Raw genomic sequence first — 52,649 nt, 5'->3', positions numbered from 1 at the left:
CGGAGGCGGTCGCGGCGCGCGACGCGCTCGCCGCAGCGGAGGCCGCCAACGCGGCGGAGCGCGCGCAGCTCGACGCGGACATGCGCGCCCACGAGATGGCGCGGACGGCGTACAACGCCGACGCCGACCACTACAACGCCATCCCCGAATCGGAGCGGGGGCAGTGGACGGGCACCTGGACCCAGGCCGACGGCACGACGTTCAGCGGCCTGCTGGGCGAGGTCCTCGCGCAGCGTCTGGCCGCGCTCGACGCAGCCCGGGCGTCGCACGCCACCCGCCGATCCGCGCTGGAGACAGCGGAGGCGGAGGCGCAGACCCGGCGCGCGGAGGTCGAGGCGCAGCTGGCGGATCTCACGGTGCTGCTGGAAGCGATGAACCCCCAGTGATCGGCCCGTCGCGTGACGCGCTTCACCGCATTCGGCCGGACGCCGCTCCGCAGGCGCCGACTAGGCTTGCAGGGTGATCGATCCCGTGCTTCTCCGCGACCATCCCGAGCTGGTCAAGCGCTCGCAGGCGGCGCGGGGCGAGTCGCCCGACACCGTCGACGCCGCCCTCGAGGCCGACCGCGCGCGGCGGGCCGCGATCACGGAGTTCGAAGAGCTCCGCGCCACGCAGAACGCGCACGGCAAGCGTGTCGCGCAGGCGCCCAAAGAAGAGAAGGCGGCGCTCGTCGCCGAGGCCAAGGAGCTCAGCGAGCGGGTCAAGCAGGCTCAGCACGCGGTGACCGCGGCGGAAGAGGCATCCGACGCCGCCTTCGCCAGGATCGAGAACATCGTCATCGACGGGGTTCCCGCGGGTGGCGAAGACGACTTCGTGACCCTGCGCACCCACGGTGAGAAGCCGGCGTTCTCGTTCGAGCCGCGTGACCACCTCGAGCTCGGCGAGCTTCTCGGCGCGATCGACACGGAGCGCGGCACGAAGGTGTCGGGCAGCCGCTTCTACTTCCTCACCGGCATCGGCGCGCGCCTCGAGATCGCGCTCATGAACCTCGCGCTCGATCGCGCGCTGCAGGCCGGATTCACCCCGCTCATCCCGCCCACGCTGGTGCGGCCCGAGGTCATGCGGGGCACCGGCTTCCTCGGCCAGCACTCCGACGAGGTCTACCACCTCGAAGAAGACGACCTCTATCTTGTGGGCACGAGCGAGGTGCCGCTGGCCGGGTATCACATGGGCGAGATCCTCGACCTGTCGCGCGGCCCGAAGCGCTACGCCGGGTGGTCGACCTGCTACCGCCGCGAGGCGGGCTCGTACGGCAAAGACACGCGCGGCATCATCCGCGTGCACCAGTTCAACAAGCTCGAGATGTTCGTGTACACGACTCCGGAGGATGCCGAGGCCGAGCACCTGCGACTCGTCGCGCTGCAGGAGCGCATGCTGCAGGACCTCGGCCTCAGCTACCGCGTGATCGACGTGGCCGCCGGCGACCTCGGGTCGAGCGCGGCCCGCAAGTACGACGTCGAGGCCTGGGTGCCGACGCAGAACGCCTACCGGGAGCTGACGTCGACGTCGAACTGCACGACCTACCAGGCGCGTCGGCTCGACATCCGCCACCGTCCCGACGGGGGCAGGACACAGCCCGTCGCGACCCTCAACGGGACCCTCGCGACCACGCGGTGGATCGTCGCGATGCTCGAGACGCACCAGCGCGCGGACGGATCCGTCGCCGTGCCGGAGGTGCTGCGGCCCTTCCTCGGCGGCCTCGAGGTCATGGAGCCGACCGCGTGACGCCGGCTGCCGCGGACTCGTCCGCCGAGGCGCGCCTGCCTGACACCGGCGAGATCGATCTCGTCGAACGCGACGATGCGGCCGATGTCGTCGAGGAGCTCGCTCGCGACACCTCCGCGGCCCCGACGGTCGTCGCGCGGCTGCTGATCGCGCTCGACATCGACGGCACCGTCATCCTCGAGGACGAGTCCCTGAGCCCCGGGGTCGTGGAGGCCGTCGAGCACGCGCACCGCACCGGTCACGAGGTCATGTTCGCGACCGGGCGCAGCTGGGAGGGCACGCACGGCATCCTGCTCGCGCTCAACATCGCACCCGAGTTCGTGGTGTGCTCCAACGGGGCGGTCGTGCTCAAGCGCATCGGCGCCGCGAACCCCGGCGGCGAGCCGCAGTACGAGCGCTGGCACGTTGAGACGTTCGACCCGCACGAGGTGCTCACGCTGCTGCGCGAGCACCTGCCCGACGCGCGGTACCTCGTCGAGCTCCCCGACGGCGCGCGCCTGTACACCGAGCACCTCGACGACTGGAACCTCAGCTCCGCACGACTGGTGCCGTTCGAAGAGCTCGGCGCGCAGCGCGTGTGCCGCGTGGTCGTCGTCGCGCCCGAGCAGGAGGAGCAGGACTTCGTCGACCTCGTCGCGCGCATCGGGCTGCACCAGGTGTCGTACGCCGTCGGCTGGACGGCGTGGCTCGACATCGCCCCGCAGGGCGTCGACAAGAGCACCGGCCTCGAGCGCGTGCGCACCGAGCTCGGCATCGACCCGGCGCACGTCCTCGTGATCGGCGACGGCCGCAACGACCTCGGCATGTTCCGCTGGGCCCTCGACAACGGCGGGCGCGCGATCGCGATGGAGCAGGGCCCGCAGGAGGTGCGGGACGCCGCGGGCGAGACCACCGCGTCGGTGCAGGCCGGCGGAGTCGCAGCCGTGCTCCGCGCCCTCTGACCCGTCCGGTCGTCGAGCGAGCGCCCTTCGTCTCGCTCGCTCAAGACCGAGGTTCCGTCGCTGAGCCTGTCGACGCGCGCGTTCAGCGGCATCCGGTGCGCCTTTCAGAGCTTGCACAGCCGTGGTTGGAAGAATGGGCCGACAGTGCTGTCGGCTAGACTCGACGCCTGTTCGACGGATGCCGCCCTCTGGGTGGGATCGGTCGGGAGGGTTGTCCGAGCGGCCGATGGAGCTGGTCTTGAAAACCAGTGGGCAGTGATGTCCCGTGGGTTCGAATCCCACACCCTCCGCTGAAGACGAGTCCGGAGGGGTGGACCACGCGAGAGCATCCCGAGAGGAACCGAGTGAGCGAGACGAGCAGGCACCCCAGGCGCAGCCGCCGCACGGTGGCACGCCACGGTGAGCTCTCGTCTCCGCATCCGTTCGGAACGATCCTCAAGATCTTCGGCGTCGTGATCGCCGTCGCGCTCGTGTCGGGTCTCGGCGTCGCCGCGTACGCCGCGTACGACCTCGCCGCGAGCTTCGCCGACGGCGGCGTCGAGCTCGAGGGCCAGGGCGCCGTCCCGCCCGACATCGGCGCGATCGAGGGCGGCGTCGACCTGCTGCTCGTCGGCACCGACGAGTGCGAACCGGAGTACGCATCGATCTTCGGCGACCGCTGCAAGGGCCCTGACGCCGAGGGCCAGCTCAACGACGTCAACATGCTCGTGCACATCGCCGACAACCCGCGGCGTGTCACGGTGGTGTCGTTCCCGCGCGACCTCATGATCCCGCTGCCGTCGTGCACGCGCGAGGACGGGTCGGTGAGCCCCGAGACGTCGAAATCGCAGATCAACGAGGCGTGGAGTCGCGGCGGCCTGTCATGCGCCGCGAAGACGATCTCCGACCTCAGCGGCGAGAACATCCCGTTCGCCGCCAAGGTCAGCTTCGGCAACGTCATCAACATCACCGAGGCGATCGGCGGCGTCGACGTCTGCATCGGCAACGGGGGCATCCGGGATCCCCACACCGCGATCGACTGGCCCGCCGGACCGAGGACCATCTCGGGCGTCGAGGCGCTGCAGTTCCTCCGCACGCGCCACGGTCTCGAGAACGGCAGCGACCTCGCGCGCATCTCGAACCAGCAGCAGTACATGTCGAGCCTCGCCCGCAAGCTCGTGAGCGAAGAGGTCCTTTCCGACCCCGCCGCGCTGTATCGGCTCGCGACGACTGCCGTCGACAACATCACCCCGAGCCAGTCGCTCGCCAACGCGTCGACACTCGTGCAGATCGCGATGGCAGTGCGGGGTGTGCCGTTCGAAGACATCAACTTCGTGCAGTATCCCGTGGTCGATGACCCTGCCGACCCCAACCGAGTGGTGCCCCACTACGAGCTCGCCGACAAGCTGTGGGCGGCGCTCGCCGCGAACGAGCCCATCGAGCTCACGAACGACCAGAACAACACGGGCGGTGTCGTGACGGTCGACCCGCAGCCGACCGAGCAGCCCGTCGAGACCGCGCCGGATCCGTCCGCGACCGGCACCCCGGCGCCGACCGAGACGGCCGTGCCGCTCGACGACATCCCCGGCCAGTCCGCCGCCGACCAGACGTGCTCGGCCGGAAACCTCAGGGCCGACGGCTGATGGCGGAGCAGAACCGGTCCTCGAGCGAGGACCGCGCACCGCTCGCGCGTCACGGCGTACTGCCGACGCGGCATCCGTTCGTCACGATGCTGGCCATGCTGGGTGTCGTGCTCGGCGTGGTGGGCCTCAGCGCGTCGGGCATCGCGGCGTACAGCGTCTGGAACGCCGCAGAGACAGTCACCGCGAACGCCGTGGTGCTCGACGAAGACAAGCCGCTCCCGCCGTCGCTCGGCGCGATCGAAGGCGGCGTCAACATCTTGGTGGTCGGCTCCGACTCGTGCGAGGGGCAGGACGTCGCCCTCTTCCCGCGGTGCGCCGACGACGACTCGCCGGGCGAGCGCAGCGACGTGACGATGCTCGTGCACATCTCGGACGAGCCGCGGCGCGTGACCGTCGTCTCGTTCCCGCGCGACATGCTCGTGCCGATCCCGTCGTGCCCCCGGGAGGATGGCGGCGGCAACCACTCGGCGATGTCGTCGCAGATGATCAACGCGTCATACATGTACGGCGGGCTCGCGTGCACCGTGCTCACCGTCGAGGAGCTGACCGGCGAGAAGATCCACTTCGCCGCGGCGATCCGCTGGACCGGCGTCATCAACATGTCGGACGCCATCGGCGGCGTCGACGTCTGCGTCGCGGGTGACATCAGCGACCGGCACACAGGCCTCAACCTCACCGCCGGTACGCATACGCTCCAGGGCGTCGAGGCGTTGCAGTTCCTGCGCATCCGGCACGGCATCGGCGACGGCTCCGACCTCGGCCGCATCTCGAACCAGCAGCAGTTCATGTCGTCGATGGTGCGCAAGCTGCAGTCCGACTCGGTGCTCGCCGACCCGGGCCGGCTGCTCAATCTTGCGACCACCGCGATCAGCCAGGTGCAGCAGGGCCAGCTCGTGCTGAGCTCAGGCCTGACGAACCCCACGCTCATGGTGCAGATCGCGATGGCCGTCAAGGACGTGCCGTTCGAAGACATCGTGTTCGTGCAGTACCCGACGCGGTACGCCTCCGATGACGGCGGCACCCGGGTGATGCCGGTTCGGGATGCCGCGGACTCTCTCTTCGCCGCGCTCGCCGCCAACCAGCCGCTGACGCTGACCGGAGATGCGAGCCAGGGCTTCGGCGTCGAGGTGACAGGGGAGGTCGCGCAGGAGACCGCACCCGTCGCGACGCCGGCGCCCGAGGCGACCGGTGCTGCCGAGGGCTCGGCGGATGCCGCCGCTCCGACAGACCCGGCCGCTCCCGCTCCCGAGCAGCGCGTCGAACTGCCGTCCGAGATCGCCGGCCAGACGGCGAAGCAGACCACCTGCACCCTGCCCGAGAACTGATCCCGTCGGTTCTGCGCTCGCGCGCGCAGCGGCTATGATTGCCAGGTGTGTTCGTCGGCCACGGCCGTTCGGACGCCTGGAGACGTCGCATAGTCAGGCCTAGTGCACCACCCTGCTAAGGTGGAGTCCCCGTAAGGGGACCGAGGGTTCAAATCCCTCCGTCTCCGCCACAAGTTCTCCCCCTCGATCCCTTGGAAACACTGGGATCGCGGCCGTGGCATTCTCCCAGAACTCGCGGTTTGCGTAAGGAACGCGTAAACGTGCGCGCGCTTCGCGTCACAGCACCGCGCCTGGGGTGAGCGCCTTGGGGGCGGCTCCGGAGGGTCACCGCAGCGGTCAGGCCGAGATGGTTCCCGGTCGGCCTCCGAACGCGGCGGCCACCAACTCGAGGGCGACCTTCTCCGCGACGGTCTGGAGTGCCTCGCGGATCCCCGCTCGCTCGATCATGCCGATCAGGGCTTGCCGACCTGTCGGCGACTCCGCGATCGCCGCCAGACCGAGGGCGCCGCCGGCGCCAAGAAACGCGACCGCAAGCTTTCCCGTGTTCGACATGTCTGCTCCTTGATCTTGAGATTTGAATCATCAATCTTGTCGATGTGACAAATATATACACCAATGAGTCAGATTCGCAATAAAGGAGTACCATAGCGCCCGTGGCGAAGTTGCGAGTGACCCTCTTGCCCGTCGCCCTGCGACCAGAAGGAGACGCTGCGCTGTCGCCAATGGCGGTCTCGGTCCTCTGTTCTGAGCGGGGGCTGTTGTCCGAGGAAGTCGAAGACGCTGAGCACGTCATCCCGCAAGTGCGTCGGATGCTCGCCGGGGTCTTGCCGCGAGAGATCGATCAGGATCCGGTTCTGAGGCGTCGCGTCCAGCGACTCGAGAACGTCGGCGTCGAGTACTCGGCAGGTGCGCCGAATCTACTATTCAGCGCTGTTCTTCCGATCGCCGCCTCTGAGTTGGACGGAAGAGCCAATCGGTGGACGCGCCTGGTACAAGGTCGTGCCGACGCGAGGACCCACCCACCGGAAGCTGAGGTGTCTGCGTTGCTGGGGTATTGGCGCCAGCAGCTCGTGCGGACTACTGCCGCCTTCGACTTTCTTCCCGAGTTCTTCCCGATATCGCAAGTGCGCGCGGTGTACTCGTCGGTCTGGGGCGAAGATCAGCAGGACGCGAACTTTCAGCGATGGCTGTTGTCGGCGCGGGACGTCGATGCAGAACCTGTCGTCGCAGAGCAGGACAGCGCGGATGTCCAACGCTCAACGCAGGCGGCCTTCATCGATAGGGTTGCGGGCGTGCTTGGGGCAGAGCCCTCGGGCATTGCGAACAACTGGGACCCGAAGTATGTCGGGGTGAGCGCAGGGATTGCGGCCCTCGGCGGGGGGATGAGGGCGTTCCCCGTAGCAGTGGCTGCCGGAGCGATAGTGGGGTCGCTCGTCGGTTGGCAACGAGCTAGAAGTGCAGGGCGTCCGCCGAGCTGGTTCCGGAGGACGCAACCGCAGCGTGTTGAGTTGCAGACGTGGTATCCAGTGCGTCCGAGCCTCGGACTGCCAGAAGCCCTTGCATCGGGAGGTGATAACGCGAGCAACAGCTAACGCCGACAAGTTTGCCTGATTCGGGCCGTCTCTCGATCACTCCTCATGCGAAGCCTTGAACCATCCGCCGACATTTACTCGAGCGTCGCTTTCGCGTCAGGCCGTCGGCGCCTTGCTGTCAAACAGTGCCCGCACGCCGGCCTTCGCGGCTGCACGATCTAGCGCCGCCGACACGGCATCCAGGTCGTCTTCAAACAGGTCCGAGTAGACGTCGAGCGTCATCGCGGCCGACGTATGCCCGAGCATCCGCTGAATGGTCTTCACGTTCGCGCCGGACTGCACTGCCAGCGACGCTGCTGTATGGCGCAGATCGTGCACCGTCATCGGCTGCAGCTCAGCTTTCGTCAGCGCGGTCTTGAACCAGGACTTCGATCCATCGCTGGCGCGGGTCCGGCGCATGTAACCGCCATCGGGCGCGGAGAACACGAGAGCATCACGAGAACGACCCGCAGTGGCCGCGAGCAACTCCTCAACGAGGAAGGCCGGCACAGGCACGAGCCGTCCTTTGTGCGACTTCGTCGTGCCGACATGGATCTTTCCTTGCACCTCCACCGCGTTCGCGTGGATGTGGAGACGTCCCTTCGCCGCATCGATGTCGCCGACGCGAAGCGCGGTCGCCTCTCCCCACCGAATGCCCGTGTAGGAGAGCAGGAGAACGAGCAACGCGCGATCGCCCGAGTGCTGGGCGAGTCGCAGGACCTCATCGTGGGTCAGGTACCCGTGACGGCCTCTAGTCTTCTTAGGCAGACCGATCCGTCCGACGCGCGCAGGGTTCGAGGAGATGCGCCCATCAAAGACCGCATCGTCGAGGACGCTGGCCAGCACCCCGAAAGTCCGGATCGTGACGGTGGCTCCGATCTCGCTAGACAACTTCGCCACCCACGCGCGAACGTCCGTGTGCCTGATGGCCGCGACTTCCCACCGGCCCCATGTCGGCTCCACTCGCAGCCGCCAGGCCGTCTCGATTGGTGCGAACGACGAGGGTTTCATCATTGCGCGCTTGGCCTCGAGCCACGCTGGCCCCAGGCTTCCGACCGTGACTTTCGCGGCTTGAGGGTCGATGTACGCACCCTTGGCACGGGATGACTCGATCTCGGCAAGCCACAGCTCGGCATCCCGCTTGCGCTGGAAGCCGCGCTTGCCGCCATGCGACCCGTCGGGCTTCTTGTAGCGGACCTCGTACCGCTTGCCCTTTACGGTTGTGTACGGGCGAACGCTACCCACCGGCCGGTCGACCGGCGTTGTAGTTCATACCCGCGAGGCGCCCCGCTGCGCGAGCCGCGATGATCCACGACGACGCCGTCCGGTGCGGGACGCCGAGCTCCGCCTGGATCAGCTTCGCCGGCGGCAGGCCAGCAAGCGCCGCGGATCCGTACAGCAGTTCGATGACCTGCATCCGCGCTTCGCTCGACCCGCGACGCACGACCTCCGCCGCGAGCTGGGGTGGCAGCATCCGTCCTTTCGACGTTGTCAGTTCGTCGACTGAGATCCATCGGGCGAGCGGATCGGACTCGTCGTCGAGGGTCAGGAAGATGCAGCGCGGCGCCGCCGACTGCACGATCGCCTGCATACCGACTTTCGCCACCGTTGGATAGTTCAGCTCCACGTCCTCACGGATGGCTGTGTTTGTGACGCCCTTGATGACGTAGCGGCCCTCGCTCTCCACGTAGCGGGCCGTCACGGCTGTCGATACGCCGAGATCGGCATCGACCGTCGTCGCGATGAATCCCGGGGCAATGCGCAGCGCGGACCCGATGGGCTGCGTCGCATCCTGTGCCGCGACGGGTGCGCCTTCGAGAGTTGTCACGTCGACCTTCACCCCCTCAGTCTGTCTAACCGCGCGGCACTTTCGCACCAACCTCTTGCCAAGAGTAGCATATAGTGCTTCACTCATGTTCAACAACGTGGACCATGCGCAGCTGGAGGTGGACGATGGTCACAATCATGCAGGTGCACTCGGACGATCCCGAGCACACCTTCCTTACGCCGCAGGAACTCGCCGATGCGCTGCCTGGCATCCCACTCAGCCGACTTGGCTCGTGGCGGCGCACCGGCGACGGCCCGAAGTATCTGAAGTTCGGTCGCACCGTCGTCTACAAGCTCTCCGACGTCAACGCATGGATGGAAGCGCAGACGCACCGGAGCACCGGGGACACCCTTCCGCGAGGGTTCCGCCGATGATCACGGTCTACACGACAGGATCCGCGTGTGTGCAGTGCACGATGACGAAGCGGGTTCTTGATGCCGCCGGCATCCCTCATTCGGATGTCGATCTCGCCGACCCTGCCAACTCCGCCGCCCGCGAGTACGTCACCGACGATCTCGGCTATTCGCGGGCGCCGGTGGTGGTCATCGACGATCACCACCACTGGTCGGGATTCCAGCCGCTCAAGATAAAGGAACTCGCCGAACGGATCGCGAGCGCGCGATGAGCGGCACTCCATCGGACGACCCCGCCGACCGCCTTGCGCAGGAGGCAGAGGAGGTGCGCCTCCAGATCGCGCGCGCCCAGGCGCGGCTCTACAACCGCGAGAAGCAGCACCGAGAGGCGCGGCGCCAGTACCAGCGCGACTACTACGCGCAGCACCGTGAGGAGCTGCTCGAGTACCAGCGGCAATATCGAGCGGCACAGCGCGAGAGGGATCCCGACGCCTACCGCGAGGGAAAGCGTGCCCGCACCAAGCGATGGCGAGACAAGCATCGGGACGAGGTGAATGCCCGCCTCCGCGAGAAGTACCGAGCCGATGCAGAGGAGCGTCGTCAACGGCGACGAGAGGCATACGCTCGGAACCCCGAGGAGCAACGGTCCCGCCGACGGGCCTACTACGCGGCGAACAAGGAGAAGCAGCTCGCCGCGCAGCAACGGTGGAGGGACCGCGAGAAACGCCGCGTCGAAGCCGGTCTTCCTGTGCGACGGCTGCATCGCGTCGACGATGACGAGCGCTTCGCCAACAGCGCGGCCGCCGACGCGTTCTTCGGTCGGGAGTGGACGGATGCCGAGCTGAAGGCTGCCCTCGGGTCAATCGAGACGCCTCCCGAGCTGCTGGCGGCTTGGAAGCGGGACTGCCTGAGGGCCCGCGCCGCACATCACCTCTCCGTGCAGAAGTACGAACTCGGGCGCCTCGAGAAGGAACTCGCTCGAGTCCGGCCAGGCCCGAAACCCAAGCCCCCCATGACGCCCGAAGAGATCGAGGAAGCACGACTCGATGCGATTGGCCGCCAGATCAACGAGCGGCTTCGGCACCGTGAACCACCGCGGCGCACTCACCACCTCGACCCCGCCGCGCCGCACCCGCAATTACTCCGGCAAGACCAGATGGGAATGAACCGATGAACACCGTCAGCGAAACCAGCACGCCGCTCATCGATCGGTCACAGACCGAGGCCGTGCTCTACCGGGTTGCGATCTGCGCCCTCACCTGGCATCCCGGCAAGACGGATGCCGATCCCGGTTACCGCGTCGAGGACGACCACCGGTGGTGCCTAGCGCCGCTAGACGGAGTAGACCCTGGGCTGCCGGTCCGTGTGCTTGTCGCTGCGACGATCCTCGACCCCTCGCGGCACCGGGCTGAGCTCGTGCGGTCCCTCAGTGCGCTCGCCGATGAGTAGTGCAATAGCTGGGCGCGCATCGCACAGCGGCGCGAATACCGCGACACGATCGGCCAACCCTCCGAAGGCCGTGAGTGTAGCGGTCGCGATCGGCTCCGTTCCGGGCTTTCGCGGCGTATGCTCACTCGCTGCGCTCCCTCCGCTACTCCACGTCCCGGCACTGCGCCGACCCCGACCGCTCTGTGCGCCGCTGTCGGAGGGATGGTGAAGAGCGGGCTTACAAGCGGGGTCTGTGCCGGCGAGGCGGGGTCGGAGTTGCGCTGCGGTTCGCGCGGGAGGACGAACCGCGCGGTACCGCCGCTGTCCCTTCGCAGCCCGTCCCAATCAGCGGCGGAGTGGGCGATGTCGGCGCCCCGGATCACACTGAAGCCAGGTTCGCGAAGGGAGGTGCGGATATGACCGGGCAGATCGCTCTGACCGTCGCGCTCGTCGTCGTCGCGGTCTGCAGCGTCATCGTCGTCGTAACTCTGCCGGCGACGGCGCTGGCAGCCGCGCGCGCCAATCTTCGTGGTGCCCTTCGGCTCGGGGTCGTGACTACAATCGCCGCCGCGGTCGCGATCGCCGTCGCGGCTGTCGTCGGAAATGCGTCGGCCTACGTCTCGACGTTGTTCTAGCTACGGGTCGATCCGCAGTTGACGAGACATAACGCTCGAGGACCAATCACCGAATCTCGAGGGCCGGGCCGGGCGTCGGCGGCGTGACGTTCGGCGTGGCGACGTCGATCGGCGTGCGCTCCGCCAGCGCCGCGGCGCGGAGCGCATCCAACCGGCGCTTCAGAGTCTCCTCCGCCCCCGAGCGGGCCACCGACTCCTCGGGCAGGGGAAGGCGAGGGAGCACGTCTGCAATCGCAATCTCGTGCAGCGTGGCCAGCATCTCCGCGACCTTTGCCGGAAATCGTCGGGCCTCGAGCGCATAATCCGTCGACGCGCGCAACTCCGACAGCCACTGCATCCCTTCAGATCCCGTCAGCGGAGTGACGTGCTCACGCGCGAGAGCACGACTCGCGCCCGCGAACCCGTCGACCTGGCGCGAGTCGAAGACCCACTCGCCCGAGCGCCCGACAATGGTAAGACGGTCGACGGATGCCTCGTCCTCGAGGTCGGCGACTAGCGCGCGGTTCGCTTCGAGGGCCGCATCGTGCGCTGCCCGGTCGGTGAAGCGGGCGGCCCTCCCGGCAAGGTCAGCGAGCAGAAAGCGGGAGGTCTCGGACAGCAGACTCACCGCGCGCGGCACGCCGGCCACCGCGAGATGCGTGCGATACCCCTCCCGCTGGAATAGCTCCACAGTGGCAGATGCGACCTGGGCCGACTGGAACGAGCCCTCGAGCAGCAGCGACCGGCGACCTGCCCGCGCGCAGGCCAGACCGGCCCGCAGCCATGCCGCAGTCGCCTCCGCCAGGATCTGCGTCGCCTCGTCTGACCGCGACCGCGACAGCTCGATGTAGTAAGGATGAAACGCCCGCAGACCGTCTGCACTCAAGATCGCGGTGGCTGGAGGCTCGGCAAGCAATCCGCGGGCGGTGCGCCCCGGACCGGATCCGGGCTGCCCCAAGACGAGCGTCAACGTCGGCCGATCCTCGGGAGAGGTGTCCCCGAATATGCTCGGGGCAACCGTTCTCTCGAACAGCATCTCTAATGCGGCGTCGTCCGGCCTGGGCTCTGTCACAATGGCAACCCCGAGTGCTCCGCCGCGCGGCTACTGAACCGCACGAGCAGCGCGTCGAGCGCCGTTCGGTCATAGGCATCGACTTCGAGAAGCTCACGGCGGATTGCGGATGCCTCGGCGATCGCGTTCTCGTGCAGGATCGCGCCATCGTCTGCCAGGCGGAGAACCGCGGCGATCGCCGCGTTCGCGGCCTCGCGGACAGCGTCGTACGTGACGATGTCGTTCGCCCGCCATGCCGATCGCTCGTCCGTCACTGCACCTCCGGTCGCGAGTCTACTTCTGCTCCCTCGGACGGCCGCTACGAGTCTGGTCGACAGGTGGAACGCTTCTCGCGCCCAGAACGTGGTCCACCGATGTGCGCTACCGCTCGGAGGAGTACCATGCTTGCAGGACGGAGCTGCTCGGGCCCTGGGGCGAACCCGGGGCCCGCCACCGTTCTCAGGAGGACTCATGCGCTACAAAGTTGTAGTGACGAAGGTGGAGGTGGCTGAACTCTGGGTGCGGGCCACCGACGAGGAAGCCGCCGCGCAGAAAGTCAAGGATGAGCTGATCACGCCCTGGTCCTACGCCGGCCGGTGGGATACGAAGGCGACGGAGGTGCAGGTAGTCGACGCCCAGCCGGAATCTGGCGGGTCGAATCCGAACCAGACGTCCACATCGGGGCCCATGCTGCTCAAGCTGAAAGACGCCGCGATGGAACTGGGTATCTCCTACGGCACGCTGCACGCCCTAATGAAGGACGGCGGCATCGAGTACACCAAGGTTGGCTCAGGCAAGTACATCTCGAGAGCGTCGCTGGCGGCCTTCATCGAGTCAAACACTCAGCGGTAAGATCGAAGGACTGGCCTCCGTAGCTCAGTGGAAGAGCCACTCCGTCCTAAGGAGCGGGTCGGGGGTTCGAATCCCTCCGGGGGCACCATATCGAGTTTCGATCACGAGCATCGAAGCGCCGCAACCCCAGTGGGATATAGCCGCTCCGACCGACGACATCCGGAGGACTCAAAGGCGAGCGCTCACTGCTGACACGCACCGAGGCGCGACGGGCTAAGCAGTGTTCAAGCTGATGGGGGGGTAAGCGGCAACTTGCCATCCTTGGCGAGGTACCCGAGCACCACAGCCCGACAACGGCTCCGGCAGCGACGCCGACGATTTTGGTGAAGGTGTGCTCGTTCGACTCACGCACGTCCTTCTCGCCGTCAAGGGCCCACACGTACTCTGGCGACCCGAATGCCAACTCACGCACCACCGCGAGGACGGATGTCCATCCGGTTGTATAGGCTCGCGTCGGGGAAGCGCTTGCGCTTATAGCACGATGATGGAGAGAGTCCAGCGTTGGGTGCGGCACAAGTACGCGAGGGAGCGTGGAGTCGGCGGGTCGTCTGCCGCATTGCAGGTTGGGGAGATGCTGAGTGAGGGTTGGAAGCTTCGTCACCTTCGCAGGTGCACCGGGCATCGGCCGGGTTGGCCAGACTGAGGACTCGCAAGTCAGGGTTGACTTCTTCGAGTCGGCCGCCGAACCTCGCGCAGAATCTGTGTGGAAGCCGATATCTCTCGTTCGGAGGGTCCAACTTGAGGAGGAGACCCGCGTTTTCTTTCGGGATGGGGATGAACGCTGGCGCGCCGGCCGAGTGATCGGGGCGAGGGATGGGTTCTACTACGTCAAGGTCCCGAACGTCGATGGGCGGGTGGAGATCGACGAACGACACCTGTACACGCGATGGGACAAGACGCCCCGTGATCCGCTGCAGGTTCTGCTGAGCGGAGCCAATGAGACACCCCGTTACCGGGACGCCCGCGAGCCCGTGCGACGTCTACTGCTGGAGGAGCGGGCTGCGACGGCCTCTGCTACGGGGATCATGTCGGCCGGTGTACGGATTCACGCTCACCAGGTCAGCGCCGCACTTCGCATTATTCGTGACCCCGTCCAGCGCTACCTGCTTGCTGACGAGGTAGGCATGGGTAAGACCATTCAAGCCGGCCTTGTCATGCGGCAGTTGCTCATCGACCAACCCGGGCGACGCATCGGACTGATCGTGCCGGACGCGCTGATGGCCCAGTGGCGCTCGGAACTCCGGGGCAAGTTCCATCTCGATGATTTCCCAACTGGGCGCGGTGGGTCGCCGTACGAGATTTTGGGGCACTCCGAAGTCTCACGTTGGCACGACCTTCAGGACGTCGAACTTCTGGTGGTCGACGAGGCGCACCTCCTGGCGAACACAAACTCGCCGGACACGCGGCCATACGCCGAACTCGCAAGGCTCGCACATGCCGCACCTCGAGTGCTTATGCTCTCTGCGACCCCGTTCGCTCGTAGCGCCACCACGCACCTCGCACTGCTGCACCTGCTGGATCCGCAGTTGTTTCGATGGGAGGAGCGGGAGCACTTCGAGCAATTGTTGTCGGCGCGGCGCGAACTCGCGTTCGCCGTCTTTGGCCTGGACCCGGACCCGGACCCAGATAACCCGGAGTTGCTCGAGCTCCAGTTCGACGAGATTCGCTCACTGATTCCCGGGGACGAAGTCCTGCGGGAGGCGATGGCACGCGCGATGGCCGTTTTCGAAAGGAACGGCGATGTCACGCAGCAGGTTGATGAAGATGCGCTCCGCACAGCCGTGGAGACAGTCCGCACTCACATCTCAGAGACTTATCGACTTCATCACCGTGTGATTCGCAATCGGCGTCATGAGATCGCTCGCCAGAAGTTGGACGATGACGGACTCCTGACACCGTTCGAGTTCACCGGCCGGACGCGTCCGAAGGCTATCCGCCTCGAGGAGAGCATGGAGGACACGGCCGGCGCGCGGGCAGTCGCAGATTGGGCGGCCGGCTGTGCCGCCGCGATTCTTGACGACAGCATCGACGCAGCGCTCTACGGCCACGTGCTGGGAGTATTGGCTTCGCGAGTTGGTGGGCCTGTCAACGACCTCGTCGCGATCCTGGAGTATCGCCATGGGGCGGCCCTTGACGACTCTGCACTGGACCCGGTAGAACGCGCGATTCTGAACGCTGCCCCCGTCCACGAGTTTGAGTCGCATGTATTGGATCAACTCAAGGCGTTGAGTATCTCCGACGGCCTCGGCGCCCTCGTTGGCGCCTTCGTTGGCCGTATGAACTCAACTTCTCGCGCGGTCGTATTCTGCGGGCGTGGGTCGCTGGCCGAGAATCTCGTCGGGGCAGTTCGCAATGCTTCCGGATGGGCATCCCGAGTGCACGCGCACGTTAGCGATCAAACCGAGGCTCAACGTGAACATGCGGTGTTTCAGTGGCGCACCTCGGGCGGGCTCCTGGTTGTCGATGAAAGTGGTGAAGTCGGTAAGAACTTTCAGGACGCGGCTTTCGTCTTCCACGCGCGGATGCCGTGGAGTCCGAACGCGCTGGAGCAGAGGATCGGTCGCGTGGATCGCTACGGCGACAGCGCTCCCGCCCAGCAGTACGTGGTGGTCGCGGGTGAGCGCGGCGAGATCCTTGACTCCTGGCTACGACTCCTCGCATCAGGATTCGAGATATTCAGCAACTCGATCTCCGCTCTCCAGGAGGCAGCCGACGAGATTGCGCTCGATACATGGGCTGCCTGCGCGACCGACGGAGTTGAGGCGTTCCTCGAACGAAGCGACGGGATCCGGAATCAACTCCAGAAGGAGCGGAGTCGAATCAACGAACTGGACGCTCTAGAGTCGAGCTTCGGGACCCACTCCGATGGGGAGTCGATCGCGGCGTCGATCGCGCGGTACGAGGAGAGTCCGCGCGACCTCGAGGATGCCTACCTTCGGTTAGTGACGAGCGCAGAGGGTTTCCGGCTGACGGCGTCGCGCGACAAGGGCGGAACCCTCACCTTTGGTCGGGACCCGATGGAGCAACCGCTGTTCAGCCCGCGTCTGCTTGCCCGATTGATGTCTGTCGATGCGGCGCGGACGGGCTCCTTCGACAGATGGCGTTTGCATCCCGGCGAAAGACTCTTCCGCCGCGGCAATCCATTCGTTGACGGCATCGAAAGCCTTCTTAACCTGGACGACCGGGGGCAGGCGGTGGCGATGTGGAGACTCGATCCGCGCTGGCCGAACGATCCATTCACGTTCTTTGGCTTCGACTTTCTTATTGAGGCGGACCTCGACCCGATGCTTCAGGTGCTGGAAGGCGACCCCATCGTTGAACCGGTCGCGCGTCGACGTGCGGATGCCGCGTTTCCCCCGCAGCGCCGGCGGGTGTGGGTTCCTGTCAACACACAGGAGCCCATAACGAGCCTTAACTTCATCGCCTACTTGGACCGCCCCTTCGAACTCGGACCGGATCAGAATCTGAACTACAAGCGGATTCCAGCGCTTCACTCTATTCTTGGTGGCGAGCAGAATCTCGCTCCCATCGCGACAGCATGCTTCGAGGCGGCTCAGCGCTACGTCGTGGCTCTCGACGACGTCACCGTCGTTTCCGAGCAAGCCGCGCTGAAGGTGCGACGCGAGACCGAGATAGTCATCGCGCAGAGTCGGGCTCGTGCGCAGGCCACTGGTCTGGTGGGCGATCCTTCAGCACTCGAGTTTGAGGTTGCGATTGGGCAAGCACTCGAAGCGGGAGTTGTCAGTCCCGTCATCCGGCTGAGCGGCGTGACGTGCGTCGTGGTCTCGGCTCAGCCATGGGGGGCATATGTCGAGCGATGACATTTCGGCCGCACAATCCGCACTTGAACGGTGGCCCGAAGTCGTATCCGCAAGCGGCCTCGACATCTCGGATGCCTGTAGGCGCCTGCTGGACGCGCTCAGCGGTTTCGAGGTCGGCAGGTCCGGTTGGCGCGACGTCGCGGCGCTCGTCCGACAGGTGCTTCTCATTGCGGAGGAGACTTATGGCGGCGATCGCGTTCTTGCGGTACCAAACTCTCCTCTTTGGCCCACGGCGGTTCAGTGGGAAGACCTTGAATGTCAAGCGACGAGACTGGCGGACGGTCGTCTGTCCATCCGGGCTCTGGATTGGGAGCCCCCCGCAACTCCCGAAGGCGGCAACGTCGGCCGGGACGCCGCTCGGCGTCAGGTCCGGGACGTGTATAAGGACGTCGAGCCTAACGAGTTACGCCTCATCGAAGCCGATCCCTTCTGGAAGGAAGCTCACCGCTATCCGACGTATCGTGGTGAGCCGCAGAGGCAGGCCGCCCGAGCAGCGGTACTGAACGACGAAGGTTCGCTCGTCATCTGTCTCCCCACCGGTCGGGGCAAGACAGCAGTTGCGTGGAGCAAAGTTCTCCTGTCCACAAGCGGAGTTACAGTCATCGTCGTTCCAACCGTCGTGCTTGCTCTCGACATGGAACGCCGAACCCAAGAATTGGCGCGCGAGCGGGGCATCCACCTCAGCCCCCTCGGCCGGTACGCTTACGTCGGCTCGCTCGATGCCGACACCAAGGCTCAGTTGCGTGAGGCGGTGCGATCGGGCAGTCAGCGACTTCTCTACACGTCTCCCGAAGCGTTCGTGTCGGGGCTCGCTCCGGCGATGCTCGCATGTGCTGAAGCGGGATTGCTGCAACAGGTCGTCATTGACGAAGCTCACCTCGTCGATCAATGGGGTACCGACTTCCGGCCAGAGTTTCAGACCATGCCGGGCCTAATTCGCGACGCATACGCCAACGCGCCTCAGGGACGTAAGCCGTCGGTCCTCCTTCTGAGCGCAACCCTCGCTCAACGCCCGGTCGACCTGCTGACGACACTCTTCTCTGTCGGAGACTCGCGTGCGCAAGTGGTGTGGGGTTCGGAACTCCGTACAGAGCCGGCCTACTTCATCGACTCGCATACAGAGGAAGACTCACGACTCGCAGCGGTCCTCAAGGCAGTCAGTTGCCTTCCGCGCCCACTGGTTCTTTACGTCACCAGGGTCGAAGATGCCACTGCATGGCTTCGACGATTGAACGACGCCGGCTTCAACCGAGTCGGTGCTGTGACGGGTAAGTCGTCTGACGAACAGCGTCGAAAAGTAATGGAGCAGTGGCGCGGCTCGGAAGGCGCCGCGACCGGGTACGACATCGTGGTCGGGACTTCCGCGTTTGGTCTCGGACTTGACATGCCGAACGTCCGAACTGTTATCCATGCGTGTCTACCCGAGACGATTGACCGTTACTACCAGGAGGTGGGTCGTTCGGGACGGGATGGAAGGCCCTCCGTCGCGTACCTCTCAATCGGCCCCGGTGACCATCGGCTCGCTGAACGACTGAGTGACGTCACGATGATTGGCGACGAGGTGGGCTGGAAGCGGTGGGAGCAACTGCGTCGAGGCAGCGTAGCCCTCACTGAACTTCGCTTCCGAGTACGAAAGAGCGAGTTGCCGGAGCACCTCGACCAGGGATACGGGCGTAGCGCGGCATGGAACGTCAGGACTCTCACACTCATGGCCCAGGCGGGCATCATCGAACTGCGGGTACCCCAGTTCACTCCGGATCCTCTCGCCTCAGTGGACGAGGTGGAGGAGGCTCGCGCCAAGTTCTTCGAGCAGGTCGAGGACTACATCGAGTTTGAGTTGAAGAACGGCGAGCACCTCAGCCACAGCGGGTGGACTTCAGCGATGGGCAAGGTTCGCGACCAGGTGAGAGAGGCACAACGCCATGCACTGACATCGTCGCAAGGGCTCGCGTCGGGTGCAGAGTGCGTAGGCCGGCGAATCGCGAAGCACTATCGGGTCTCACACGGCGGTGGCCTGCTCATCACGCAGCCGTCGTGCAGGGGTTGTCCGTCCTGTCGCCGTGATCCGTCATCGGCCCCGCCCAATCCAGCCGAACCGGTTCCGAGTCTGCCTGAGCCTTCGACTCGGCCGGATCCATTGGCGAGGTGGCGGGGAGACAATCCGACGCTGTTTGTCTGGTATGACGACGGGGAAGACGTTGAACCACTCTTGGTGCGGATGGCGCAACGTGAGGTTCGCGTTTTCGCCGGGTTGAACGCGCAAGCGGGCGTGAAGTTGCAGCGCGCCGCAGCGCATACGCCGATCGTGCTGGATGACCCGACTTCCGTAGCGCCTCTCGCACAGTCGTACTCCGGGCCAGTCGCGTTCATCCTCGACGAACCCCAGATACCTGACGCGGCGCTGGAGCGCAATAACTTGGGAGACGTGTCATACATCTTGGGACCAAAGGAAACTCCCAACCCGGATCGGCCAGGCTGGTCGCGACGCGACGCCCAAGACTCGATCTCAGTACGCGCACTTATGAAGGAACTCTGACGTGGATGTCCTGAACCCGAGCCCTGCGCTCTGCCTGCCACAAACCATGTGGCTGACCTACCAGGTGATCATGACCTCGCCCGGGCTAGGCCCGGACGAGGTCATTGCGATGGTCGTGCCCGAGGGGCTCGCATCGCAAACGCAGCACGGCAAGCGAGCCCTGTCTGGATTGCGTGACTTCCGCTTGGTACAGCAAGACGAGAGCGGGGCTCTGTCGGCAGAGTCCATTGACGGTGCTTCGCAGTTCGTGCGTCTCCTTCGTCGCCGTGCCGTTGTCGCCCCGTCGGATGAAGGCCCTGACTATGTTGGTGCACCGGACCTGCGTGCCGGACTCGTGTGGCTGATGCGGCAGGCCCCGATGCTTCCACTCGACTACGACACGGTTCAGACGGAGGCGACTGGAAATCCGTTCGTCAACGACACCCGGTGGAACGGGTTTCGGCTGTGGAGTCAGGCACTGGGCTTCAGTCGGCCGGCGTTGGCAGCGCTGTCAAAGAACGCGAGTCAGCGGGCGAAGATTGTTCCCGACCCGACGGAGGCAGTCATCGATGCTATCCGTGCTCCGTTTGGCGACCCGCTCCCACGCGGGGAGCAGCTCCCCATCGGAGAGTTGCTGAGCTTTCTGCGGGCCGAGCTGCCCGTGCTGCCCGGCCATCCAAGCGCGACGTATGACGGTATGGCAGCAGATGATGAGTCCAGTCTGAGGGTGCTCGGTCTGGCACTGTCGAGCGCCGAACAAAGGGGCGTGCTGACCATGGCCTATCAATCTGATCCATCCGGCGTCATGGCCCTACCGGATGCGCAGGATTTCGGTCGTAGCCGCTACGTCTCGACAGTGACAGTCAAGGGATGACGAGAATGAGTGCACAGGTCAATTTCGTCTGCTGGACGCCGGAAGATGTCATCTCTACCATCCCCACCGAAGCCGCTGTACCGTCTGACGAGGTCCTTCTGGCAACCCACGCACCGCTGCGAATCACAAGGCGAGGGGGTCATGGAGGACACCAAGCGTCCGAGCTCGTCAGTGAGCAGCAGGTACTTGACGAATTTCTCGGCGCAGCGCCGAACAACGGTGTGCTTGTGGCAACGGTTATCGGTGAATCTGGCGCAGGAAAATCTCACCTCGTGCGTTGGGTCAACGCGACCATACCGCGCACGCCGCGACGACATGTTGTCTACCTCCAGAAGACCGAGACGAGCCTCAAGGACGTCGTCGAGGCATTGCTCGTCAACCAACGGGATCCGGAGTTCGAAGAGCTCCGGCGGAAGGTGTCGACTCTCGGGAGCGGGATGAGCGTCGACGAGATGGAGCACAAGTTGCTCGCGGAACTCGCAGAGGCGCTCCGAACCGCTGAGGCAGACAGTGCCTACGGAAAGGCCCTTGTTGGGGAGAACGGGCTTCGGCTGTTCTTCACCGATCCCCTCTTCGAACAGCATCTATTGAGAGACGGTTCATTCATCCGCCGACGCGCAGAGCACGCGCTCCGTGGGAGGGACGCGGATGAGGGTGACATTCCGTTGGAGTTCACGGCGGCCGAACTGCCCACGGACATCGGCGACTATGCGAACGTTCAGGAGGCTGCTGCCGCGACCCAGAAACTCTTCCGCCGACTGATCGCGCAACCGGCAATGCAAGCGGAGGCTGCGCGTCTGATCAACGAGAACCTCGACATCGCAGTGATGAAGGCCGCGAGTCTCGCGGTAGGTGACATCGGGCAAGCCTTCAAGAAGATCCGCGAGAAACTGGTCGGCGACGAGATCATCCTTCTCGTTGAGGACGTCGCTCTGATCCAGGGTGTGCGACGCGATCTGCTTGACGCGATGATCGAGGTCGGCGTCGTTCAAGGCGTCGAGCGCTACGCGACAGTCCGCACTCTCATGGCCGTCACCCCTGGCTACTACCGCGAGTCGCTGCCAGAGACTTTCCGTCGGCGCTCAGAAGCGACTTCGCCGATCTATGCGGTCGACGTTGAGTTGGATGGAAGCAGCGAGAGCGAGGACGACCTCGTCGACTTTGTGGGTCGCTATCTGAACGCGGCGCGCGTTGGCAAGGCGAAACTCGAGAGTGAGTCGCCGAACGTTCCGAACGCGTGTTTCTCGTGTCAGTTCCAGACCTCGTGTCACGACACGTTCGGAGCATCGCGGCAAAACTTCGGGCTCTATCCGTACAACAAGGCAGCTGTGCTCCGTGCGATCAGGGCTTGCGCGGAGAAAGATCCCGGGCTCGACCACGCCTACTTCAACCCCCGCAAGGTGTTGTCCCGCGCAGTTCGGAATGTACTTACCGATAACGCCTCGATTATTCGGAATGGCGAGTTCCCGCCCTCAAACTTCCTCTCGGAGGAAGCTGCGGAGATGCGGCTTCCACGGCTACCGATCTACATCCGAGAGCAAATCGAAGGATCGCTCGCGGACGAGGAGGCGGGGCGACTCGAAGCGCTCGTCACGTTCTGGGGGAGCGTCGGCACTCAACCGATTTCGGGCGAGATTCTGAGCGCGTTCTCGCATCCTCCAGTTCCCGCGTCGATCTACGAGTCGACCGTGTCGGATTTGCCAAGTGAGAGTGAGTTGACCTCGAGACGGGAGCGATCGGACAATGGGATGCCGCGGTCTGTCCAGAGCAAACTTGACTCGATTGATGCCTGGTCAGAAGGAAAGCCACTGACTCAAGCCCTCGCCAATGAACTCCGGACCGTGATTCGGGAGGCTCTCTTGGCGCGGATCGACTGGTTCGACGTCGTCATCAAAGAACCGGACGCCGCCACGGTCACGAAGGCGGTGCCGGTTGGTGCGCGAAGCGTGTCGATCGAGGGCGCGAACGAGAACTTGGCGCTTGGCTCGGCGCCGCTTATCCGTCTAGAGCGTTCCGCGCGAATGGCCGTTACGTTCAAAGGACTCGTGATGCTGACGGAGGGCTTTCCCGAGCGGGCTGGCGACGCCCTTCCACGCTTGGATGGCCTTGTCGCGCCCGCGGTGCATGCCGCCAAAGCACGGATAATTGCCGAACTCCGAGTGTCAGAAACCGACCTTGTTGGCGCGACCGCGTCGCTCATCCGCGGGGCCCTGTCCTGCGGAGTGGTTCAACCGAAGTCAGATCTTGACTTCGTTGCCGCGTCTCTCTGGCGAGACACGGCCCGCCGAACCGATGCCGGTTCTCGCTCGGCGGAGTGGGCCAATGCCTACCAGGCGTACGTCGCATCGAGATCCGCAGTCATCGAGCGCCTCCTCGGTGGCATTGGGACGGCACAGGGCTCGACGGGGGCGGTTCACGCGATCGACTTCGCTCGATTCGCCGCCATTACCCGCAAGGCTCGAAAACTGGCGCTTGGCGATTCCGAATACGAAGTTCCCGACTGGTGTCGCGATTCCGAGCGGAAACTCAAGACACTAGTCGCGCTCGGGGGCCGTCAAGTATCCCACTGGCAGTCCCTCCTCGATCGCGTGCGTGTCCATCTGCCGCACGGATCCTTCACCGACACGATCGATGCCATCGAGTCCGCAGTTCGTGATGGACAAACGGAAGGCCTAGTTCCGGTCGCCGACCTGGCGGATCTGGCTGCTCGAAACAGCGCGGCGCGAGAGCTGGACGCGAAGTCGATTGCCCAGATTGAGAAACTGCTTGCCGCAGCGGCATCCTGTGCGGGCACAGACCTGGCGATGATTGCGGGTGGGACCGCGGGAGCCGATCTTCAGGCTATTGCGGACTATCTCGACTACAGCGCGCGGTGGGTCGCGGCCGGCTTGAGGCAGGCTGAGATCAGCGGCGGGGCAGTTGAGGATGTGGACGAGAGGCTCAAGTCCGTCCTGGCAGATTGGTTCGAGATCACGGGAGGCGATGCCAGTGAGTGAAACAACGCTCGCCGACGACGCACGACGATTGGCGGCCATCGCTAGGGCGAAGCGGGAATCGGAAACCGATTCGCAAGAACAGCGTCGCCTTCAGGCTCAGATCGACAAATTGAGCGTGGAACTCACGAAGCTCGGCGCGGCTCTCGAGATCCATCGTCGTCTGGGGGAGATCGGCGCACCCGTCCACAACCTGCCAGACCTAGGCTCGGCTCCGCGTGACCTTCGTGACCAGATCAATCGCACTGGTCGTCCGACTTGGCGGCACATCAATGCGCGTGTCATCCGACTCGAACGCGTCAACAGCGAACTAGCAGCAGCAGATACTCAGGCTTGGGCCTCCTGGGCAGACGGCCAGATCTCAAACCTGGCCACGACTCTGATCCCCATGCTCGGGTTTGATCGCCGTAACACCGAGGCTCGCGTGCTGACCCTGCAGAAGAGCGCTGGTAAGCCTCCAAGTCTTGCGGCCATCGATGAGTTCCAGGCTCTTTGGCGTCGTGTGAGGGACGACCTCGCGGAGATCGAAAGCGCGGGAGCAAACGCTGTGCTGAATCGCTTCGTTCAGGGCAGAATCCGCCTTTCCGACATCACCGACGAAGAACTCGAGTTGCTGCGGGCGGACGAGACGCTACGCGACCAGTTGTACCTCTCGCTGTCATGAGCGTTGATCCGTGGCGTAGCGTCCCTGACATCCTCAGCCGACTTGAGGACCGCGAGCTCCCACTCCTCTCGTGGGGCATTGTTGACGGGTTCCTGAGCGAGCGCGACGTCGAGGACGCAATCGATGCACAACTCGATATCGATGCGGCTTCGCCTGACGCCTCTCTTCATTCGTCTGATGACTACTTGCAGCATCTGCTCGACACGGGCCTGCTCCACCGCATCCCAGACACGGTGCCGAAGTTCCGGACCCGTCTCGCAGAGACACTGCGACTGCTTCGGACACTACGACAGTTGTGGCCGACCGACACCGCCGTTCCTGGGTGGTGGAGAAACTCCAGTCCGCTCGTGGCCGATTATCGATTGCGTGTCGCGCCACGGCGGTATCCGCGGCGAGAAATCGGGGCGAGTGAGGTTGTCGCGTCACTCACCACCGTGCCGGCCTGGGCGCCCGGCAGCGCCGATGTTCTCAATCGAGTCATCGGGGACGGACGCCTCGCCAAGTTCCAGGTGGACGCGACGAAAGCGATCCTGGAGGGTCTCGACGCCCCTCGTCTGACTGCGCGCATCGTGACAGCCGGCACCGGTTCCGGAAAGACACTCGCCTTCTACATCCCAGCGATCATAGACATCGCGGCTACCACCGATGTGAAGCGATCCGGGCCTCACACACTCGCCCTGTATCCGCGCAACGAACTCCTCCGCGATCAGGCTCGCGAAACTCTCCTGTTGGCCCGTCGTATCGGGGGTCTCAACGGACCCGGAACCAGGCATCTGCGTATTGGGTTGCTGTACGGGAGCACTCCGACCACCCATGATCTAGAAGTTCGTGGACGAGTGGGGTGGACGAGACTCGCGGTCGGGTGGGCGGCGCCGTACTTTCCATGCCTCACCGACGGTTGCCTCGGAAAGATGGTGTGGCTCGACTCCGACCGTCGCGCAGGAATCGAACAACTGAAGTGCGACACATGTGCGGCTGAGACGCCGCGAGGCGCGCTAGCGATGACGCGCGAGTCCATTCGTCAGACCCCGCCCGATATCCTGTTCAGTTCCACGGAGATGCTGAGCAAGCAAGCCACGAGCGGTGCGTTGGGAAAGGTGCTGGGGTGGCGTGGTCCGACAGGCACCCGGATGGTCTTGCTCGACGAAGCACACACCTATTCGGATGTGCATGGCGCTCAGGTCGCGCTGATGCTTCGCCGGTGGAGGCATGCCAACCGCCAGTGGGGCACCGACAGTCCGGTCGTTGTCGGCCTCTCGGCAACTCTCCGCGATGCCGGTGACTTCTTTGCTCATCTCACGGGGGCTGATCGCAGTGACGTCGAAGTCATTGCGCCGGCACCCGAAGAACTCAACGCCATCAGTCGTGAATATGGGATTGTCCTCCGCGGTGATCCCGTCTCCGGCGCAGCCCTGTTGTCGACCTCGATCCAGACCGCGATGCTTGTTGCCAGAACACTGGACACCACGCCAGGCACCTATGGTTCCGTGACATTCGCCTTCACAGACGATCTCGATTCGATCAACCGTCTGTATGACAACCTCCGCGACGCGGAGGGACACGCGCCGCGAGGCAGAGCACGAGGCGCGGTGCTAGCGGGTCTTCGGTCACCCGGCGCGCCGCAAGCGGGTCCTCGCTACATCGACGGTCAGTCGTGGGACCTCCCCGCACAGTTGCACCGTATGGACCGCGCCCTCAACGTGGCGCGGACGACCTCGCAGGACACGGGGGTCGATGCCGGTGCCGACGTGGTGGTCGCGACGTCCTCCCTGGAAGTTGGATTCAACGATCCCCGAGTGGGGGCAATCATCCAGCACAAAGCCCCTCGGGATCTCGCCTCCTTTCTCCAGCGGCGCGGTCGAGCAGGGCGGCGACTCGCAATGCGTCCGATGACCGTCGTCGTGTTGTCGGATTACGGTCGCGACCGGATCGCGTATCAGACGTACGAAAAACTCCTCGACCCCGAAATCGACGCACGATCGCTGCCGATAAACAATCGCTTTGTCATCAAGATGCAGGCGACCCATGCCCTTGTCGACTGGTTATCGCGCAAGACCGGCGCCGACGCGCGGCAAGTGCTGACGCCGCCTAAGGACTCGCCGTGGTTCAAGACGGATGACGTTCGCTCACTCCTTGCGGCTGTCGTAGAGGACGTAGCGACGCGGGAGGAGCTTGGCGAACATCTTTCGCGCGCTCTGCGACTCCCAACCGATGAGGTAGATGCCGCGCTGTGGGAAGAGCCCCGCTCACTGATGCTCTCGGTCATCCCCACTGCGCTTCGTCGCCTCGAGTCCAACTGGAGGCCACTACCGGGGCAAAGTGACGCCGGCGCACTGCCGTGGACACCGCTTCCAGAGTTCATGACGGACACGCTATTCGGTGCACTGAACACCCCCGATGTCACATTCGACCTACCGCCCAACTTCGCAGACGATCAGCCGTCGATGCCGATCAGTCAGGCTCTGCGGGAAGCTGTTCCCGGGCGGGTGAGTCGCCGGTATGGGTACGCGCACGCCACCTTGAGCACCTGGCTGCCCGTCCCTGCCGCCGGAAACGACCTCCCACTTACTGACGTCGTGTCAAAAGGCCACGCTCTGGGTGAGTGGTCGACATCCAGTGGCGACACGTACACAGTCGTTCGTCCACTGGCGCTGAAACTCGTGGCTCCACCCAACACAGTATCCGACACTTCGAACGCCCAACCGCTGTGGCGCTCGGCGTTCGAGTTCTCACAGGACAGTCTCTACCCCGCAGACTTGCCCGTACCCTCGGTGTGGTCGAGTCTCATCACCCGCTGCGCCTTTGCGCTCCATGTCGGGGGAGGCCCGCTCAAGGTTCGCCGAATGGCTATCGGTTCGGACGGCGAACTGACAAATCGTGATGGCTCGAGAATTCCGGTGCATGTGCGGTATGAGCATCAAGGTCGCCCTGCTGCCCTCGGGTTTGAGTTGGACGTCGACGCGATGGTGGTTACCGGGTCGCTTCCAGTTGATCGCCGCAGCTATCTCGGAGACTTCCCGGAGTCGCCTGCAGGACGCACGTTGCTGTTCCGCCGACTCGTATTGGAAGACCCGCGCCTCGACGATGTAGCCAACTCGTTCCAGAGGCAGTGGCTCACGGAGGCGTACCTCCACGCGTTCGTGCAAGCCGGCCTCGCGACGAATGACGTCCGTTCGATTCCCACCGGGCTCACCCGTGGGCGGTGGGCGACTGACCTACAGCGGTTCCTCGCAGTTGCGTACCGAGCCGATGATGCTGGTCAGCTTGGTCAATCAAGGACGCTCGATGCCTTGACGGCGTTGGCTGCGACTCCGCTCGTTCAGTCAGTCGTCGAGGAGCATGCGAGCCTGCTGGTCGTCGATGATGCGCTGACCGCAACCGCAGAACTCCTTGATCGTGTGTTCCTGGATACCGTCGCGAACGCCATCCTCACCGCGACCACCGAAGCCCTGTCGGACGCTCAAGATGGCGATCTTGCGGTCGACGTGGAGTTCTCGCCGACAACGCGAGAGTTCCAGATCTTCGTGTCCGAAACCTCGATCGGCGGCCTCGGGCTAATGGAGAAGTTGCATCGCGACTACGCACAGGATCCCCGTCAGTTCTGGGATACGGTCACCCGCGCAACCGGTTCGACCGAGGCCGAGGACGTCGACGAAGCGATGCAAACGATCGTCGCGGCCCTGGTAACCCCTGGTAGCGCCATCGCGCGTGGAGTCCTTGAATTCCGAGCAGCGAGCGGAATCGATGCGATGGATGCTGCGCTCCACGACTTGCTCGAGTCGTGGACAGAGTCTGAGGGACCCCCGTCTCACCTTCTCGTGTCCACGCTTGCGGCGCGGATGCTGCGACCGGGGTCCTCGCCGGGGATCGACCAGATCGTAACCGGACTCATCCAAGCGTGGATTCGCGAGGAGTCCAGGCTCGGAATTGAGATCGACGCGAGAACGATTGCCTACCACGCCTCGCAACGCCAACTCGGCGTGGATCTCGGAGCGATGAGCGCGGACTCAGCATTCTCGCTTCTGTGGCTGCGGGGCCCGCATGCGCGCAGCCAGCGCCTCGAGCACTGGCATCCGTACCGATCCGACGTCACCGTCGAGCGACGAGTTCTTGAGAAACTCACGACCCAAGATGTGCTCACCGTCGACGTGACGAGACCAAACTGGATCGACGACTACTCGCGGGCGATGGAGGAACAGGGTCGTGTCATCTTGAGTTCGCCCTACGCCTCCCGAACGCATCTCGCGACGGGGGTCCGGACCGCGGTCGTGACCCCGGTGGAGCGAAACGGACTGAGGACGTACGCGCGGGTCACCGCGCTGCGTCAGAAACACGGCATCGTGCTCGCGGAGATGTCGCTCGCGGAGGAGTTGCAGTGAGCGGACGGAGAATGGTGCGGACGCGGCCGCGCAACGGCCTGGCAATTAGCGATGTACTTACGGCGGCTATCGTTTCCGAGTTGTGCTGGCCGAGTGAAGAGCTCTGGCTGGTCTCCGGGTGGGTCACAGACATTCCGGTGCTGAACAATGCGGATCGCCAATTCGATGCCGTGATGGGGGCCGAGCCACGGTCGCAGATGACCCTTAGTGAGGCGCTCGGGGCGCTCACGAGGCGCGGGACGCAGTTGCACGTTGCGCTTCGGCAGGAAGATCACAACCAACTCTTCGTCGATCGGCTCTCGCGGGTCAGCGTGAGCGATGCGCTCCATGTCTATTCCAGCGCTGAACTGCACGAGAAGATGATGGTCGGCTGGTCCTGGGTGCTGAAAGGATCTATGAATTTCACCTGGAACGGCGTTCAGCGAAATGAAGAGAGTCTTGAGTTCGAGGTGGGATTGGCCGAGGCGGCGAAGCAACGGCTCGAGCTTCGGACTCGATGGATCGGCGGATCAGCGTGAGTCCGATTGGCGGCGACGAGTTCACCGCCCGGTTCTTCGCCGATCCGAACACCACGTGGCCGGGGCAAGATCCAAATGCGGCAGTCGCGGCTGCCCTCCAGCCATTCTTAGCCGCGCTGACCAAGCGCGGTGAATGCCCGCTTGTCTTGCCCCGCAGAGAGGCCTCCTGGCGAGCCGCGTGCTACTACGTGATCTGCTGGGATACCGCTCACGCTGGCCGGATCAGGCCCTTGCTCGAGGCCGCAACCGCGACGAATTGGACGCCCTTTGATGGTCGGGTCGCCCGATTGAACCCAGAGGATCCCGTCGATGCAGCCGTGCTCGAGTTGGTGGGGGACGGCACGACTTTTGTCCTGCGCCCGGATCCAGCGACAGCTAGCCCGACATACAGGGCACTTGGGCGCCTTGTTCGAACACTCGATGAGATCCCTCTGCGAAACCCGACCCCTCCGCGGCCAATCGGTCGGATGCTTCGAGAGTTCGACCTTGCGTTGGCAGTCGGTGCCGCCGAGACTTCCGCCCGTCTCCTTCAGGAGATCGAGACGTTAGGAGGGATCTCGCACGAGAACGTCGCATTCCTTCAGATCCGTCGGCTGGCGCGGCTGGGGAGGGATGTCGAACTCCTCGCGCATGGCTCTTTGCCAACCCTCGTGTACGCCGAGCCACCTCGGCTCGTCCGAGAAGGCATCCTCGGGGCCTGGGCCCGAGTGAACGTTGGCCCACCGATCGCGGAGGATCGGATCGACGACGCCATCGAACGGATTCGTGAGGCGAACCCTGACGTGGCTATGCTCGTCGACTCGAGACTCGCAAGATCCCACGATCAGGATGCGGTCACGTCCGGCGGGTTGGTTGCCCTCGCACGTGGAGACGCAGACCTGATCACCGCGTTCGCGTCGAACGAGTTCGTCGATGATTCTGTCCAACGACGGCTGCAGCAGATCCTCGGTTCGATTCCTCTGGCGAGCGCAAAGCAGGACAACCATCTGGATCAGACGGAATCGCCAGTGGCCGTGATACAGGAGGCCACGGTTGCGCATCCGCCTAAAGGGGCCGAAGAAGTCGCTGACTCGGCGGTCGGGGCGGGTGTCGCGGAGCCTGACGGCGTCGCCACGGATGCCGACGACGAGTCCGCGATTGAGGTTGACGTTGAAGTCGAGGTAGAGACACACCCGGCGCTCAATTCCTGGATCGACTGGGCGCGTGCGATCGGACCTGGCGCACCGGTCGCCATCAGCCAAGATCAAGCCGCATCTTGGCCGCCCGTGGCGACTATCGACGGAGCGTTTGCCGACGCAATCGACGATGTCGACTTGATGGCCACCGATGATCTCCTCCTTGGCATCGCGTGTTTTCTCGACGCGGACGACTTCGAGCGGCCGGCTCCTCGAAGCGCCGAAGCGTTGCTTCGCCGGTATCTAATCTCCGAGCGATACGCGCCAGCCGACCTTGCAGCGATCTGTGCGTTGCTAGAGGTCTTCCTTCGCGGTGCACCGAGCGCAGAGAGGTATCGAGAAGTCCTGGGGGACGTCCGCGCGTCATCCGAGCGGTGGGTCGCAATCGCGACTGCTTCGCGCGCACTCGACCTCGCCGACACCGTGGCGCTGGGACCGGCCGTTGATCCCAGCGCGCGAGCCGACTTCGTCGCGACTTTGATTTCGCCGCTGAACCAGCAGAAGCGTCGACTCGACGGCACGCTCCGTGACCTCGCTGCGCTCGTGACAGCGGATGTCGGACTCGACTTCGACTGGTCAGTTCCGGTCCCGCCCGACAGCGCCGCAGTCGAACTCGATTCATCGATCGCTGTTCGGATCCTGCTCTACAGCCTGGACGAGGGAACTCTCGCGCGGGTTGAGAAGGCGATCGCGCAGCGGTGGCCGGCAGCGACGGTTCGTACCTCATCGGAGAAGGACGGGAGCCCGATGCTGAAGCAGCACGCGAGAAACTCAGATCTCATCGTGGTCGCGACACGGCGTGCGGCCCATGCGGCGACGGGTTGCATTGCGGACAACGCGGGACCGGCCCTGGTGAGGTACCCCGACGGCGCCGGATCGGCGTCGATGATGCGAACGGTCGCTGCTGGCATCAGCGAACTCACGAGCTAGGACTTCGGGACTGTGCCTATCGCTGAGCAGCAAGCGATCCTGACGTCCGCACAACGCGCAAGAGGTGGCTCGTCAACAGGCGCACGTCGTTCGGGGTGTTCTGGATGCCGTTCCATCGGCGAACCTGGTCGGGGCCGAAGTTCCACGTGCCGTCGGTCCAGGCGCAGTGCTCTCGCAGATCCACCAGGATCTCTTCGATGCCAAGGCCTGGGAGTTCCGCCGCTGGTACGCCCTCGGTCAACGAATCCATGACATAGCCCAGAGACTGGATTCCAGCGCCGTGGGTGAGGCGCGACTTCGTCGGGGGAAGGCGCCACTCGAGTGGGAAGACCCGCTCCACCGCTCCCCAGAAGTGATTCAGGTGCATCAGGATCGACGGAATGTCGCCCGTGCCGTCCTCGGGGTTGCGGTACTGGTAGAGCGCACCCTCGTAGAGGCTGTTCTCGATCATCTTGAGAACGCTGTTGTCGCGAATGTAGCCGGTGGCCATCGTTGGGGTGCTGATCCGACCGGTGAAGGGGCCTTCGCCGCCGCCTACCCCAAAGTTCAGGATGTTTAGCACGGATGCCGGTAGACGGCGACGTGCGTACGCCGCGGGGAGTTCAGCCGACGTCGCCGGCAGGAGTTCGTGGATCAGGCCCTTCGGAAGTGGCTTGGTGTTGTTCACCAGGATGAACTGCGACCGCTGTTCGGCCTCGTCCTTGGCGATAAAACCGACGGCTGCCACGGGGAACTCGTCGACGTCAGCGTCACGAATCGCGGCGCTTCGCTGCTGTCCATCGACGAGCCAAGCGGGCTTTTCGTCATCGGCAAGACCGGTATCGACCGGAATGATCAAGTGGCCAACCGTCGAGTACGCGGCCTCCGACGCGCCGGCATCCAGTGGCCTGAATTCGACGCGATCGTCGAACGCCAGAACGATCGCGTTGGGGAGGATCGCAGCATCCGTCTCGAGGTATCGCCGAATTGCGCGGATGTGGGAAAGAACCTCGGGTCGCTGGTATCCGGCTAGCGTCTGATCGGTACGGTGCACGCGACTGACGGCGGCGAACTCGTGCACGCGCTTTCCATCAATGCCGAAGGCGAAGATGAACTGGTTTCCCTGTCGGATCCGGATCGCGGGGAGAACGATGGTCTGCTTAGGCATGGGAAGGGGACGAACTCCGGTCGGTGAGGGCCGCCACCTTTGCGGCGAGGACGGTCAGGTTGTGGAAGCCGCGACGTTTGTTGCGTTCGGTCCCGCGGAAGATCGCGATCTCGACCCCGTGCGTGCGGCACAGTCGGCAACGACAGTCTTCCCAGGGAGCAGCCACCAGCGTCTGCTCATACGCGGGTAGGTAGCTCTTCTTTGAGCCTCCCACGACAGTCTCATAATGACCGAGGGCGTCGAGAGCGCGGTCGATCGCGATGCGTGATCCGTCCAGGGCGCGAAGCGCCTTCAGTGTGCTTCGCTCAGCCGCGATCGCGTCTTGCTGTGAGACGGTTCCCGCGAGGATTGCACGGCGGAGAGTCGGGTTGCCATCCACCTGCGGCACGCGGAGAGCGACGTGCGCACCGTTCGGTGTATGGAAGTTGTTCCGATCGTCCATGAACGCTTGTCGGAAGGGTGAGGTGCTGTCGAAACTCGTCACGCCGAGTTTCGCGAACTCGTCCATCGCGTCGACACGCGTCAATCCAAGCAGGTGCAGTTCCGTTGACGGGTTGCGTACTCTGTCGATCTCTTGAAGGCACTCAAGAACGTCTTTCGTTCTGAGTGGGACCATGCCTCCGAGCGCGATACGCGTGTAACCCATCTCCTGCAGACGGGCCACGCTGTCGGCATAGCTCACAGGACTCCAACCCTGCGCGGCGCCGACAGGCTGAATCTGGGAGCCGCGTTCTTCCACGCGCCGGAGGAAGTCGGAAGCCAACTGCAGTGTGAGTTCACGCCGGTTGCTCCAGGCGGGGTCGACGTCGTCCAAACCCGCCGCACTCTCATAGCCGAAAATGATGTGGTCGACGCTCACTCCGGCGTCGAAACCACACTCCTCGTAGAAGTCGAGGGTCTCGTCCACGGTTACCGGGGGAACCTCCTCAGCGACGTAATTGAAGGCTCCGTTGTCGCCGAGCGTCTCGATCCCGGCGGGAAGACGGAAGAACCGCCGGACACCCATTCGGTAGAGCCGCGCCCTCTGCGACGAGGTGTACTTGCCGGACCCTGAGACGCTTCCATCGACGATTGCCTTGCTGACAAGGATGCCGTGATAGGGCGGGGAGTCGAGGACCTCGTGCGCATAGCGGTCGTCGCGCTGCCTCACACGGGTCGGAAGGTACTCATCGTGCTCAAAGTCGTATGTCGGGCTGACGAGATCTTGGCTGTCGGGGAAGAAGAACTTCATCGCGCGGCCGACCTTTCCGCGAGATATGCGCGAGCGAGGAAGTTCGAGAGTGCGCTGATGTGTCGGGGGGTGTTCTGGAGTTCGTCCCAGGGGAGCCCGAGGTCCGTCCACGTGCCACTCGTCCAGTGGCATTGGGGCGCTATTCGTCCAATCTCGAGCCGAGTCTGCGCCGCGGCATCCTCCGAGTTCACATCGACGTGTGCCATGACGCGCTCCATCAAGCGCCCCATTGCCCGAATGCCGACGCCCCCCATGAGGCGGGACTCTGACGGGCTCTTGCCCCATGCCGAAGGGAATGTCTCCCTAACTGCCGTCCAGTAGACGAGAAGGGTACGCCGGATGCCTTCAGTGTCGGTGGTGCCGGCCGCGATGTTCCGGTAGGGGAACAGCACGCCAGACGGAGACTCGACCGACTCACGCAGCGCCTCAACAAGCCCTGTGTCCGTCACCACGGCGTTGGGCCGGTCCTCGGTCGCCGTCGACGCACGGCGGATCAAGCCGAAGAAGGGTGATTCGGGGTCCATATTGAGCATGTCCACGAGTGCGGACGGCAGTTGTCTGGTGGAAAGACGCGCCGACGGGACGCGTGCAATCTCCGGCAGAAGCTCCGTCACCAACCCAACGGGGAGCGGCTGCACGGTGTTCACGCGGAGGAACTGCTCGCGCTGAATCTCGAGATCTTCGGTGACGAACCCGGCGACGGGTACAGGCAGGCGGCGATTGCGAGTGCGCGCGAGCGCGAGGCTTCGCTGCTGACCGTCAACAATCCATGCAGGTCGGGGGCCACCTTCCCCGTTGACGATGGGTATCTCGAGTGTGCCTGCGACGGCAAGCCCGTCGTTCACGCCGGGCCCGCGACTCGACTTGAATCGCACCTCTGGTGGGAGCGCGAGGATCAAACCGTTGGGGAAGAGCACATCATCCCCATCGAGATACTCCTGAATCTGGTTGACGTGCTTTCGCTTCTCGGGTCGTTGGTAGCCGATGAGTTTGCCGGCCTTGTCACGCGAGATGCGCGCCACATCGGCGACCTGATCAACTTCCTCAGCGGCGAGCGTGAAGAGGTAAAGCGGGATCTCGCCCTGAAGGACCCGCAGCGCGCGTCGCTCAATCCACTCCTGAGTCACGATGCTCCTCCATGGGCGCTTTCGAAGAGTTGCGCGAAGCGCTTTTGCTCGCACGCGAAGCCGTTGTCCCGAAGGATGCGGAGCGCGCGAGTCCGACTGATGGTCGGTTGTTGAGTTCTGATAAGCCGGACCGCTTCAAGGACCTCATCGTCACCGAGCGGCGTGCGCCGGTACTGTTCATCTCGTCTAGCGCCCTCCGCCCACGTGCTCCACGCCGCCCGATTTCGAGGCGAGTCAATGACGGGGCCCGTCAGTCGCTCCATCCAGGCGACGGCGGTACGCATATTCAGCGCACCAAGCGTGCCGCCAAGTGCGGATCGGAGCTTCGCGTCGGCCGGGAGCCTCAGCGAAGGGGCGATGGCGCTCGACCCGCCAACGACGAGCACGGAGTTCGCGACAGCCGCCTTGGCTACTAACGGAGCGAGCACATCTGCATAGCGCTGAGAGAGGACAAAGAGCGTGGGAGTTCCTTCGGGGATCTCGCCCCGGGATCCATTCCACTCGTTCAACCCGTCCCACCACGCCCTCTGCTGCTCTACAGGACCTGGGATCGAGTCGGGTTGGTTTGGTGTGAACGTTGCCCCGTAGGCTGGTCCAACAGCTGAAACCCTGCGCAGGCCGAGTCCAGCGGATGCGACGTAGGTGGTGGGCTCGAACCCGGCCATGCGCGACGCTGCCTCTAGTCGAGGGAGTTGCGACCATGCATCGCCCTGGTACAGCATCCGCAGCGGAACTACAGGCTCAGCAGACTCGATGCGTTTAGTCCAGGTAGACACCGCGGAGGGTGAGTCGGGTAGCGAGCGCCGCATCCTCAGTTCAGGCACAGCGAGGGACTTGCGGTCGGTGCAGGTCACGACGATCGTGAGTTTCTGCGACAACGTGACACCACCTAACTGCGTGTGTTTCGATGCTACTGCACCCCGCAGTTTCCGTCTATCATTGCGGTGCGTGCAATCCTCAGAAAGGGCGGAGGCTCACATGTCCCAGCGCAAGGCAGTTGTTCTCCTCAGCGGTGGCCTCGACTCCACGACGGTTCTCGCCATCGCAAAGAGCCAGGGCTACGAACCGTACGCCCTGAGCTTCCGGTACGGTCAGCGCCACGTCGTGGAGCTCGAAGCGGCAAAGCGCGTCGCGCAAGCACAGGGCATTGCGCAACACGTCGTCTGCGACATCGACTTGAGGACGTTTGGAGGGTCGGCGCTCACCTCCGAGACCGACGTGCCCAAGCATGACAGCGCCGAGGAACTCGCCGCAGAGGAGATTCCGGTCACGTACGTGCCGGCACGAAACACGATCTTCCTTTCCTTCGCCCTCGCATTCGCCGAGGTTGTGGGTGCAGCTGACATCTTTATCGGGGTCAACGCACTTGACTACTCCGGCTACCCCGACTGTCGGCCGGAGTACATCGAGGCGTATGAGACCATGGCGAACCTCGCCACTCGCGCCGGCGTTGAGGGCGCGCGTCTGAAGATCCACGCCCCGCTGATCTCCATGACGAAGGCAGACATCGTCCGGGCGGGCACCGAACTCGGCGTCGATTACTCACTGACGTTGTCCTGCTACGACCCCGACGAATCCGGCCGATCATGCGGGCACTGCGATTCCTGCCTGCTGCGCATTCGAGGATTCCAGGAGGCTGGGGCGAGCGACCCGGTCGCCTACCAAGCGGCCTAATGTCCTACAAGGTCAAGGAAATCTTCTACACCCTTCAGGGAGAGGGAACACACGCCGGGCGCCCCGCTGTCTTTTGCAGGTTCAGCCTTTGCAACCTCTGGACCGGGCGCGAGCGAGATCGTCCGCGTGCCATCTGTCAGTTCTGCGACACGGACTTCGTCGGGACTGACGGCCCGGGTGGCGGCAACTTCGCCACACCAGAAGACCTCGCCGACGCAGTTGAGGCCGCGTGGCCGTCCGGGTGGACGTCGAATCGAATGGTCGTCTGTACGGGCGGCGAGCCACTGCTGCAACTCGACGAGCCCGCCATTGAAGCACTCCACCGCCGCGGCTTCTACGTCGCGGTCGAGACCAACGGCACCCGGGTACCGCCAGCAGGAATCGACTGGCTCTGTGTGAGCCCAAAGATCGGCTCGGAACTGGTTGTGAAGCAGGGTGATGAGCTCAAGTTCGTCTATCCGCAGAAGGGTGTTGACCCCGCGAGTTTCGAACACCTGGAGTTCGGCACGTTTCGTGTTCAACCGATGGACGGCCCCGATGCCGCGGCGAACACCGCACTCGCCGTCGACTACTGCCTAAACCACCCGACGTGGCAACTCAGCCTGCAGACACACAAGTACCTAGGAATCGCATGACCTTCTACGCCGAGTTGGCGCGACAGTTCTCTTTCGAGTCTGCGCACTACCTGCCAAATGTCCCCGAGGGACACAAGTGTGGTCGCATGCACGGGCACTCCTACACGGTCGAGGTGCAGGTACGCGGTGCCGTCGACGAGGACACGGGCTTCGTCCAGGACTTCGGCGATCTGTCGGCGGCATTCGCTCCCATCGGCAAGCAACTCGATCATCGCCTCCTCAACGAGATCGACGGTCTCGAGAACCCGACAAGCGAGCACCTGGCTCGTTGGTTGTGGGAGCGACTCAGTGGCGAACTTCCACTCCTTCACACGATCGTTGTGAGCGAGACGCCGCGCTCGCGGTGCACCTATCGTGGCCAATCGAACGGAGGCGAATGATGCTGCCGGAGATGACGCAGGCTCTGCCCGACATCCAGAACCAGCAGGACCCTCGCGGCATCGCCCTCGACTCGGTGGGGGTGACCGGCGTTCGTACCCCGATCCGGATCACGGACGGCGAGGTGGATGCTGCCGGCGTGGGTTCGGCCGAGTTCGTGGTGACACTCGACTCGGATCGCCGCGGTACCCACATGAGCCGAATGGTCGAAACCATTGCCGCGGAGTTGCGTGAGTTCGACCCCAGGGGAGCGGCTGCGCTGGTGGCTGGTGCGGCCAACCGGCTCGGCGCTGCGAGCGCACGCATCTCGTTCGATCTGCCCGTCTCGTTCGAGGTTCGCGCACCTGTGTCTGACGTGCTGGCCTGGCAGGCGGCCGACGTAAACTTCTCCGTCGAGGGATCGGCCGAGTCGGCCGCAATGACCACGACGCTAACGACCCACGTGACGAGCTTGTGCCCTTGCAGCAAGGCGATCAGCGACTACGGCGCCCACAATCAGCGGAGCGCGGTGACGCTATCGATCACCGGTGGTCAGAATGACCTCTACCCGCTGACTCTCAGCGAGATGTTCTCGCTCGCGCGCCAGGTTGGCTCCTGCCCCATCTATCCGGTGATCAAGCGACCCGATGAGAGATGGATCACGATGGAGGCATACGACCATCCCGCGTTTGTCGAGGACATGGTCCGAGAACTCTCATCGACATGCCGTGCTCGCGGGCTCAGGCACTCGATCCATGTCCGCAACTTCGAGAGCATCCACAGCCACGACGCGATTGCCTCTCTGTCGTGGGCGCCTAACACCAGCAAGCAGGAAACCTCATGAGTCCCGAAGCCCCTGACCGTCGAAACCTGATCAAGGGCGCTATTGCGCTCTTCGTCTACATCGGGGCGATTGTGGCGGCGAACATCCTGTCGGCCCACTTCGGCCTCGTTCCGGTCGGTTTTGGCCTTGTGGTTACCGCCGGAACGTACGCTGCTGGCTTCGCGCTACTATCGCGGGACTTCGTGCATACCTACCTCGGCGTTAGGGGCGTGCTGCTCGGCATCGCGGTGGGGGTCATCCTGTCGTGGTTCCTCGCGACCCCTGCGCTCGCGATGGCGTCCGCGGTGGCTTTCCTCGTCGCCGAGCTCGCTGACATGCTGGTGTTCCTGTGGATCCGGCCTCGGGGCTTCGTTCGCGCCGCTCTGATCTCGAACTGTGTGTCGGCGCCGGTCGACACGGTGCTCTTCCTTTGGATCGCTGGGTTCCCGCTCATGTTCGAGAGCATCGTTGGCCAGATGGTCGGCAAGATCCTCTGGGCGACGATCGTGCCGCTCGGGATCTACGTTGCCGTACGAGCACTCCTTCGCGTCCGCCGAGAGCGGCACCTGCTTCGCGACAGCCTTCCCATAGGCAGCGCCGTCGAGTAGACCCCCTTGGTGGGCCCGTCAGTGCTCGACTGCTTCACTGGCCGGCTGCTTCAAGATCAACACGTGAGCCCACGAGCGGTCTGGGCGCAGTGCGCTGACGGAACCCGGTTCGGACAGTGACGACGCCGCGAGGGCGCTTGGTGCTAAGCAGCGGCGCACCTCAGGTTCGACAACCGCGCTGCGCAAGTGGGCGGAAGCGGGCTGGCACGAGAATCCACTCCTCAGTAAGCGAGCATCCCAGCGCCCAAAGTCGCCAGGCCGCTCCTTGCCTCGCTCCTTGCATTGGGGGTTAATCGCGCTGCGATCGGAGTTGGGACGCCAGGCCGGCGGACCCCTGCCGGGCGGGTTAGCCGCTGGTGCGGAGCACCTCGCCGACGCGGTCTCGGGGCCAGTGCGGGGCCATGCGGCGCACTTCACGGCGCCGACGACGGCGTGCTCGGCTTCGAGCACGGCGCAGCACAGCGATCTGCAGTTCCAGCGCCCGCAGCATCACACGGTCCGGTCCTCCGGGTGCGGATCGAAGTCCTGGAACCGCCCGGGAACTGGTGCGCCACCGTCTGTGCACTCCATCCAACAACCAGAGTGTTCCACGAATGTGGAACACTCTGGTATGTTGTTCCGCAGATATAGAACAGCCTGCCTGTTCACTCGCGCCGATCTCGGAGGCTTACTGTGGAGAACTACCTTCTGCCGGATATCAAGGTTCCCTTCGATGACCTGTTTCCGGATCCGAATAACCCACGTCTCGCCGTCGCGGAGAAGCCCGGCTACCACGATGCGGAAAAGTTGTTCGACGAAGGGCTGCGCACGCAGATCATGACTGTGCTCGGCGAACCAAGCTTCGAGACTGATGAGGTCATTCAGGCAGTCCTGGGCCAGGGGTGGATGCCCATCGACAACATCATCACTTGGGATCACCCAGACGACGGCCTGGGGCGGCATGTCGTGGTCGAGGGAAATCGACGACTGCTTTCGCTCTACAAGATCAGAACCGTCGAACTGGACAAGCAGGTTAAGAAGCTCGAGCGGATGGAGAAGCGCGCATCCACTTACCCTGCGGAGGAACTCAAGGTTCAGCGCAATTTGGTCGCTCAGATCCGCCAGATAAAGGCAGATACCGACGAACTGACAGTTGTGCCGATCGATGCTGACTCAGCGGATGAGTTGCTGAGGAAGTTGCCGCGCATCCTCGCTGTGCGGCACATCATCGGCGCCAAGGGCTGGGGCAACTACGCTGAGGACCTCTGGTTGCTCGAGCGTTATGAGCAGCTCTTCGAAGACAAGCACGGAGCGGACACTGGCAGGTTCTGGGACGCTGCCGTGATCCGCCTCGTCGCAGGGGAAGCGTCGCTCACTGCGACATCGCTGAAGCGGCAACTCAAGGCCGCGAGTTGGTTTGGACATTTCAAGGCTGAGTACGAGGATGAACTGCCCGAGGGTGAGTCGTTCTCGAAGACGGACTACTACCTGTTCGAACTGATCAGTCGTAAGCCGTGGATCCGTGAACAGCTCGGCCTCGGGGAGGACGACCGCCACCTCAGTCCTGAGAGTGAGAAGGTGCTGTTCGACTGGACCTTCAAGATGCCACGCGGTCGATCGGCAGACGATAACCCCAATGTCTTCTTTAGGCACGAGAATGTGAAGGTCTGGGACGACATGCACAAGTACGACCAGCAGAACGGCACGGACTTCGCGGCGAACTTCGATGTAGCTGCTCCGGACACTGCGCGCCCGATGGCGGAGATCGAGGCGGAGTGGCTTAGCCACAAGGCGAAGCGCAAGCCGCAAGCGATTATTGACGACCTTCTCAAGAGGCTTGCTGAACTCACGGCGGAGAAGCTCGCCACCGAGGGGACGGCTCTGCGGGTTCAATTGGAGCGTCTGCGCGATCAGTCGGACATGTTCATCAAGATGATCGACGCGACGGGGGCGTAGTGGCCAAGCGGCACCATCTTTCCGAGGAACGTGTTCAACGTGTAGTCGACGACCTCGTGACCCATCTGAGGGGCTACGGCAGCGTCAACGCACTCGCTGAGGAACTATCGGCCGTATCGGGGCAACGGATCTACCCCAATCGCATTCATGGACTGCTCGCGGAGGACGTGTCGCGAACTATCACCGACGTCACTCTCGGAGCACTGGAGGCAGGCCTCGCTGGTCTCGATGCCGGTAACGCATCTAATGCCGCAGGCTATGTCGATCTGGATGAGCGTATCGCTGCTGCGGCGTCTGCTGTGCCCTCGGGTGAAGATCTAGTTTCCACGCTTTCCGCCAGCCTCGGAGTCCCCGCGGCCGTTGTCCGTCGATCACTCCCTTCCCGGCTAGCGGAGCCTGTCTCGGGGACCGCGGAGTTCTCGTCGGGGGCGCCTGACTGGTCTTGGCAGGATGTCGCTGTATCGCGCGTTCTTGATGCCGTTTCGAGCGAACCGGAGCGCCGTGTTGGACTCATCGTTCCTACCGGTGGTGGAAAGACTCGTCTCGGTCTGCGCGTAATCCTCGAGCGACTCGCCCGAAACGATCAAGCTGGCAAGACGGCTATCTGGGTCACGCACCGTCGCGGGCTGGCGAGGCAGGCTCGCCGGAGCCTGCAACAGTTGCTGAAGGAGCGAGGCCACCTCCCAGATGACGCAGCAGCGATCTTCGAATCGCGGATAAAGTTCGTCATGATCGGTGACCTTGCGGGAACCCTTCAGGAACTGCAGGGCGAAGTCAGCATCATCGTCGTCGACGAGGCACACCATGCGGCGGCCCCGTCTTACGAGGCCATCTTCACATCGGAGGCTCCGGCACTACTACTCACTGCCACCCCAGTTCGGGCCGACAACCTGCCCATCGGCATCGACCATGTCGCGTTCGCCATCACCTACCGCGAATTGTTCGAGCGGAACTGCGTCATCGAGCCAGTGTTCGATCCACCGCTCGACATGACTGGCCTCGATTGGTCCACCTCCGAAGGTCTGACAGAACTCGCGGACTATCTGCTCGACCGCACCGAGCAGGACTTCGGCAAGGTGCTAGTGGCAGTTTCGATGCAGGACCGGGCGGAGCGCCTTCATGAGGCAGTGGTGGAGCTGTTGGACGCCCGCCCTGGTCACCCACTCGCTGTTGAGGATGTGGCGTTCGTGCATGGAGGGCGGAACAGCTATGGGGCGCTCGACGCGTCCGACGCGCTTGATGAGAGTGCAGGTAGTCCCTCCGGCATTCTGATCGCCACAGCAAGCCTCGTCGGCGAAGGGTATGACGATCCCTCGATTGACGCTGCGGTTGTGACCTACCCGTCAACTAGCATTGCGCATTTGATGCAGGTGGCGGGCCGCGCACTCCGCTGGGCGCCTGGGAAGCGGCGTGCTCACGTAGTTCAACTCCGGGAGTCCGCCCTCCAGTACTACTTCGACCAGCGATGGCTGTATCAAGAGATCTCCGACGAACTTCGTCCGGAACTCGTTGACCTCGAGTACGCCGATGTGCGCGAACTCAGTGTGCAAGTTGAGCGGCTCCTCGATGAAGCCAACGTCCCGGATCCTGTCAGGAAGCGCATCAGTGATCAGCTCCTCGCTGTGGAAGTTGGCACGGATGTTCGCGTCATGTTCGCGGGAATCAACTTCTATGGCGCGGTGTCCAGTTTCTCGCAGTTGGCATCGTGGAACGCCATTCTCGTGGACGGTGACGAGTCCGCACGATTCGTAAACATCTTCAATGACCTTTCGCTTCGTCAAGAGGACATCCGGGAAGCTCAGCAGTACCTAGGTCGCTCCCTCGTCCCTGACTCGGCGCCCGGCAGCATTTGGAAGTCCTACATGGATCTGATCAACGCGGCCGAGTACGCGCGCAAAGAGATCCATGGTCGCGACTACCCAGGGCGAGCATCGCGGCCTTACCGAGTCGGTACTCATACAACGTGGCTGCGTTATGCCACGTTGCGCTATCGCCCATCGGTTCCCGTCGAACTTCAGAGGTTCCTGGAGGACGCGGTCAATCGTGATGATGTCATCTCCGCCTATGTTGCAGAGCCCCGCGCATGGGCTGTCGCACTCCGCGTGCGGCTCCCCCTGGCGGGCTCTATTGCTTACCTTCTGAGCGACAGCCAGGCGGTGTGGACGCGAGCCGCGCGAGGAGACCTGCTGGATCGGCTGAGTGGCACGTCGCTCGCGGATCATCTTGCAGTGGTTCATGCCTGGCGTAGCGGGCTGCCGGCGGTGCCGGTGGCAGCCGTCGTGGTTGACCACTTTGCCCAGTTCCTTCCTGCTTCCACCTGGGAGACGCAGGCGCTCGACCTCGCTCGCCTCCGATTATCAAGTACTGATGCCCCGATAGAGGCGATGTCGCCGCGACGCGAGTGAGCAGGCGTCAATTGCGAATAGCAATGCACGCAGGCACTTTCTGTGTAAGCACTCGCTAGTTAGACCTGAGCGGCGTACTCTGAACCCATGCGCGGTGGCCTCGAGCGCTGGAAGCGGGGTGTCGATTCGCAAGGCGTTCGGCAGGCGATGGCCTACGCGTTCAAGGGGAGTTGCGACTCGCACCTGCGCATGGCGACGGGAGCCGACGCCCTCGCCGATTACAGCGCCGTCGACGCCGCGCACGTCACCCGCTTTACTGTCCAAGACGGCACTATCGTCACCGACCCGCTCGACGCTGAAGGGCTCCGGCGCTGGGTCGACGGCCACGACCCGTTGACCAACGACCCGCGCGGCCGCGAGCTGAGGTCTCCGAATGCTGACCTCATCCTCGACGGCACGATCAACGCGCCTAAGTCGTACAGCATCGCAGCACTCATCAACGCCGACCTTGCAGCAGAATTCGAGGCGCTACAAGACCGGCTCCGCACACGCATCATCATGACCTGGCAACGCGAGCTCAACGCTCGGCGCGGGGCCGGCGGCTGCATCCGGGAATCTCTCCAGCAGATTGAAGTCGTCGAGCTGCGGCACCGCCGTTCGCGTGCGCTCGACCCACATGTTCACCGTCACCTCTGGCTCAACGTCAAGGTGTTGGGGCAGGACGGCAAGTGGTCGAACGTCGACTCGCGGGTCGCGATGAAGCTGCACACCCTCATCAACGCCGAGGGCGAGCTCGCGGCGCGCACGGATCCGGAGTGGATCGCGGCGCTCGCCCGCAACGGCTACACGCTCGGCGATCACGGCGAGATCGCACAGCTCACGCACGCCGTGCGTCCGCTCTCGCGGCGCTCCAACCAGATCGAGGCGAACCGCGCCAAGCTGCTGCTCGACTGGCGGCAGGCGCATCCGGGACAGCATCCCAACCACGACGTGCTGCAGCACATCGACCGGCTGGCGTGGGCGAAGAATCGCCCGAACAAGGCCGGCGTCGTGGACGAGTCGGAATGGGCGGAGCTCATCTGCGACGAGCTTCGTGCGATCGACGCGGACATCCTGAGCACGCGCCCGGCAGTGCGGCACAGCGCGGTGGCGATCGCAGATATCGATCGCGAGTTGCTCGCGGCTCGCGCCATCGTAGATGCCGACACCCGCTCGACTGCGTGCGGGGGACGGTTCAGCAGCTACGACGTGCGGGCCGGTGCAACGCGGGCGGTCGCGGCATCTGGTGTCGCCGCCCGCCGTGAGGATCTGCAAGAACTGATCGACGACGTGCTGGCGAGAAGTCTCGCGCACACGGTTGATCTGCTTGAGGAGGGGGAAGAGCGGCCGAAACACATAAAGGCGTTCATGGCGTCGTCAACGGCGGGGCTCAAGATCGAACTCGCTGCGCGGTTCGACGCGATCACCTGCGCGGGTGTGTCGCTGCGGCGGTCGACGATCCTCGACATCGCGGACCGAGTCTTGGATTCCGAACTCAGCCTCGACGAGGCACAAGCCGCAGCTGCCGCAGCGATAGGGGGAACCGATCGGCTCGTCGCTGTAACGGGCCCGGCGGGCGCTGGGAAGACGACGATGCTGCGCGTCGCCCGTCTCGCGCTCGAGTTGCAACGCCGCCAGCTTGTTGTTGTCGCTCCGACCAAGAAGGCGGCTTCGGTCGCAGGCCGGGAGATCGGGGCTCCGGCGTCAAGTCTGCACGCTCTGCTCGCTGACCACGGGTGGAGATGGAGTCGTAACGAGGCCGGCGCCGAGGTGTGGTCGCGCCTCGAGGTAGGTGAAATCGATCCGCACACCGGACGGGTCTACGCCGGTCCGCGTCGGTTCAACCTTCGGCGCGGCGATCGAGTCGTCGTCGACGAGGCAGGCATGGTCGACCTCCACACCGCTAACGCTCTCGCGACGATCGCGGCTGAATCGGGCGCGGGCATCGCGATGGTCGGCGATCACCTGCAGGCGATGCCGGTCGGCCACGCTGGCGCGATGGCGTGCATGACTCGTCGCGCTACTGCGGTCGTCGAGTTGACGGCCGTGCATCGCTTCCGGGATCCGAGCTACGCCGCGCTCACGCTGCGCATGCGGGAACCGGCATCCAAGGATCACGCCCTCGCGGTCGCAGTGGACCTCGACCAGCGAGGCCACATTCATCGAGTGACGGATGCCGCGCACGCCCGCGATGTGATGGTCGAGGCGTACTTCCGCTGGGCGGCCTCCCGCAAGCGAGTCGCGCTCGTCACCAGCACGAATGACGAGGCGGACGCAATCAACGAGGCGATCCAGGAACGGAGAATCGAACTCGGACAGCTGAGCCAGGTCCGTCTCGCCGTTGGACAGGGGGAGCAGCGCCTGCTCGAAGGCGACGTTGTGCAGACGCGGCTAAACGATAGGGCGACGGATGTGGAGAACCGCGCGCTCTGGACGATCCGGCGGATCGGAACGGACGCTCTCGCGCTTGTCGCGCTCGGCGACAGCGGCGACGTGCGCAGGGTCTCGCTCGATTACGCGGCCGAGCACGTGCATCTCGCGTACGCGTCGACGGTGCACGGGATTCAGGGTGAGACGACGGATGCGTCGATCGTCGGCCCTGCGGTCGATGCCTCCGGCCTATACGTCGGTATGACGCGAGGGCGGCTGCACAATGAGGCCATCGCGATCGCACGGACCCCGGATGCCGCGCGCGAGCAGATCGCGGACAGCATGATGCGCGGGGTGGTCGAGGTGACGATCGAGGACTCGATGCGCGCCGCGCGGAGGGAGCTAGGGAGGGCGGCGCGCGTAACTCTGGATAGGGTGACCGAGAACCTTGCTTCCATGGACTCGGCGCTACGCGCAATCCGGAAGACGCTCCGTGACCTCGATGCCCACCTCGCCAGCGAAGAAGCCCGAGTTCACGGTCGGGCAGCCTGGACTGCTGAGCACGATCGCGTAGTCGGATTGCGGGACAGCTTGGCTACGCGCTACATGTCGGACGTGAGTCGGTACAAAGACTTGATGCGACGTTGGGAGGCGGCAGACGTCGCACCTGGTGCCGCTCGTGGTCGTTTGGCCGCGGCAGCGCCGATCATTGAGTCGGAAAGTGATCGCGGCGCGATGATTCGTCCCTGACTGTCTCGGTCAATTGGAGCGCTACTGTGTCAGCGGGGTCAAACTGGCGGCGGAGGCGACATTGACGATCGTTGCGATTCACAAAGCGCGGACCGTCACGGGTTTGCCGCTCGAACCGGTGGGTATCTGGATCATCGATGGACTCGATGCCTCTGCCTTCTACACTCCGGAACGTGAGAAGTACGCCTCACGCGCTCGCAAGGCGCTCATGGAGCGCCCCGTCGCGTCTCTGGAAGAGTGGGTGATCTACAAGGCACACAGCTCCCCGAATTGGGAACTCTTCGACCACGGGCTTCTCTTCGACTTCGGTTCTCCTGATGCCGCCGCGATCTACGACGAGGTTCATGCGGAGTATCGCGCGCTCGTCGACCAGATCCATTCGCATGCTCCGCACGCTGATCGATCAGCACCGGTCGCGGGAGACGCGGACGCCGCGGCAATGGGTTGGGGAGCGAGCAGGATCGCCGTTGCGCAATCGTGGTGGATCGCTTCAGAACTTGTGCGCCGGCACCCGGACCTCATGGTGTACGAAATGCATCCCGGCGGCGGGCAGTACGACGTCTTGTGTGTCGCAATGCCCGACCAGTTCTCGCCAAACCCTCGTCACCAGGGCCCCCGCGTGATGCTCAATCGTGTCGGAACGATCCAGGTCCACACCGGCGAAGAAGCAGCGGTGGTCGTCTCCGATTGGTCCGGGGCCCTTGAGGTGCCGAACCCGCACACGGTGATCAAGCGACTCGAGTCCGTGACGGGCTGGGGCGCCCCACCCAGTGCACCAGCGACGACGGAGAAGTCGCTCGTCTACCGGTTCTTCGCGTCGGCGTTGACTATGTTGCTGAACGACCGGCACCAGTGGGATGTGCGGAACGAGTTCCTCGACAGTTCCGACTACGCGTCGCCACGAGGGCTGATAGACAAGTTCCCCGCCGCCATCGCGGATTCGGTCGGAATCCCAAGACTCGGCATACACGGTGAGCCGCAAAGCCACTATTGGGCGCTCCTGCGAGGAAATCAGACGGTGGCGATGGTGTCGATGGAGGGGCGGGTCTACTTCGCCGGCACGACGCCCCGCGACTTGATGGCCGACTACGACAAGGCAGGGCGACGTCTTATCCCGATGACGACCGAACTCCTGAACCCGTGGCTTTAGACGCGCTGCTTCAGTTCAGCGGGTTTCCCGGCGCGCGCCGCCCTAGCCGACGGGGGCGATGGCGTTCGCCCATACCCAGCAGCGACACCGCTTCTCGCCGATGCTGAACTCGACTCCGCACGCGACGTCGTTCCACGCCACAACGACGGCGTCCACAAGCACCGCGTGCGGACCGAACCGCACCCACGCCCTGCACGGTTTCGGCTGCGGATCTCGGGTGACCGGGAGGGTGTCCTTCTGCAACTCCTGCGGCGTCAGCGTCTGAAGTGGGAAATCGTCGGCAATGCGCTGCAAGATCCGCGCGTCCATCATCCGGTCGTAGTGTGCCGCGTACCGCTTGTTAGTGCCCACGGTCCGGACATCCTTTCATCCGGTGAGACAGTCCACTCTAGTCATTATCGAAGAGACGTTCTATTCTTGGATGTCATGACGGACGCCGCCGTGGAACACGAACTCACCCTATGGATGACTGACGACATCCCCGATCGGATGTTCTTCGCCGGCCGTCGCTGGCGCGTCACCGACATTCCGACGAGACTGCGCGGCTCGATCTGGGAGCGCGAGCCCAGGGCGGCCGTCGGGATGTACGGCTGGCGATTCCAGGCGACCGACGATGACGGCACCTCTGTCGTCTTCGATGTGTTCAAGGCCGAGACCGAGTGGCACGTGCACCGAACGTACGTGTAGCGGGACCGGGCTCGTCTCCGCCACGCCCCGACGACGTCGCGCCCGCGCTCATTTCCGGTGCCGGTGCGCTCTGCGTCGTCGAAACTGATTTCGCGGGCGGGGGCCGGGTGGAGCCTCCTCGACCATCCCCGTGCGGCGTCACGGGTCGACAGTCTCCGGATTCGCGGCCATTTGGCGAGCCCGCGCCCGCCACCTGCTCGGCGCGGGTTAGCCCCTTCTCGCGATCCGTCGCAACGCTGGGGCAGCAGCAACTCCTCCATAGGCGGGTTCCGGGAAACCGAGCGCGCCGCCGGGAATGCCTCCTGTTCCGCCGAACGCCTCATGGGCCTCAACGAAGAGCAACTCCTGCAATGCTCTGAGGTCCGAGTACGTTGCATCCGCGCGGACGATCTCGAGATCCGGATCTTCACCGCAACGCGGCACGACGAGGATGCCGTGCGCATCGATCAGCAAGCCTGGGACTTCGAGGGCGTCCATATAGCGCCAGAGTTGTTGAATGTCCGGCGAGTCGGCCCAGAGCGTCGATATCGGCCGGCGCGTGGCGAGTTTGACCTCGACCGCGAGCAGTGGGATGTCGGCAGCGCAAACCACGAAGTCCACCACTCCGTTTCTCGTCCTGTACTCCGCCTTCATGGTGGGAACAATTCGCGGGAACCGCTCGACTTCGCCAATGAATCGGATCAAGGGCTTGACGACGTGCTCAGAGACCAGTGCCTCTAACGGAAGGAGCCCGTTCGGGATTCTCCGCCAGTCCGAAAACGTCAGCATCGTCGGGTCGGGAAGCTCTGCAAGACCGCGGGGTGCCACGGCCACTTCGCGAAGTTCAGACTGTTGCGCTGGACGAGCGGCGACGAGCGTCAACGCTTCGATCATCGCCGGACCTGCGTAGTGGCCAGATCGGCCTCGAAGCACCAGAAAGCCTCCGTTGGCAGCCGCCAGCTTCCGGAACGGGATGGGCTCGATCTCAACGAGGGGTGTGAGGTAGACCCACCACTGGTGGTCGTTGACAATGTGGTCGGCGGTGACCTCGATATCCGTGCGCCAGAACGGGCGCGAAGCGAGACGGGCCACGAAGCATGCGGCCTTGCGCTTGCCGACGAAGTACACCAGTGCGAGGTCTCCGAGCTCGCCGTGCTTGGGCGCAGTCCAGAGCGTCTCGAAGATGCCGAACTGAGCATCCTTGCGAGCCTCCGTGAGTTCGTCTTCGGACGGGAACGACGCGTCATCCCCAATCAGTACCCATGCATTCCGCGGCGTAAGCTTCGTAGGATCACCCGTCTCGAAAGCAGCCGGACGTCGCTCGGGCGCGATCGTTCGTCCCTCCCACGCTTCTGCATAGTCGAAGATGACGTTCTCGATGTGATCGACGGTGAAGCCGGCGATGGGCCGCTCGAAGACAAGACGCGGGACCAGTCGCTCGGATCCGTCGTCGTACTCCTCCAAGAATGCCTCGACCGCACCCGCAGCTGGCCGCGGTTGGGCGGCGACCCAGGCGAGGACCTCCTCGTCCGAGGGCACGCGCTCATCGTTATTGAGCAGATAGGCACGGATGCGTACGCGCGCGCCCCCATCGTTGATGGTTGCCAGGATCTCGGCGTCGGCGGACAAGAAACTCACCCAGGTGGGTCCGCTGTCGATGAGCCCGCCTTCTCGGGCGAGCGCGTCGAACAGCTCGAGCAGGGCGGGATGGGTCCCGATCGTCACTCCGTGCACGGACATCGCTACCCCCAGTCGGCATCAGACGGGGCACCACCGTAGTGAGAGTGCCCCTCCGCGTTAGGGACAGGAGATGACGACTTGCCCTCCAACAGATGGACGGATCCCGATTCGAGCGCGCGGTACTGATACCTTCCCGGAAATTGAGGCGTCGGGTTCTGACAGTCATACAGAAAATCACAACAGTGTCATTCTGCTGCCGCGGGATCGCTGCGCGATCTGTTGCCACCGGAGCCTGCGATGCGTTATGAGTTACGTTGCAGATTCGAGTCAAGCGGGCGCAAGCGCCCGTGTATCCTGTGGGGCCAAGTGCGATGACCCGGGGGGCCACGATGTTGTCAGCGTTTGTGGAAGGCATCATGCCGGGGCTTCGCAGTCTCAGGCCACCCCTATTCGCTGGGGTCCTGTGGGGGTTGTTCGCGTGGGTACTGCTAGCTAATCAATTTCCCAGCCCCGATGAGGCGACTGGCTGGATTGCGCAGGCCTACAGTGTCCTAGATGCCGTCGGCGTTGCGGGGATCGCCGTAGTGGTGGGGGTCGGAGCATTTCTTATTGGAGTCGCGGCCCTTGCGTTGACTGATCCGATCGCGAACCTCGTTGGCCGATTCGGAAAAAAGGTTGGCGAGGTTCGGGACTGGCAATTCTGGGTGCGGTCACGGAGGAAGCAGCTCGAACTGCAGCGGCGTGACGCTACGAGTGCAATCGAGAAAATCGACAGCGGGGCGGGTGGCCCGCGAAGCAACAGAGCCTTCGAGGAGCAGAAGCTCAAGGCCACCGAAGCCAGCCACGTGTACTTCTCAGGTTTTCTCGGGAGGTTGCGCCGCATCTATACACCGCAGAGCAAGGCCGCCGTGGCAGCAGTCGGAAAACGACGCTCGACTGAACTCACCGCTGAGGGTGCCGTCATCCAGCGCATCACATCGGAAGCGTTCGACGGGGCGGTGCTTAAGGACGGCATGTCCCGCAGCCAAGACCCGTTCTTTCGGGGGGCCAGCGCGAGTCCCGATACCGTAGCCGCATTGCACAGCGAACTCGGGTCCGACGCCTTGGACTCACTCCGCGTACTGGACGAGAAGTTGTTCCTCGAACTCGACCGTGAGCGAAGCGAAAGGCTCGTCCGCCTAGCGGTGTCCTTTCCCATAATTGCTTTCGGCATACTGTTGGGCGTTCTATTCAATCCGGCAATAGGCGTCGTCGTGGGGCTCGCTGGACTGATCCTTCTGTTTCGCTACTCCGCCGACCAGTCCGAAGAACGGGGCCGAATTCTCAATCTCCTGGTGCTCCGCGGGGCGGCAACGACTCCAGCGATGAGGAGCGCGGTACTGCAAGGGGAACTCCGGTACAGGGAACTCAAAGCGGAGTACGACGAGGAACGGGAGGACGAACGTCGTAAGGCCGAGGAGGCGGAGATCGCAAGCAACGGCGCTTCGCGTGCCCCAACCGAGCCTCAAGTCTCCACGGCTAGGTCCGTACGCGGCGACTGAGTCAGACCACACTCGCTAGTCCCGTACCTGCCTAAGGAGTGCATTGGCGACTTGTCGCCTTGGTGGCGCTAGTGGACGCCTCGACTCAACTGCTGGCGGACGCGCTCGGAGTCGTGCGCGGACCACAGGTTGGTAGACGAGATGTTGCGTTTGCTCCGAACTACTACCTCAAGGCCGCTGGCCCTGTCCCGGGCACCTATTTCTCAGTCGGTTTGCACAGCGGCTTTGCCTCCGAGGGACTGACTCCGATGTGGATCCGATTCAACAAGCGCACTGGCGAAGGGGTCGCGGTAAAGCGGATTCGCGAGCTGCTCGGCGATCTCCCTCGATATGGCCCGTACCTGCGACTTGATGGAGGCAACTTGTGGGTACCGATCGAGCTCGATCCGCTCTTGGCGGACGAAGCACTCGTCGCAACGTCGTCCAGCAGATGCGCGAGATTCTAATCGCAGCGCGGGCGGAGTCCGCCGGGATCGAGCCGGAATCGGTGAGCTGAGCAGCGCATCCGCGAAAGCGGCGTGGGAGTACGATAACTCCCACGCCGCTCTCCTGTTGCGATGGGTCAGCGAGTAACCCCGGCGCCGGTGTACGAGACCGGCGTCGCCACCGGCCCCGAAGCGTCAGCTCCGGGGCTCGTGGCTTTTGGGGCGCGCTGGACCGCGACGCTCGCGAACTTGAGTGAGGCGCCGACGCTGTCGGCGACGACGTCGCGGGTTTCGCGCGTGTTGCCCGTCTCCTTGTCGGTGTAGGTGCCGAAGCGGAGGTCACCGGCGACGATCACCGAGTCGCCTTTGCGGAGCGAGCTCGCCACGTGGCGGGCCTGCTGGTTGAACACGACGACGCGGTGGAACACCGTGCCGGCGTCCTCCCACCGGTTCGTCGTCTCGTTGAGGCGGCGATCGTTGACGGCGACGGTGAAGCGGGCGTACTCATTGCCCGACTCACTGGCACCGTGTTCAGGGTCACTGGTGAGGTTGCCCTCGATGGTGACCGGGATCCTGGTGGTCATTCTTCTTCCTCTCGTTCGTGAGACACGGCTGTGTCTCGACCGGCGTGGCTCTGGGTGATCCACGCGTTCCATTCCGCTTCGTCGGTGACGGCATCCCACGAGCGGGGCTTGAGTTCGAAGTGACCGCTGGAGCATCCGGCTCCCGCGTGCTGGAGCCGGGTGCGCGCGAGCGAGAGGCGTTCGTGCCATGCGATCGGCCCCACCCCGCTGTCGCTCGGATCGAACGATGCGACATGGGCGACGTGGAGCGCCGAGAGCTCCTCGACGAGCGCGCCGTGCTTCCACCAGCACGCCGGAACGACGCTGACCGCCACGTTGTAGCGCACCGTGAACCACTCGACCCATTCGCGCAACGCCGTCCACTCCGCGCTCGCGTCCTCCGG

At 64.2% G+C, this 52,649-nt stretch carries 42 protein-coding genes, 3 tRNA genes and 1 pseudogene; 34 read left to right on the top strand and 12 right to left on the bottom strand.

Annotation, left to right across the window (positions count from 1 at the left end; genetic code table 11):
• The 7 genes from EIO58_RS18575 to EIO58_RS01155 form a co-directional block, all read left to right on the top strand.
• Positions 1 to 386 (top strand): hypothetical protein (locus EIO58_RS18575; protein WP_205789065.1); only part of this gene is annotated, 386 nt, incomplete at its 5' end.
• Between the two features lie 73 nt (positions 387 to 459).
• Positions 460 to 1,725, top strand: coding sequence for a serine--tRNA ligase (gene serS / locus EIO58_RS01180; protein WP_127817866.1), 1,266 nt, complete (start codon positions 460 to 462; stop codon positions 1,723 to 1,725).
• The gene (locus tag EIO58_RS01175) at positions 1,722 to 2,666 is read left to right on the top strand and encodes an HAD family hydrolase (protein WP_127817865.1); all 945 of its coding nucleotides are present in this window, start codon (positions 1,722 to 1,724) and stop codon (positions 2,664 to 2,666) included. The genes serS and EIO58_RS01175 overlap by 4 nt, the downstream gene beginning before the upstream one ends.
• 205 nt (positions 2,667 to 2,871) lie before the next feature.
• A tRNA-Ser gene (locus tag EIO58_RS01170) sits at positions 2,872 to 2,956 on the top strand.
• 54 nt (positions 2,957 to 3,010) lie between these two features.
• Positions 3,011 to 4,288: an LCP family protein gene (locus EIO58_RS01165; protein ID WP_127817864.1), complete on the top strand. Its 1,278-nt coding sequence runs from the start codon at positions 3,011 to 3,013 to the stop codon at positions 4,286 to 4,288.
• Complete coding sequence (locus EIO58_RS01160; RefSeq protein WP_127817863.1) at positions 4,288 to 5,613, top strand: LCP family protein; 1,326 nt, start codon at positions 4,288 to 4,290, stop codon at positions 5,611 to 5,613. Before EIO58_RS01165 ends, EIO58_RS01160 begins: the two co-directional genes overlap by 1 nt.
• 78 nt (positions 5,614 to 5,691) lie before the next feature.
• Positions 5,692 to 5,783 (top strand) — tRNA-Ser (locus tag EIO58_RS01155).
• A gap of 166 nt (positions 5,784 to 5,949) precedes the next feature.
• Here EIO58_RS01155 and EIO58_RS01150 read toward each other — a convergent pair.
• Positions 5,950 to 6,165 carry a hypothetical protein gene (locus tag EIO58_RS01150; RefSeq protein ID WP_127817862.1) on the bottom strand — a complete coding sequence of 72 codons (216 nt, stop codon included), beginning with the start codon at positions 6,163 to 6,165 and terminating at the stop codon, positions 5,950 to 5,952.
• A gap of 101 nt (positions 6,166 to 6,266) precedes the next feature.
• On the opposite strand from EIO58_RS01150, the gene EIO58_RS01145 reads away from it, so the two are divergent.
• The gene (locus tag EIO58_RS01145; protein WP_164861465.1) at positions 6,267 to 7,205 is read left to right on the top strand and encodes a hypothetical protein; all 939 of its coding nucleotides are present in this window, start codon (positions 6,267 to 6,269) and stop codon (positions 7,203 to 7,205) included.
• Between the two features lie 96 nt (positions 7,206 to 7,301).
• On the opposite strand, the gene EIO58_RS01140 is transcribed toward EIO58_RS01145, so the two are convergent.
• Positions 7,302 to 8,429 (bottom strand): site-specific integrase, encoded by a 1,128-nt coding sequence (locus EIO58_RS01140; RefSeq protein ID WP_127817860.1) that lies wholly within the window; start codon positions 8,427 to 8,429, stop codon positions 7,302 to 7,304.
• The gene (locus EIO58_RS01135; protein WP_240658514.1) at positions 8,422 to 9,024 is read right to left on the bottom strand and encodes a hypothetical protein; all 603 of its coding nucleotides are present in this window, start codon (positions 9,022 to 9,024) and stop codon (positions 8,422 to 8,424) included. The genes EIO58_RS01140 and EIO58_RS01135 overlap by 8 nt, the downstream gene beginning before the upstream one ends.
• 113 nt (positions 9,025 to 9,137) lie before the next feature.
• Here EIO58_RS01135 and EIO58_RS01130 point away from each other — a divergent pair, with 113 nt between their 5' ends.
• The 5 genes from EIO58_RS01130 (at position 9,138) to EIO58_RS01110 (ending at position 11,428) form a co-directional block, all read left to right on the top strand.
• Positions 9,138 to 9,386: a helix-turn-helix transcriptional regulator gene (locus EIO58_RS01130; RefSeq protein WP_164861464.1), complete on the top strand. Its 249-nt coding sequence runs from the start codon at positions 9,138 to 9,140 to the stop codon at positions 9,384 to 9,386.
• Positions 9,383 to 9,637 carry a glutaredoxin family protein gene (locus tag EIO58_RS01125; RefSeq protein ID WP_127817858.1) on the top strand — a complete coding sequence of 85 codons (255 nt, stop codon included), beginning with the start codon at positions 9,383 to 9,385 and terminating at the stop codon, positions 9,635 to 9,637. The genes EIO58_RS01130 and EIO58_RS01125 overlap by 4 nt, the downstream gene beginning before the upstream one ends.
• Positions 9,634 to 10,539 (top strand): hypothetical protein, encoded by a 906-nt coding sequence (locus EIO58_RS01120; protein ID WP_127817857.1) that lies wholly within the window; start codon positions 9,634 to 9,636, stop codon positions 10,537 to 10,539. Before EIO58_RS01125 ends, EIO58_RS01120 begins: the two co-directional genes overlap by 4 nt.
• Positions 10,536 to 10,814, top strand: a complete 279-nt coding sequence (locus EIO58_RS01115) for a hypothetical protein (RefSeq protein WP_127817856.1) — start codon at positions 10,536 to 10,538, stop codon at positions 10,812 to 10,814. Before EIO58_RS01120 ends, EIO58_RS01115 begins: the two co-directional genes overlap by 4 nt.
• A gap of 395 nt (positions 10,815 to 11,209) precedes the next feature.
• Positions 11,210 to 11,428 (top strand): hypothetical protein, encoded by a 219-nt coding sequence (locus EIO58_RS01110; protein WP_127817855.1) that lies wholly within the window; start codon positions 11,210 to 11,212, stop codon positions 11,426 to 11,428.
• A 46-nt stretch (positions 11,429 to 11,474) separates the two neighbouring features.
• Here EIO58_RS01110 and EIO58_RS01105 read toward each other — a convergent pair whose 3' ends face one another.
• Together EIO58_RS01105 and EIO58_RS01100 are read right to left on the bottom strand one after the other, a co-directional pair.
• A complete protein-coding gene (locus tag EIO58_RS01105) occupies positions 11,475 to 12,443 on the bottom strand; it encodes a zeta toxin family protein (RefSeq protein WP_127817854.1) in 969 nt (322 codons plus the stop codon).
• Between the two features lie 32 nt (positions 12,444 to 12,475).
• Positions 12,476 to 12,733 carry a hypothetical protein gene (locus EIO58_RS01100; protein ID WP_127817853.1) on the bottom strand — a complete coding sequence of 86 codons (258 nt, stop codon included), beginning with the start codon at positions 12,731 to 12,733 and terminating at the stop codon, positions 12,476 to 12,478.
• A gap of 196 nt (positions 12,734 to 12,929) precedes the next feature.
• Here EIO58_RS01100 and EIO58_RS18570 point away from each other — a divergent pair, with 196 nt between their 5' ends.
• The 10 genes from EIO58_RS18570 to dpdD all read left to right on the top strand — a co-directional run bounded on the left by EIO58_RS18570 (position 12,930) and on the right by dpdD (position 31,179).
• Complete coding sequence (locus tag EIO58_RS18570) at positions 12,930 to 13,310, top strand: helix-turn-helix domain-containing protein (protein WP_164861462.1); 381 nt, start codon at positions 12,930 to 12,932, stop codon at positions 13,308 to 13,310.
• A 13-nt stretch (positions 13,311 to 13,323) separates the two neighbouring features.
• A tRNA-Arg gene (locus tag EIO58_RS01090) sits at positions 13,324 to 13,398 on the top strand.
• 490 nt (positions 13,399 to 13,888) lie between these two features.
• Positions 13,889 to 17,131, top strand: a complete 3,243-nt coding sequence (gene dpdE, locus EIO58_RS01085; RefSeq protein WP_127817851.1) for a protein DpdE — start codon at positions 13,889 to 13,891, stop codon at positions 17,129 to 17,131.
• Positions 17,118 to 19,667 carry a protein DpdF gene (gene dpdF / locus EIO58_RS01080; protein ID WP_127817850.1) on the top strand — a complete coding sequence of 850 codons (2,550 nt, stop codon included), beginning with the start codon at positions 17,118 to 17,120 and terminating at the stop codon, positions 19,665 to 19,667. Before dpdE ends, dpdF begins: the two co-directional genes overlap by 14 nt.
• A 1-nt stretch (position 19,668) precedes the next feature.
• On the top strand, positions 19,669 to 20,520 hold the full coding sequence (locus EIO58_RS01075; RefSeq protein WP_127817849.1) for a hypothetical protein: 852 nt from the start codon (positions 19,669 to 19,671) through the stop codon (positions 20,518 to 20,520).
• Complete coding sequence (gene dpdH / locus EIO58_RS01070; RefSeq protein ID WP_205789063.1) at positions 20,517 to 23,516, top strand: protein DpdH; 3,000 nt, start codon at positions 20,517 to 20,519, stop codon at positions 23,514 to 23,516. Before EIO58_RS01075 ends, dpdH begins: the two co-directional genes overlap by 4 nt.
• Positions 23,509 to 24,177, top strand: coding sequence for a hypothetical protein (locus EIO58_RS01065; RefSeq protein WP_127817848.1), 669 nt, complete (start codon positions 23,509 to 23,511; stop codon positions 24,175 to 24,177). The genes dpdH and EIO58_RS01065 overlap by 8 nt, the downstream gene beginning before the upstream one ends.
• Positions 24,174 to 28,556, top strand: coding sequence for a protein DpdJ (dpdJ, locus tag EIO58_RS01060; protein WP_127817847.1), 4,383 nt, complete (start codon positions 24,174 to 24,176; stop codon positions 28,554 to 28,556). Before EIO58_RS01065 ends, dpdJ begins: the two co-directional genes overlap by 4 nt.
• A complete protein-coding gene (gene dpdK, locus EIO58_RS01055) occupies positions 28,553 to 29,074 on the top strand; it encodes a phospholipase D-like domain-containing protein DpdK (protein ID WP_127817846.1) in 522 nt (173 codons plus the stop codon). The genes dpdJ and dpdK overlap by 4 nt, the downstream gene beginning before the upstream one ends.
• Positions 29,053 to 31,179: a protein DpdD gene (gene dpdD / locus EIO58_RS01050; RefSeq protein WP_127817845.1), complete on the top strand. Its 2,127-nt coding sequence runs from the start codon at positions 29,053 to 29,055 to the stop codon at positions 31,177 to 31,179. The genes dpdK and dpdD overlap by 22 nt, the downstream gene beginning before the upstream one ends.
• Positions 31,180 to 31,195: 16 nt before the next feature.
• Here the strand turns inward: dpdD and dbpB (EIO58_RS01045) are convergent, their stop codons facing one another.
• The 3 genes from dbpB (EIO58_RS01045) to dbpB (EIO58_RS01035) are packed head-to-tail and all read right to left on the bottom strand — an operon-like array spanning position 31,196 to position 34,684.
• Entirely contained in the window at positions 31,196 to 32,326 is a 1,131-nt protein-coding gene (gene dbpB / locus EIO58_RS01045; protein ID WP_127817844.1) for a DGQHR domain-containing protein DpdB, read from the bottom strand.
• On the bottom strand, positions 32,319 to 33,557 hold the full coding sequence (gene dpdA, locus EIO58_RS01040) for a tRNA-guanine transglycosylase DpdA (protein WP_127817843.1): 1,239 nt from the start codon (positions 33,555 to 33,557) through the stop codon (positions 32,319 to 32,321). Before dpdA ends, dbpB (EIO58_RS01045) begins: the two co-directional genes overlap by 8 nt.
• Positions 33,554 to 34,684 carry a DGQHR domain-containing protein DpdB gene (gene dbpB, locus EIO58_RS01035; protein ID WP_127817842.1) on the bottom strand — a complete coding sequence of 377 codons (1,131 nt, stop codon included), beginning with the start codon at positions 34,682 to 34,684 and terminating at the stop codon, positions 33,554 to 33,556. Before dbpB (EIO58_RS01035) ends, dpdA begins: the two co-directional genes overlap by 4 nt.
• 978 nt (positions 34,685 to 35,662) lie before the next feature.
• On the opposite strand from dbpB (EIO58_RS01035), the gene queC reads away from it, so the two are divergent.
• From queC to EIO58_RS00990, 9 genes are all read left to right on the top strand, one after another.
• Positions 35,663 to 36,358, top strand: a complete 696-nt coding sequence (gene queC / locus EIO58_RS01030; RefSeq protein WP_127817841.1) for a 7-cyano-7-deazaguanine synthase QueC — start codon at positions 35,663 to 35,665, stop codon at positions 36,356 to 36,358.
• Positions 36,358 to 36,993, top strand: coding sequence for a 7-carboxy-7-deazaguanine synthase (gene queE, locus EIO58_RS01025; RefSeq protein ID WP_127817840.1), 636 nt, complete (start codon positions 36,358 to 36,360; stop codon positions 36,991 to 36,993). The genes queC and queE overlap by 1 nt, the downstream gene beginning before the upstream one ends.
• On the top strand, positions 36,990 to 37,373 hold the full coding sequence (gene queD, locus EIO58_RS01020; RefSeq protein WP_127817839.1) for a 6-carboxytetrahydropterin synthase QueD: 384 nt from the start codon (positions 36,990 to 36,992) through the stop codon (positions 37,371 to 37,373). The genes queE and queD overlap by 4 nt, the downstream gene beginning before the upstream one ends.
• Positions 37,370 to 38,194 (top strand): GTP cyclohydrolase I FolE2, encoded by an 825-nt coding sequence (locus EIO58_RS01015; protein ID WP_205789060.1) that lies wholly within the window; start codon positions 37,370 to 37,372, stop codon positions 38,192 to 38,194. Before queD ends, EIO58_RS01015 begins: the two co-directional genes overlap by 4 nt.
• A complete protein-coding gene (locus tag EIO58_RS01010) occupies positions 38,191 to 38,781 on the top strand; it encodes a VUT family protein (protein ID WP_127817838.1) in 591 nt (196 codons plus the stop codon). The genes EIO58_RS01015 and EIO58_RS01010 overlap by 4 nt, the downstream gene beginning before the upstream one ends.
• Positions 38,782 to 39,453: 672 nt before the next feature.
• Entirely contained in the window at positions 39,454 to 40,716 is a 1,263-nt protein-coding gene (locus tag EIO58_RS01005) for a hypothetical protein (RefSeq protein WP_127817837.1), read from the top strand.
• On the top strand, positions 40,716 to 43,121 hold the full coding sequence (locus EIO58_RS01000) for a DEAD/DEAH box helicase (protein WP_164861461.1): 2,406 nt from the start codon (positions 40,716 to 40,718) through the stop codon (positions 43,119 to 43,121). Before EIO58_RS01005 ends, EIO58_RS01000 begins: the two co-directional genes overlap by 1 nt.
• Before the next feature lie 87 nt (positions 43,122 to 43,208).
• Positions 43,209 to 46,220 (top strand): AAA family ATPase, encoded by a 3,012-nt coding sequence (locus tag EIO58_RS00995; RefSeq protein ID WP_240658513.1) that lies wholly within the window; start codon positions 43,209 to 43,211, stop codon positions 46,218 to 46,220.
• Between the two features lie 61 nt (positions 46,221 to 46,281).
• Positions 46,282 to 47,370: a TY-Chap2 family putative peptide chaperone gene (locus EIO58_RS00990; RefSeq protein WP_127817835.1), complete on the top strand. Its 1,089-nt coding sequence runs from the start codon at positions 46,282 to 46,284 to the stop codon at positions 47,368 to 47,370.
• Between the two features lie 42 nt (positions 47,371 to 47,412).
• Here EIO58_RS00990 and EIO58_RS00985 read toward each other — a convergent pair whose 3' ends face one another.
• Complete coding sequence (locus tag EIO58_RS00985; protein WP_240658512.1) at positions 47,413 to 47,682, bottom strand: hypothetical protein; 270 nt, start codon at positions 47,680 to 47,682, stop codon at positions 47,413 to 47,415.
• A gap of 114 nt (positions 47,683 to 47,796) precedes the next feature.
• On the opposite strand from EIO58_RS00985, the gene EIO58_RS00980 reads away from it, so the two are divergent.
• A complete protein-coding gene (locus EIO58_RS00980) occupies positions 47,797 to 48,057 on the top strand; it encodes a hypothetical protein (RefSeq protein WP_127817834.1) in 261 nt (86 codons plus the stop codon).
• Between the two features lie 207 nt (positions 48,058 to 48,264).
• Here the strand turns inward: EIO58_RS00980 and EIO58_RS00975 are convergent, their stop codons facing one another.
• A complete protein-coding gene (locus EIO58_RS00975) occupies positions 48,265 to 49,761 on the bottom strand; it encodes a hypothetical protein (protein WP_127817833.1) in 1,497 nt (498 codons plus the stop codon).
• 371 nt (positions 49,762 to 50,132) lie between these two features.
• Here EIO58_RS00975 and EIO58_RS00970 point away from each other — a divergent pair, with 371 nt between their 5' ends.
• A complete protein-coding gene (locus tag EIO58_RS00970; protein ID WP_127817832.1) occupies positions 50,133 to 51,257 on the top strand; it encodes a hypothetical protein in 1,125 nt (374 codons plus the stop codon).
• A 562-nt stretch (positions 51,258 to 51,819) separates the two neighbouring features.
• On the opposite strand, the gene EIO58_RS18565 is transcribed toward EIO58_RS00970, so the two are convergent.
• Positions 51,820 to 52,266, bottom strand: coding sequence for a single-stranded DNA-binding protein (locus tag EIO58_RS18565; protein WP_164861459.1), 447 nt, complete (start codon positions 52,264 to 52,266; stop codon positions 51,820 to 51,822).
• Positions 52,263 to 52,649: pseudogene (locus EIO58_RS18560) on the bottom strand (hypothetical protein); the annotation flags it as partial. The gene EIO58_RS18565 and the pseudogene EIO58_RS18560, both read right to left, overlap by 4 nt.

The sequence above is a fragment of the Microbacterium sp. CPCC 204701 genome (assembly GCF_004010105.1).
Taxonomy (GTDB): Bacteria; Actinomycetota; Actinomycetes; order Actinomycetales; family Microbacteriaceae; genus Microbacterium.
This window is presented reverse-complemented; position numbering and strand designations above follow the sequence as displayed.

Bases quoted from the DNA above. Each gene is read 5' to 3' on its own strand.
- queC (WP_127817841.1), top strand. From the start codon at position 35,663: ATGTCCCAGCGCAAGGCAGTTGTTCTCCTCAGCGGTGGCCTCGACTCC.
- EIO58_RS01015 (WP_205789060.1), top strand. From the start codon at position 37,370: ATGATGCTGCCGGAGATGACGCAGGCTCTGCCCGACATCCAGAACCAG.
- EIO58_RS01110 (WP_127817855.1), top strand. From the start codon at position 11,210: ATGACCGGGCAGATCGCTCTGACCGTCGCGCTCGTCGTCGTCGCGGTC.
- dpdA (WP_127817843.1), bottom strand. From the start codon at position 33,557: ATGAAGTTCTTCTTCCCCGACAGCCAAGATCTCGTCAGCCCGACATAC.
- EIO58_RS01130 (WP_164861464.1), top strand. From the start codon at position 9,138: ATGGTCACAATCATGCAGGTGCACTCGGACGATCCCGAGCACACCTTC.
- dbpB (WP_127817844.1), bottom strand. From the start codon at position 32,326: ATGCCTAAGCAGACCATCGTTCTCCCCGCGATCCGGATCCGACAGGGA.
- EIO58_RS00970 (WP_127817832.1), top strand. From the start codon at position 50,133: ATGCCGGGGCTTCGCAGTCTCAGGCCACCCCTATTCGCTGGGGTCCTG.
- dpdJ (WP_127817847.1), top strand. From the start codon at position 24,174: ATGAGCGTTGATCCGTGGCGTAGCGTCCCTGACATCCTCAGCCGACTT.
- dpdH (WP_205789063.1), top strand. From the start codon at position 20,517: ATGACGAGAATGAGTGCACAGGTCAATTTCGTCTGCTGGACGCCGGAA.
- EIO58_RS01105 (WP_127817854.1), bottom strand. From the start codon at position 12,443: ATGCTGTTCGAGAGAACGGTTGCCCCGAGCATATTCGGGGACACCTCT.
- EIO58_RS01160 (WP_127817863.1), top strand. From the start codon at position 4,288: ATGGCGGAGCAGAACCGGTCCTCGAGCGAGGACCGCGCACCGCTCGCG.
- EIO58_RS01150 (WP_127817862.1), bottom strand. From the start codon at position 6,165: ATGTCGAACACGGGAAAGCTTGCGGTCGCGTTTCTTGGCGCCGGCGGC.
- EIO58_RS00995 (WP_240658513.1), top strand. From the start codon at position 43,209: ATGCGCGGTGGCCTCGAGCGCTGGAAGCGGGGTGTCGATTCGCAAGGC.
- EIO58_RS01125 (WP_127817858.1), top strand. From the start codon at position 9,383: ATGATCACGGTCTACACGACAGGATCCGCGTGTGTGCAGTGCACGATG.
- EIO58_RS01115 (WP_127817856.1), top strand. From the start codon at position 10,536: ATGAACACCGTCAGCGAAACCAGCACGCCGCTCATCGATCGGTCACAG.
- EIO58_RS18570 (WP_164861462.1), top strand. From the start codon at position 12,930: ATGCGCTACAAAGTTGTAGTGACGAAGGTGGAGGTGGCTGAACTCTGG.
- EIO58_RS01120 (WP_127817857.1), top strand. From the start codon at position 9,634: ATGAGCGGCACTCCATCGGACGACCCCGCCGACCGCCTTGCGCAGGAG.
- EIO58_RS01010 (WP_127817838.1), top strand. From the start codon at position 38,191: ATGAGTCCCGAAGCCCCTGACCGTCGAAACCTGATCAAGGGCGCTATT.
- dpdD (WP_127817845.1), top strand. From the start codon at position 29,053: ATGGATCGGCGGATCAGCGTGAGTCCGATTGGCGGCGACGAGTTCACC.
- EIO58_RS00980 (WP_127817834.1), top strand. From the start codon at position 47,797: ATGACGGACGCCGCCGTGGAACACGAACTCACCCTATGGATGACTGAC.
- dpdF (WP_127817850.1), top strand. From the start codon at position 17,118: ATGTCGAGCGATGACATTTCGGCCGCACAATCCGCACTTGAACGGTGG.
- queD (WP_127817839.1), top strand. From the start codon at position 36,990: ATGACCTTCTACGCCGAGTTGGCGCGACAGTTCTCTTTCGAGTCTGCG.
- EIO58_RS00985 (WP_240658512.1), bottom strand. From the start codon at position 47,682: ATGATGGACGCGCGGATCTTGCAGCGCATTGCCGACGATTTCCCACTT.
- queE (WP_127817840.1), top strand. From the start codon at position 36,358: ATGTCCTACAAGGTCAAGGAAATCTTCTACACCCTTCAGGGAGAGGGA.
- EIO58_RS18565 (WP_164861459.1), bottom strand. From the start codon at position 52,266: ATGACCACCAGGATCCCGGTCACCATCGAGGGCAACCTCACCAGTGAC.